Source organism: Muribacter muris, from assembly GCF_004569585.1.
Taxonomy (GTDB): Bacteria; Pseudomonadota; Gammaproteobacteria; order Enterobacterales; family Pasteurellaceae; genus Muribacter; species Muribacter muris.
Genome location: NZ_SPPA01000004.1, coordinates 57672 through 115342, shown reverse-complemented (window position 1 = coordinate 115342; position 57671 = coordinate 57672). Strand labels below are relative to the sequence as shown.

Annotated in this window: 47 protein-coding genes, 1 tRNA gene and 1 pseudogene (2 of these 49 cut by a window edge); 26 read left to right on the top strand and 23 right to left on the bottom strand. The window is 45.9% G+C overall.

All coding sequences use genetic code 11. The annotated features are described in order from the left end of the window. On the bottom strand, nucleotides 1-1017 hold the 5' portion of the coding sequence (locus tag E4T80_RS02905) for an efflux RND transporter periplasmic adaptor subunit (RefSeq protein WP_135054787.1). Its footprint begins 99 nt before the window's first position; only the first 1017 of its 1116 coding nucleotides appear in the window; it begins with the start codon at nucleotides 1015-1017; its stop codon lies off the left edge, out of view. A gap of 147 nt (nucleotides 1018-1164) precedes the next feature. Between E4T80_RS02905 and E4T80_RS02900 the strand changes: the two genes are divergently transcribed. Next, entirely contained in the window at nucleotides 1165-1623 is a 459-nt protein-coding gene (locus E4T80_RS02900; protein WP_135054785.1) for a MarR family winged helix-turn-helix transcriptional regulator, read from the top strand. A gap of 435 nt (nucleotides 1624-2058) precedes the next feature. Here E4T80_RS02900 and tgt read toward each other — a convergent pair whose 3' ends face one another. Beyond that, entirely contained in the window at nucleotides 2059-3207 is a 1149-nt protein-coding gene (gene tgt / locus E4T80_RS02895; protein WP_135054783.1) for a tRNA guanosine(34) transglycosylase Tgt, read from the bottom strand. Nucleotides 3208-3401: 194 nt separating this feature from the next. Between tgt and cmoA the strand changes: the two genes are divergently transcribed. The 3 genes from cmoA (at nucleotide 3402) to E4T80_RS02880 (ending at nucleotide 6319) form a co-directional block, all read left to right on the top strand. Continuing rightward, nucleotides 3402-4124, top strand: a complete 723-nt coding sequence (gene cmoA, locus E4T80_RS02890) for a carboxy-S-adenosyl-L-methionine synthase CmoA (protein ID WP_135054781.1) — start codon at nucleotides 3402-3404, stop codon at nucleotides 4122-4124. 256 nt (nucleotides 4125-4380) lie between these two features. Further along, complete coding sequence (locus tag E4T80_RS02885) at nucleotides 4381-4605, top strand: YejL family protein (protein WP_135054779.1); 225 nt, start codon at nucleotides 4381-4383, stop codon at nucleotides 4603-4605. A 1-nt stretch (nucleotide 4606) separates the two neighbouring features. Then, on the top strand, nucleotides 4607-6319 hold the full coding sequence (locus E4T80_RS02880; RefSeq protein WP_135054777.1) for a DUF3413 domain-containing protein: 1713 nt from the start codon (nucleotides 4607-4609) through the stop codon (nucleotides 6317-6319). 169 nt (nucleotides 6320-6488) lie between these two features. On the opposite strand, the gene E4T80_RS02875 is transcribed toward E4T80_RS02880, so the two are convergent. The 4 genes from E4T80_RS02875 to pheS are packed head-to-tail and all read right to left on the bottom strand — an operon-like array spanning nucleotide 6489 to nucleotide 10767. Further along, entirely contained in the window at nucleotides 6489-7013 is a 525-nt protein-coding gene (locus E4T80_RS02875; RefSeq protein ID WP_135054775.1) for an NlpC/P60 family protein, read from the bottom strand. Between the two features lie 55 nt (nucleotides 7014-7068). Further along, nucleotides 7069-7365 (bottom strand): integration host factor subunit alpha, encoded by a 297-nt coding sequence (locus tag E4T80_RS02870; protein WP_047976885.1) that lies wholly within the window; start codon nucleotides 7363-7365, stop codon nucleotides 7069-7071. Between the two features lie 15 nt (nucleotides 7366-7380). Next, a complete protein-coding gene (gene pheT / locus E4T80_RS02865) occupies nucleotides 7381-9768 on the bottom strand; it encodes a phenylalanine--tRNA ligase subunit beta (RefSeq protein WP_135054773.1) in 2388 nt (795 codons plus the stop codon). Between the two features lie 15 nt (nucleotides 9769-9783). After that, nucleotides 9784-10767 carry a phenylalanine--tRNA ligase subunit alpha gene (pheS, locus tag E4T80_RS02860; RefSeq protein ID WP_135054771.1) on the bottom strand — a complete coding sequence of 328 codons (984 nt, stop codon included), beginning with the start codon at nucleotides 10765-10767 and terminating at the stop codon, nucleotides 9784-9786. A gap of 313 nt (nucleotides 10768-11080) precedes the next feature. Between pheS and E4T80_RS02855 the strand changes: the two genes are divergently transcribed. From E4T80_RS02855 to E4T80_RS02845, 3 genes are read left to right on the top strand one after another with little or no spacing between them, the layout of a single operon-like run. Continuing rightward, nucleotides 11081-11761 (top strand): TIGR00153 family protein, encoded by a 681-nt coding sequence (locus E4T80_RS02855; RefSeq protein ID WP_135054769.1) that lies wholly within the window; start codon nucleotides 11081-11083, stop codon nucleotides 11759-11761. A 14-nt stretch (nucleotides 11762-11775) separates the two neighbouring features. After that, the gene (locus E4T80_RS02850) at nucleotides 11776-13035 is read left to right on the top strand and encodes an inorganic phosphate transporter (RefSeq protein ID WP_135054767.1); all 1260 of its coding nucleotides are present in this window, start codon (nucleotides 11776-11778) and stop codon (nucleotides 13033-13035) included. 59 nt (nucleotides 13036-13094) lie between these two features. Continuing rightward, on the top strand, nucleotides 13095-13703 hold the full coding sequence (locus E4T80_RS02845) for a TIGR04211 family SH3 domain-containing protein (RefSeq protein ID WP_135054765.1): 609 nt from the start codon (nucleotides 13095-13097) through the stop codon (nucleotides 13701-13703). 69 nt (nucleotides 13704-13772) lie between these two features. Here E4T80_RS02845 and pdxT read toward each other — a convergent pair whose 3' ends face one another. Beyond that, nucleotides 13773-14354 carry a pyridoxal 5'-phosphate synthase glutaminase subunit PdxT gene (pdxT, locus tag E4T80_RS02840; protein WP_135054763.1) on the bottom strand — a complete coding sequence of 194 codons (582 nt, stop codon included), beginning with the start codon at nucleotides 14352-14354 and terminating at the stop codon, nucleotides 13773-13775. A 1-nt stretch (nucleotide 14355) separates the two neighbouring features. Continuing rightward, nucleotides 14356-15246, bottom strand: coding sequence for a pyridoxal 5'-phosphate synthase lyase subunit PdxS (gene pdxS, locus E4T80_RS02835; RefSeq protein ID WP_135054761.1), 891 nt, complete (start codon nucleotides 15244-15246; stop codon nucleotides 14356-14358). 100 nt (nucleotides 15247-15346) lie between these two features. Between pdxS and pdxR the strand changes: the two genes are divergently transcribed. After that, on the top strand, nucleotides 15347-16756 hold the full coding sequence (gene pdxR, locus E4T80_RS02830) for a MocR-like pyridoxine biosynthesis transcription factor PdxR (protein WP_135054759.1): 1410 nt from the start codon (nucleotides 15347-15349) through the stop codon (nucleotides 16754-16756). A gap of 18 nt (nucleotides 16757-16774) precedes the next feature. Here the strand turns inward: pdxR and prmB are convergent, their stop codons facing one another. Further along, nucleotides 16775-17725, bottom strand: a complete 951-nt coding sequence (gene prmB / locus E4T80_RS02825; protein WP_135054757.1) for a 50S ribosomal protein L3 N(5)-glutamine methyltransferase — start codon at nucleotides 17723-17725, stop codon at nucleotides 16775-16777. Nucleotides 17726-17814: 89 nt separating this feature from the next. Here prmB and smrB point away from each other — a divergent pair, with 89 nt between their 5' ends. From smrB to E4T80_RS02810, 3 genes are all read left to right on the top strand, one after another. Further along, a complete protein-coding gene (smrB, locus tag E4T80_RS02820) occupies nucleotides 17815-18345 on the top strand; it encodes an endonuclease SmrB (RefSeq protein WP_135054755.1) in 531 nt (176 codons plus the stop codon). Nucleotides 18346-18443: 98 nt separating this feature from the next. Next, a complete protein-coding gene (locus tag E4T80_RS02815) occupies nucleotides 18444-19310 on the top strand; it encodes an EamA/RhaT family transporter (protein WP_135054753.1) in 867 nt (288 codons plus the stop codon). 57 nt (nucleotides 19311-19367) lie between these two features. Then, nucleotides 19368-21593, top strand: coding sequence for an ATP-binding protein (locus E4T80_RS02810; protein WP_135054751.1), 2226 nt, complete (start codon nucleotides 19368-19370; stop codon nucleotides 21591-21593). 212 nt (nucleotides 21594-21805) lie between these two features. Here E4T80_RS02810 and ubiH read toward each other — a convergent pair whose 3' ends face one another. Further along, nucleotides 21806-23002 carry a 2-octaprenyl-6-methoxyphenyl hydroxylase gene (gene ubiH, locus E4T80_RS02805; protein WP_135054749.1) on the bottom strand — a complete coding sequence of 399 codons (1197 nt, stop codon included), beginning with the start codon at nucleotides 23000-23002 and terminating at the stop codon, nucleotides 21806-21808. A gap of 20 nt (nucleotides 23003-23022) precedes the next feature. Then, nucleotides 23023-24060: a selenide, water dikinase SelD gene (gene selD / locus E4T80_RS02800; RefSeq protein WP_228064875.1), complete on the bottom strand. Its 1038-nt coding sequence runs from the start codon at nucleotides 24058-24060 to the stop codon at nucleotides 23023-23025. A gap of 122 nt (nucleotides 24061-24182) precedes the next feature. On the opposite strand from selD, the gene E4T80_RS02795 reads away from it, so the two are divergent. The 3 genes from E4T80_RS02795 to tkt all read left to right on the top strand — a co-directional run bounded on the left by E4T80_RS02795 (nucleotide 24183) and on the right by tkt (nucleotide 27026). Continuing rightward, nucleotides 24183-24617, top strand: coding sequence for a type II toxin-antitoxin system RatA family toxin (locus E4T80_RS02795; protein ID WP_135054747.1), 435 nt, complete (start codon nucleotides 24183-24185; stop codon nucleotides 24615-24617). Continuing rightward, nucleotides 24610-24909, top strand: a complete 300-nt coding sequence (locus E4T80_RS02790) for an RnfH family protein (protein WP_135054745.1) — start codon at nucleotides 24610-24612, stop codon at nucleotides 24907-24909. The genes E4T80_RS02795 and E4T80_RS02790 overlap by 8 nt, the downstream gene beginning before the upstream one ends. Nucleotides 24910-25028: 119 nt before the next feature. Beyond that, nucleotides 25029-27026: a transketolase gene (gene tkt, locus E4T80_RS02785; RefSeq protein WP_135054743.1), complete on the top strand. Its 1998-nt coding sequence runs from the start codon at nucleotides 25029-25031 to the stop codon at nucleotides 27024-27026. Between the two features lie 141 nt (nucleotides 27027-27167). Here the strand turns inward: tkt and argG are convergent, their stop codons facing one another. Further along, nucleotides 27168-28499, bottom strand: coding sequence for an argininosuccinate synthase (argG, locus tag E4T80_RS02780; RefSeq protein WP_135054741.1), 1332 nt, complete (start codon nucleotides 28497-28499; stop codon nucleotides 27168-27170). Between the two features lie 172 nt (nucleotides 28500-28671). Here argG and E4T80_RS02775 point away from each other — a divergent pair, with 172 nt between their 5' ends. The 6 genes from E4T80_RS02775 to rsmA all read left to right on the top strand — a co-directional run bounded on the left by E4T80_RS02775 (nucleotide 28672) and on the right by rsmA (nucleotide 35717). Next, on the top strand, nucleotides 28672-29709 hold the full coding sequence (locus tag E4T80_RS02775) for a glycosyltransferase family 9 protein (protein WP_135054739.1): 1038 nt from the start codon (nucleotides 28672-28674) through the stop codon (nucleotides 29707-29709). A gap of 57 nt (nucleotides 29710-29766) precedes the next feature. Next, nucleotides 29767-30561, top strand: a complete 795-nt coding sequence (locus E4T80_RS02770) for a D-alanyl-D-alanine carboxypeptidase family protein (protein WP_135054737.1) — start codon at nucleotides 29767-29769, stop codon at nucleotides 30559-30561. 121 nt (nucleotides 30562-30682) lie between these two features. Beyond that, complete coding sequence (der, locus tag E4T80_RS02765; protein ID WP_135054735.1) at nucleotides 30683-32215, top strand: ribosome biogenesis GTPase Der; 1533 nt, start codon at nucleotides 30683-30685, stop codon at nucleotides 32213-32215. Nucleotides 32216-32307: 92 nt separating this feature from the next. After that, complete coding sequence (gene hldE / locus E4T80_RS02760; protein WP_135054733.1) at nucleotides 32308-33735, top strand: bifunctional D-glycero-beta-D-manno-heptose-7-phosphate kinase/D-glycero-beta-D-manno-heptose 1-phosphate adenylyltransferase HldE; 1428 nt, start codon at nucleotides 32308-32310, stop codon at nucleotides 33733-33735. Nucleotides 33736-33803: 68 nt separating this feature from the next. Continuing rightward, entirely contained in the window at nucleotides 33804-34742 is a 939-nt protein-coding gene (locus tag E4T80_RS02755) for a peptidylprolyl isomerase (RefSeq protein ID WP_135054731.1), read from the top strand. 96 nt (nucleotides 34743-34838) lie between these two features. Then, the gene (rsmA, locus tag E4T80_RS02750) at nucleotides 34839-35717 is read left to right on the top strand and encodes a 16S rRNA (adenine(1518)-N(6)/adenine(1519)-N(6))-dimethyltransferase RsmA (RefSeq protein ID WP_135054729.1); all 879 of its coding nucleotides are present in this window, start codon (nucleotides 34839-34841) and stop codon (nucleotides 35715-35717) included. A 224-nt stretch (nucleotides 35718-35941) separates the two neighbouring features. Here the strand turns inward: rsmA and lon are convergent, their stop codons facing one another. Further along, on the bottom strand, nucleotides 35942-38347 hold the full coding sequence (lon, locus tag E4T80_RS02745) for an endopeptidase La (protein ID WP_135054727.1): 2406 nt from the start codon (nucleotides 38345-38347) through the stop codon (nucleotides 35942-35944). Nucleotides 38348-38516: 169 nt separating this feature from the next. Between lon and hflD the strand changes: the two genes are divergently transcribed. From hflD to E4T80_RS02715, 6 genes and pseudogenes are all read left to right on the top strand, one after another. Beyond that, nucleotides 38517-39143, top strand: coding sequence for a high frequency lysogenization protein HflD (gene hflD / locus E4T80_RS02740; RefSeq protein ID WP_135054725.1), 627 nt, complete (start codon nucleotides 38517-38519; stop codon nucleotides 39141-39143). Between the two features lie 14 nt (nucleotides 39144-39157). Beyond that, nucleotides 39158-40525 (top strand): adenylosuccinate lyase, encoded by a 1368-nt coding sequence (gene purB / locus E4T80_RS02735; RefSeq protein ID WP_135054723.1) that lies wholly within the window; start codon nucleotides 39158-39160, stop codon nucleotides 40523-40525. Nucleotides 40526-40603: 78 nt separating this feature from the next. Next, nucleotides 40604-41365 (top strand): DeoR/GlpR family transcriptional regulator, encoded by a 762-nt coding sequence (locus tag E4T80_RS02730; RefSeq protein WP_135054721.1) that lies wholly within the window; start codon nucleotides 40604-40606, stop codon nucleotides 41363-41365. Next, nucleotides 41365-42231, top strand: coding sequence for a 4-hydroxybenzoate octaprenyltransferase (gene ubiA / locus E4T80_RS02725; protein ID WP_135054719.1), 867 nt, complete (start codon nucleotides 41365-41367; stop codon nucleotides 42229-42231). Before E4T80_RS02730 ends, ubiA begins: the two co-directional genes overlap by 1 nt. A gap of 104 nt (nucleotides 42232-42335) precedes the next feature. After that, nucleotides 42336-42421: transfer RNA gene (locus E4T80_RS02720), tRNA-Leu, on the top strand. A 493-nt stretch (nucleotides 42422-42914) separates the two neighbouring features. Further along, a pseudogene (locus E4T80_RS02715) lies at nucleotides 42915-43566 on the top strand (IS1595 family transposase). Between the two features lie 537 nt (nucleotides 43567-44103). Here E4T80_RS02715 and guaA read toward each other — a convergent pair. The 10 genes from guaA to E4T80_RS02665 form a co-directional block, all read right to left on the bottom strand. Then, the gene (gene guaA, locus E4T80_RS02710) at nucleotides 44104-45675 is read right to left on the bottom strand and encodes a glutamine-hydrolyzing GMP synthase (protein WP_135054717.1); all 1572 of its coding nucleotides are present in this window, start codon (nucleotides 45673-45675) and stop codon (nucleotides 44104-44106) included. A 15-nt stretch (nucleotides 45676-45690) separates the two neighbouring features. Beyond that, a complete protein-coding gene (locus E4T80_RS02705; RefSeq protein ID WP_135054715.1) occupies nucleotides 45691-46590 on the bottom strand; it encodes a DUF4299 family protein in 900 nt (299 codons plus the stop codon). Between the two features lie 15 nt (nucleotides 46591-46605). Next, nucleotides 46606-47223: a DUF1919 domain-containing protein gene (locus E4T80_RS02700; RefSeq protein WP_135054713.1), complete on the bottom strand. Its 618-nt coding sequence runs from the start codon at nucleotides 47221-47223 to the stop codon at nucleotides 46606-46608. Nucleotides 47224-47260: 37 nt separating this feature from the next. Then, complete coding sequence (locus E4T80_RS02695) at nucleotides 47261-47731, bottom strand: hypothetical protein (RefSeq protein ID WP_135054711.1); 471 nt, start codon at nucleotides 47729-47731, stop codon at nucleotides 47261-47263. 61 nt (nucleotides 47732-47792) lie between these two features. Further along, nucleotides 47793-49259, bottom strand: a complete 1467-nt coding sequence (gene guaB, locus E4T80_RS02690; RefSeq protein WP_135054709.1) for an IMP dehydrogenase — start codon at nucleotides 49257-49259, stop codon at nucleotides 47793-47795. A gap of 576 nt (nucleotides 49260-49835) precedes the next feature. Beyond that, a complete protein-coding gene (gene glgA / locus E4T80_RS02685) occupies nucleotides 49836-51269 on the bottom strand; it encodes a glycogen synthase GlgA (RefSeq protein ID WP_135054707.1) in 1434 nt (477 codons plus the stop codon). 136 nt (nucleotides 51270-51405) lie between these two features. Then, entirely contained in the window at nucleotides 51406-52698 is a 1293-nt protein-coding gene (glgC, locus tag E4T80_RS02680; RefSeq protein WP_135054705.1) for a glucose-1-phosphate adenylyltransferase, read from the bottom strand. A 20-nt stretch (nucleotides 52699-52718) separates the two neighbouring features. Beyond that, complete coding sequence (glgX, locus tag E4T80_RS02675) at nucleotides 52719-54707, bottom strand: glycogen debranching protein GlgX (protein WP_135054703.1); 1989 nt, start codon at nucleotides 54705-54707, stop codon at nucleotides 52719-52721. Nucleotides 54708-54788: 81 nt separating this feature from the next. Further along, complete coding sequence (gene glgB, locus E4T80_RS02670) at nucleotides 54789-57038, bottom strand: 1,4-alpha-glucan branching protein GlgB (protein ID WP_135054701.1); 2250 nt, start codon at nucleotides 57036-57038, stop codon at nucleotides 54789-54791. Nucleotides 57039-57333: 295 nt separating this feature from the next. Next, a protein-coding gene (locus E4T80_RS02665) for an FTR1 family iron permease (RefSeq protein WP_167740683.1) crosses the window boundary here: on the bottom strand, nucleotides 57334-57671 show its final stretch. 1372 nt of this gene lie beyond the right edge of the window; the window shows 338 of its 1710 coding nt (coding positions 1373-1710); the start codon falls outside the window, past its right edge; it ends in the stop codon at nucleotides 57334-57336.

The following is a 57671-nucleotide window of genomic DNA, read 5'->3' as shown; positions in this document are numbered from 1 at the left end:
TAGGATTTCGGCTGTGCCTTGATTGACTTCGCCAAGGCTAATCGGGCGACGTTCTATTTGTTTATTGTGATTGACCAGCATCACAAAGGCGGTTCCATCAGCGTTAAAATTGACCGCACTTAAAGGCAAGGTAGCTTGGGCTTGCATTTCGGGCAGTTTGATTAAGGCTGTGGCTGGTGTGCCGAGCGTGAGTTGAGCTGGGGTTTGCAGCTGAATACGCGCTTTGCCTGTACGACTTGTTTGGTCGATTTGGGAAGAAAGCAAGCGAATTTGACCGCTTGTCGTTTGGTCAAGCACTTGAACTTCTGCCGGTAAGCCCGTTTTAAGCAAAGACAACTCTTTTGCACTGGCTTCAACAGTGGCTTCCAATTCACCATTTCGTGCAAGATGAAACAAGGCATTGCTGTCCGTTAAATTGCCCACTTCGGCACTGCGTTGCGTGATAACGCCGTCTGCCGGAGCAAGCACCTCGGCTTTTTTGCGTTGATGACGGCTGTCGTCAAGCTGTGCCTGCACTTGAGCAATTTCCGCATTCGCCGCCTGAACCGCCGCACGAGCCACACGGGTTTTCGCCTGTTGTTGCTCCAGCTCCTGACGGCTTATGGCATCACTTTTCATCAAGGTTTGATAACGTTTTAACGTAGCCTCCGATTCGGTTAAAGCAGATTGCTGTGAAGCCAAATTTGCTTTAGCTCGTTGCAAATTCGCATCATTTTGACGCAACTGCGCTTGCACATTGCTTGCTTCCAAAGTAGCTAAAATCTGCCCTTTTTTAACTACCTCACCCACTTCCGCATTGACCGTTTGAATTTGTAAACCAACTAATGGGGTTCTCACGGAAATATCCTCTTTAGCCGTAATTGAACCTGAAAGACGTAATGTCTGCGTTAATGCGGCAGGTTGCACCTGAACTACATTCACTTTCATTAACACCGTTTCGGTTTGTTCACTGTTTTGCTCTTGGCAAGCGGTTAGAAACAAGATGGGTAAGACAGATAATAAAATCAATTTCTTCATTTTAAAGTCTTAAAAGTTGCTAAATGTGTGGCATTATTAGTTATTTTTAAGACCAAATCAAGTAAAATTTAAGACTATTTTAAACTTGAGTTTTTTATTTATGCTGTTAAACTAGGCACAATTTTGATTATTTTTAGGACTAATTAAATGAGTAATTTTGAAAAACTAGGCAAACAAATCAGTGAAGTAGATGCCACAATGGACGCTTGGATTGCTAAATTAGGCTTGGGCTATAACCATTTTGCGGTGTTGTATTCGTTGGCAGCAGCGGAAAATGGGCAGTGTACGCAAAAGCAGATTTGCGATGAATGGCTGTTGCCGAAACAGACGGTGTTTAACGTCTGCAAGGAATATAAGGAAAAAGGCTGGATTGAGTTTAGCGAAAGTTTGGTAGATAAACGGGAAAAAATTATGCGTTTAACCAAAACCGGCAAGGCACAGGCAGAACCTATATGGACGCTAACCAACCAACTCAGCGAAAAAACCTTTGCTATTTTTGGTCAGAAAAAAACTGAACTATTGTTCGAACTAATGATAGAATTTTGTACAATATGTCGCCAGCAAATTGACTTAGCAGATGTAGAAAAAGAATCAGCAAAAGCTTAAAGCACATTGCCAAATAATATAGAAACAGCGACTTTCGGTTATACGGATTTCTACACAAGCCGTATATGCCGGATTAAGAGAATTTCATCATTTTCGTATCAATCACCACATTCATTTGCAGGAAAATCACCGCCATATCAACGGAATTAAGAATTTTGCCCCCAGTAAAATGTCATTTACACCAGTTAACGGCATTCCTAAAGCTCATTTTGAATCTGTAGTTGAAGACGTGAGAATGGTGTTTTAAGCACAATATTTAAAACCATCTTAAAATAACTAGCTAAAGAGAGCTTAATCCAGTTATCAAGACACTCTAAACAAAAATCCCCCTGAAATGCACAACCAATAGGTTGAGTTATCATTACAGAGGGATAAGCACTTAGCACTTTTCGGTGATCGAACATCACTTATCGTTGCCGGCTGCCTAATCGTCAATTAGTCAGACTGGGCTAATTGCAACGGCGGCACGTCCTTGCCGATACGTTGATAAAATTCAACCACAAAATCATCAAAGCGATCGTCTTCAATCGCTTGGCGGATTTCTGCCATTAAACGTTGGTAGTAGCGTAAATTGTGAATAGTATTGAGCCGTGCGCCTAAAATTTCATTACATTTATCCAAATGATACAAATAGGCTTTGGTGTAGTTTTTGCAAGTATAGCAATCACATTCTGCGTCTAACGGGGTCGTATCATTGCGGTATTTGGCGTTGCGGATTTTCACCACGCCGTTGGTAACGAATAAATGACCGTTTCGTGCATTGCGGGTCGGCATTACGCAATCAAACATATCAATGCCGCGGCGAACCCCTTCGATCAAATCTTCCGGTTTACCGACCCCCATCAAATAACGGGGCTTATCCGCCGGAATTTGCGGGCAAACATACTCTAAAATACGGTGCATATCCTCTTTCGGCTCACCGACCGCCAAGCCGCCTACCGCATAGCCGTCGAAGCCGATCTCCACTAATCCCTCAACGGAAATTTTACGCAGTTCTTCATAAACGCCCCCTTGGATAATCCCAAATAACGCGTTTGGGTTTTCCAATTCATCAAAACGATCACGGCTGCGTTTTGCCCAACGCAACGACATCTCCATTGATTGTTTGGCATAATCAAACGTGGCAGGATAAGGCGTACACTCATCAAAAATCATCACAATATCCGAGCCGAGATCGTATTGGATCTCCATTGATTTTTCAGGGGAAAGGAAAATTTTCTCACCGCTAATCGGATTTTGAAAATGCACACCTTCCTCTTTAATTTTGCGTAATTTACCGAGACTGAATACTTGGAAACCGCCGGAATCGGTTAAAATCGGTCCGTGCCACTGCATAAAATCGTGTAAATCGCCGTGCTGACGCATCACTTCCTGCCCCGGACGCAACCATAAATGGAACGTATTACCCAGAATAATTTGTGCCCCCGTAGCCTGCACTTCTTCAGGAGTCATTCCTTTGACCGTACCATAAGTACCAACCGGCATAAACGCCGGCGTTTCCACGTGAAATTCACCTTTCGGGCGACTAAAAGTCAAACGCCCACGGCGTGCATTACCGCTGGTTTTTTTTAATTCGTATTTCATAAAGCCTCAAATGAACAGTCTGAGAAAATGACAACAAGCGGGAGATTAATCAACATTTTTTGCAAAATGAATCATAAAAACCACTTGTCGTTTAAAAAGCTATTCTACCCCAAGTTCGACAAAAAATCCCTGCTCTCAAACAACCTGCATCAATTTCAAGTATAATAAGCCATTTTTATCCAATAAGATTGAAAATGAAAGATACTCTTTTTTCCGCACCGATTGAGAAACTCGGTGATTTCACTTTTGACGAGTCCGTGGCGGAAGTGTTCCCCGATATGATTCAACGCTCCGTGCCGGGCTATTCCAATATTATTACTGCTATCGGTATGCTGGCAGCTCGCTTTGTTACCCCTAACTCAAATGTCTATGACCTCGGTTGCTCACGGGGGGCAGGGATTTTGTCAATTCGTCGGAATGTTGATAAAACCGGTGTGCAGATTATCGGCGTAGATAATTCTCAACCAATGGTTGAGCGTTGCCGCCGTCATTTAGAGGCGTTTCACTCCGCTATTCCGGTCAATATTTTATGCGAGGATATTCGGAATGTTCAGATCCAAAATGCGTCAATGGTCGTGCTAAATTTTACCTTGCAATTTTTACCGCCCGATGACCGCCTCGCATTATTAGAACGTATTTATAACGGCTTGAACCCGAACGGTGTGTTGGTTTTATCGGAAAAATTTCGCTTTGATGATAGTCATATCAACGAGTTGTTAATCGATTTACATCACACTTTTAAACGTGCCAACGGTTACAGTGAGCTAGAAGTCAGTCAAAAACGTACTGCGTTGGAGAATGTGATGCGTACCGATACCATTGAAATCCACAAAACACGGTTAGCCCAAGTTGGTTTTTCCCATACCGAGCTTTGGTTCCAATGCTTTAATTTCGGTTCAATGATAGCAATCAAATAGCGGATGGTCGCCTAACAAGCGGTCGGTTCGCTGGCTATTTTTGCAAATAGTCGGCATTCTCTCCCGTTGTAAAATGTGAACCGGTATTCAGAGCAATGCTGTTCCGCCAAATGAATACCGACTTATGCCCTATATTAAGGGTAAAAGCGCCATTTGGTGATTTGCGATATTTTCGTGAAAATTTTCATAAAACGCCCCGCTTGTTAGTGGTTTTTATGCTACTATTCACCTCATTTAAATCCGAGAAAAGATAACTATGGCAACCCAATCCAAATACCAAGATAAACAACTTGATGCGTTACTAAACGACTTAATCGTTACCCTTGAAAAGCACAAAACACCGGTGGATTTATCGTTAATGGCGCTGGGCAATATGGTGAGCAATATTTTAATCACCAATATTGCCAACCCAACGCAACGTCAAAAATTGGCGGAAACCTTTAATCACGCACTACTTAACGCAATCCAATCGAGTAAATAAAATGGCTTTATCCCTGCGCCACTTGTTGCCTGACAATTCCCGCCAATACCGAGAGGAAGTTTCCCGCCGCATTAGCTGGGGGCATTGGTTTGCGTTGTTTAACATCGTGGTGGCGTTGTTGATAGCCTCCCGCTATGCGTTCAATGCCGATTGGCCGAATACACTCTTCGGCAAACTCTATTTTTTTATCAGCCTGTTCGGGCATTTCAGCTTTGTTATTTTTGCTTTCTATTTACTGCTGCTTTTCCCGCTCAGTTTCCTGATTAAGCACAACCGTACTTTCAGAGGGATTTCGGTGATTGTCGCCACCCTTGGTATGACCGGCTTATTACTGGATACGGAAGTGTTTAAACGCTTTTATTTGCACCTTTCACCCTTAGTGTGGGATCTGTTAGTGAATCCTGATGAAGCGGAACTCAGCCGCCAATGGCAATTACTGTTCGTGCCGATGCCGTTAATTTTACTGGCAGAAATGCTCTATTCCCGCTGGTGTTGGCAAAAACTGCGTAGTTTCAATCGGCAGAAATGGGGGAAATATGTTGCCCTTGTCTTTTTGAGCTGCTTTACCGCCACCCATTTGCTCTATGCGTGGGCGGATTTTGCTTTCTACCGCCCGATTACTGCTCAAAAAGCCAATTATCCGCTTTCCTACCCGATGACCGCCCGCTCTTTCTTAGAAAAACACCACTTAATCGATCGAGCCAATCTTGAACAACAGCTTGAAACCACAGGGCGACTTGATACGTTCTATCTCAATTACCCGAAAAAACCGCTACAATATGGTGAAAACCCGCATAAAATCAATTTTTTATTCATCAATCTGTCGGGGCTGACGAATGCTGCGGCAGACACTCTTCCTGCCTTTGCCCGTATTGCCGAGCAGTCCCGCCGCTTTACGCAACATTACAGTGGGGCGGATTCCGCAAGTGGTGGGATCGTCAGCTTATTTTACAGTTTAAGCGGACGCTACACCGATGCCATTCTCAATGAACGCACACCCGCTGTCTTTATTTCAAGTCTGCAAAAATGGCAATATCAATTCGGATTATTCTCCCACAACGGCTTTGCCGAGCCGATTTACTCACGAGCCTTATTTGCGGATTTCCCACTGCCGTCCGCTCACAATAATCAAGAGGCAGTTGGACAATGGCAACAGTGGCTGGCAACAGACGCTACCCGAAGCCCTTTTTTCAGCTATGTGGAACTCTCTGCGACCGAAAATGCCGCACAACTGAACCAACAACTTGAGCAAATATGGGCTGCTTTAACCCGCCAAAATTTGCTAAATAAAACGTTGGTGATCCTAACCGCCGATATTGGCGACAACCAAACAAACGCTAACAGTTTTGCCACACAACGTACCCAAGTACCGATGCTGATTTATTGGCAGGGGCAGCAAAGCCGCTATCTGCCGTTATCCAGCCATTTGGATATTGCCCCAACCCTGCTGGCGCAATTTTTGGCGCTACGTTCACCGCTTAGCGATTATGCACAAGGTATTGATTTGAGCGAACCAAACCAACGCCGTTGGCTACTGGCATCAAACTATAAACGCAATGTGGCAATTCTGCCGGGCGGCGAACAATTCCATATCGATCGCAAAGGCGATTTTGAACATTACAACGAGGACGGCGAGAAACAAGCCCACAGCCGCCCGCCGCTGGCACTCTTCTTACAACTCATTCAACAAAGTAACCAATTTATCCAGAAATAAAAAAAGCCCCTAGTCTTAGGGGCTACTCGGAAAGCAAATTTATGAAATCGGTTGTTGAACACAACACTTTTATTTGTTGAGGCTAGATTACGTCAAGTTATTCAGCTTTTCAAACAGATTTTAAAGAATCGTGAATTTTTTTGTTAATTTTGTGATCTATCTCGCATTTTTATAAACGCCGTGCCTGCCAGAACGTTTTTGACCAATAAGGTGAGTGAATATCGGAATAGATTACCCCGCCCTTAGTTGATGCGTGTAGAAATTGTCCGTTTTTAACATACACCCCAACGTGTTTGCCGTTAGGACCTCGCCCTGTTTTAAAGAAGACCAAATCGCCGGTTTGTAACTCGGCTTTCGCCACTTTTCTGCCCGCTTGGGCCTGCTCGGTAGTGGTACGCGGTAACGCAATACCAAACAGATCCCGAAAGGTAATTTGCATAAAACCGGAGCAATCGACCCCCTTGCGAGACGTGCCGCCAAGACGGTAGCGTGTACCTTTCCATTCACGTTGGTGTTCGCTTAGGCTGCTAATTGCCATAATCGGATCGTGCAAACTACCGGTGCGTTTCCCATAAATTTTCGATACTTGAGTCGGTTTTGCCTTTTCCGCCGGTGGCGTGCCGCTACAAGCGGTCAGAAATACGCTCGTTATTGCAATCAGCCCAACCGCTGTGCTTTTCTTCCAAATTCGCATTATTATTCTATCCTCTAAAAAAGACATTCTGCTTTTGGCAGAATGTCTTTATCATTTAGGCTTTTACCATCTCATTTTCAACACGTTCACGCAATTTTTGCCCCGGCTTAAACGAGACGACACGGCGTGCAGAAATTGCCACATCTTCGCCCGTTTTCGGATTTCGACCGGGACGGGCTTTTTTCTCCCGAACCGTAAAATTACCGAAGCCGGAGAGTTTCACTTCTTCGCCTTTTTCCAGCGATGCGCGAATTTCCTCAAAAAATTGCTCAACAAATTGTTTGGCAACACGTTTATCTAATCCGCATTTTTCAATGAGATTTTCTGCAATTTCAATTTTGGTAAGTGCCATAATGTTTCCTTAAATCTAATCTCTTAGATAAGCATTAAAACGTTGTGCAAGTGCCTCTAATACCGCTTGAATCACTGCGTTGATTTCCTCTTCCGCCAAGGTTTTTTCCGTATCTTGAACCGTGAGGCTAAGGGCTAAACTTTTCTTGCCTACCGATAAATTTTCCCCTTGATACACATCGAACAGATTCACCGCCACGAGTTTTTCACCGCCGGCTTGACGACAGAGTTCGACAATCTCCCCTGCCGGCACGTTATTATCCACAACAATCGCAATATCCCGTTTATTTGACGGGAAGCGGGAAATCTCTTTCGCATTCGGGATAGTCCGTTCTGCAATAGCCGATGCTAACAATTCAAAGGCGATCGGCTTGCCGGATAATCCCAATTTTTGCACTACTTTCGGGTGAATTGTGCCGATAAAACCGATTTCCTGCCCATCAAGCATAATCGCCGCAGATTGTCCCGGGTGCAATGCCGGAAACGATTTTGCCACAAAACGTAGCGTTTTGCCGATTTTAGTCAGGGATAAGACCCGTTCCAAATCGCCTTTTAAATCAAAGAAATTGACATTTTCCGCTTTATATTCCCAGTGTGTCGGGCGTTTATCGCCGACAATCACCGCCCCTAATACCGTTTCTTGACGGATACCGTTTTCGGCATTGGCATCGGGTATAAAACGCAAGCCGGTTTCAAAAATTCGCACTCGGCTTTGTTGGCGGTTTTGGTTGTAAGCAACCGTTTCCAACAACCCGGTTAATAGGGACACTCGCATTGCCGACATTTCGCTTGAAATCGGATTTGGCAGTATTAACGCCTCCTGCGTTGGGTGCAAGAGCGTCTGCACTTTCGGATCAACAAAACTGTATGTGATGACTTCTTGGTAATCGCTATCCACCAATGCGGTTTTGACCCGCTGCATCTCCAACATTTTTTCCGGCACACCTTTCATCTGTAAATGAGCGAGCGGCGCATTATTCGGAATGCTGTTGTAGCCGTAGATACGGGCAACTTCTTCAATCAGATCTTCTTCGATCTCAATATCAAACCGCCAACTCGGCGATTGTACCGTCCAAACGTCATTTTCAAAGCCGGCTTGGAAACCTAAACGGTCAAAAATAGTCGTAACCGTTTCCGTTGGAATAGAATGCCCAAGCAAGCTATCCAATTTTTCACGGCGTAGTGTAACCGTTTTTGATGTTGGTAAATGTGCCGGGCTGACCGCTTCGACAATCTCACCTGCTTCGCCGCCACAGATTTCCAATAAGAGAGCGGTAGCACGCTCCATTGCATTGCGGGCTAATTCAGGATCAACCCCTCGCTCGAAGCGGTGGGACGCATCGGTGTGCAAGCCATACTGCCGTGCCCGTCCGGTAATCGCAAGTGGGGAAAAGAAAGCGGCTTCCAAAATCACATCTTGGGTAGTTTCGCTCACGCCGCTCGCTTGTCCGCCGAAGATCCCCGCCATTGCAAGCGGGCCGTTTTGGTCGGCAATCAGCAATGTATTCGGTTGTAATGTTGCGGTCGAGCCGTCCAGTAACACTAATTTTTCATTCTCTTTCGCCAGACGAACCTGCACCGGCTGTGCCACTTTCGCCATATCAAAAGCGTGCATCGGCTGACCTAATTCCAACAAGCTGAGATTGGTAATATCGACCACCGGATCGATAGAGCGAATACCGCAACGGCGGAGTTTTTCCTGCAACCAAAGCGGGGATGGCACTTTCACGTTTACCCCTTTAACCACTCGCAATAAATAGCGTGGGCAGGCTTCCGGTGCGACCAGTTCAATCGCCACTTTGTCGGCAATGGTCGGTTCGACTTTTGCAATTTTTGGCGGATTAACGACCGCTTGATTTGCCACGCCAACCTCACGGGCGATACCGGCAATACTCAAGCAATCGGCACGGTTCGGCGTTAAACTGATTTCAATAGTGTTATCGTTAAGTTGTAGATAATCACGCAAATCTGCACCAATCGGCGCATCGGACGGCAGTTCGATAATGCCGTTATGATCGTCTTTAATGCCTAATTCCGAAAAGGAACAGAGCATTCCTTCTGACGGCTGACCACGCAATTTGGTTTTCTTAATTTTAAAATCGCCCGGCAATACCGCTCCTTCAACCGCACACGCCACTTTTAAGCCTTGACGACAATTCGGCGCACCGCAAACAATATCCAACAGACGCTCGCCGCCCACATTCACTTTGGTAACGCGCAATTTATCAGCATCAGGGTGTGGCGCACATTCGACCACTTCACCGACAACCACACCGCTAAATTCACCGGCAACCGGCTCAACACCATCAACTTCCAGCCCTAACATTGTAATTTGGTCGCATAGCTGCGCCGTTGAAATCGCAGGGTTCACCCATTCACGCAACCAAGATTCACTGAATTTCATTATTTATTCCTCAATTTATTTAAACTGCTTTAAGAAACGTAAGTCATTTTCAAAGAAAGCACGCAAATCGGTAACGTTATAGCGTAGCATCGTCAAACGCTCCACCCCCATTCCGACCGCAAAACCGGAATACTCGTTCGGATCAATTCCCACTTGACGTAACACATTCGGGTGAACCATTCCGCAGCCTAACACTTCAAGCCATTTGCCGTTTTTGCCCATTACGTCCACTTCCGCCGAGGGTTCGGTAAACGGGAAATAAGACGGGCGGAAACGCACCTGTAAATCTTCCTCAAAAAAGGCACGGAGGAAATCGTGTAACAGCCCCTTTAACTCGGTAAAGTTGGCTTTTTTATCTACATATAAAAGTTCGATTTGGTGGAACATCGGGGTGTGAGTTTGGTCGTAATCGTTACGATAAACCCGTCCCGGTGCGATAATCCGCATCGGCGGTTGCACTTTTTCCATTGTACGAATTTGCACGCCGGAGGTTTGCGTCCGCAGTAACCGTTTGGCATCAAACCAGAAAGTATCGTGATCCGCACGTGCCGGGTGATGATCCGGAATATTCAACGCATCAAAGTTGTAGTAATCCGTTTCAATTTCCGGCCCGTTTTCAACACTAAAGCCTAATTCACTGAAAAACTTAACGACACGCTCAATTGTGATTGAAACCGGGTGCAAGCCACCCAAATCAGTCGCCCGCCCCTGCAAGCTCACATCAATGCTTTCATTGGCTAATTTGGCATTTAATTCCGCCTCTTCTAATGCTACTTTCTTCGCATTCAGCGCCTCTTGTGCCGCTTGTTTGGCTTCATTGATTTTTGCGCCAACCGCAGGGCGCTCGTCCGCCGGCACATCCCGTAACCCTTGCATTAACAAGGTAAATTGACCTTTTTTACCGAAATATTCAACGCGTAGCGCTTCAAGCGCAGCGACATCACTCGCTGCCTCAACCGCTGAAATCGCTTGTGCAACAATACTTTCTAGGTTTTGCATACCTACCCTCTAAATTTGCAATATCAAAAAACGCCTACCAAATAGGCAAAACGGCTGAAATAATAATATTTCTACAACACATTGTAAATTTAAAACACGCAAATTTTTAAATTAAATGTTTGATTTTTAATGGGACAATCGCCAATCTCCCTTAAAGGCGTTCGGCATCACCCTAAAACCGATTGCAATAATTTTGTCATATCTGACCGCTTGTCGATAATTATTCCGTGATCTCAACCAAAACATACGGTAAAATTTGATCCGTTTTGCCGTTTGGCAGACCAACTATATTAATTTTACTGGAGATCTATCTATGGCAATGAATAATATCTTAGGATTATTCGCTCAATCGCCACTTAAACCGCTACAAAAGCACGCCAAGAAAGTGACTGAATGTTGTGGATTATTAGTGCCTTTTTTTGAGGCAACCTTTGAAAATGACTGGACGAAAGCGGAAGAAATCCGCCGTCAAATTATTGATTTAGAACACCGTGCCGATACGTTAAAGCGGGAAATCCGCTTAAAATCACCGCGCGGTTTATTTATGCCGGTTGAACGTACCGACTTACTGGAATTGGTTACACAACTGGATAAACTCGCCAATTATGCCAAAGATATTTCCGGTCGCATTATCGGTCGCCAATTAGTTATCCCGCAAAACGTACAACCTGCTTTTGAACGCTTTTTAACTCGTAGCCTTGATGCCGCCGTTCACGTCGGCAAAGTAATTGACGAAATGGATCACCTACTTGAAACCGGCTTCCGCGGACGTGAGCTTAACTTCGTCAATAAAATGATTTTAGAATTAGATATTATTGAAGACGATACGGATCAGCTTCAAATCGTACTACGCAAAGCGATCTTATCCATTGAGAACGAGCACAGCCCGATTGATATTATGGTGATTTATAAAATTGTGGAATGGATCGGCGTCTTGGCAGATCAAGCACAACGTATCGGTTCCCGTATTGAGTTAATGTTGGCTCGTTCCTAAGAGGTTGTGAAATTATGGAATTGATTCATAACTACGGTTTTATGTTGGTAATGATTACCGCAATTTTCGGCTTTATTATGGCATTCGGGATCGGCGCAAACGATGTTGCCAATGCAATGGGTACATCGGTCGGCTCCGGTGTTATCAGTGTCAAAAGCGCCATTTATATTGCATTAGTGTTTGAATTTATGGGGGCATATCTCGCCGGTGGAGAAGTGGCGGAAACCATCAAAAGCGGCATTATTGCTTCCGAAGCCTTTGCCGGCAAACCGGACGTGCTGATTTTAGGTATGATGGCTTCGCTCTTTTCCGCAGGCACTTGGCTGTTAGTTGCCTCTAAAATGGGCTGGCCGGTGTCCACCACTCACTCTATTATCGGCGCAATCGTTGGCTTTGCCTGCATTACGGTCGGAATGGAAGCGGTACAATGGTCTGAATTTGGCGGTATTGTCGGCAGTTGGTTTATCACGCCGCCGATTGCCGGTTTTGTTGCCTATATCATCTTTATTTCTACTCAAAAACTGATTTTCGATACGGAAAAACCGTTAGAAAATGCCCGCAAATACGCCCCTTATTATACCGCCTTAACCGTCTTTATCATCTGCGTAGTTACCCTAGATAAAGGATTAAAACACGTTGGCTTAAATTTATCCGGTAAAGAAACAGCATTGTTGGGCTTAATTGTCGCAATTATTTCCGCCATCATCTGTATTTTCTATTTACGCAGCAAATCCTTTCTCTCCCGCTTGGGTGACGGTTTTGAAGGTGTCGAAAAAGTATTCACCATTTTAATGATCATCACTGCCTGTGCGATGGCATTCGCCCACGGTTCAAATGATGTTGCTAACGCTATCGGACCGGTAGCAGGCGTGGTATCGATTGTCGATCACGGCGGTATTATTGAAGGCAAAACCATTATGGCACCTTGGATTCTGCCGATGGGGGCGATCGGTATTGCCCTTGGGCTAGCAATTATGGGGCATAAGGTAATGGGGACTATCGGAACGGGGATTACTGATCTCACACCAAGCCGTGGGTTTGCTGCACAATTTGCCTGTGCGATTACGGTCGTATTAGCATCCGGTACCGGTTTACCGATTTCCACCACCCAAACCCTCGTTGGTGCAGTGTTAGGGGTCGGTTTTGCCCGCGGGATCGCCGCTCTCAACCTTGGTGTTATCCGCAATATCGTTGCCTCTTGGGTTATCACCCTACCGGCAGGCGCAATTCTCTCGATTGCGATTTATTATATTCTTAACGCCATTTTCTGTTAATTAACCTCACAGAGAAGTGCATTGCACTTCTCTTTCTTGCTTTATAAGGATTTTATGTAATGCAAAAACGAATCTCGGCGCTGCTCGCCTCTTTACTAATAAGTTTCTCTCTCTCTGCCTTTGCGCAAACTCAATATGTAACCGAAAACTTAAATACCTACTTACGCAAAGGACCGGGCGATCAATTTAAAATTTCAGGCACGATCCAAGCAGGTGAAAAAGTGACCTTACTCGACCGTAAAGATCGCTATGCCCTCATTCGAGACAGCAAAAACCGAGAAGCGTGGATTTTAAACAGCGAACTCACGGCAACCCCAAGCTCAAAAGAATTAACCCCACAGCTTAAACAACAAGTTCAAGAATTAACCTTAAAGCTCAACAATATTGATAAAGACTGGCAGCAACGCACCGCAGAAATGCAACGCCGTACTCAACAAGCCGCCCAACAAAGCAATGAATTGCTGGAACAAAATGCCCAACTGAAGCGGGAACTGGATATTCTAAAAAATAAAAACCGTGATTTAGAAGCGCTACAAAATGCCGAATCCCGTGAAATAATGATCCAATATTTCATCTACGGCGGCTCTGTACTCGGTGTCGGCTTACTTCTTGGCTTATTCGTTCCGTTTCTTCTCCCTCGCCGAAAACGCAATAACGGTTGGGCGTAATGACGCTTAGTACATAGAAGATAGCTTTTATCGAAAATAAAAAAACGTGCCTTCGGCACGTTTTATCGTTTACAGCATATCTAAAAATATCTTCAGAATATCAAGATTTGGAGTGAGTTCAGGGTGAAAGGCACAAGCAAGTAGATTATCCTGTTTGGCTAATACGGTGTGTCCGTTAAATTCCGCTAAACTTTCGACCTTGTTACGATCAAAATCAATAATATGAGGGGCTCGGATAAACACCGCCGGAAAAGGTTGCGATAGCCCTTTGACAGTGAGATCCGTTTGAAAGCTATCAACTTGCCGTCCAAATGCGTTGCGTTGCACTTGGATATCCATCAAGCCGAGATGGACGGTCGGGTCATCAGCAAGCTGTTTGGCTAGCAAAATCATTCCGGCACAAGTGCCAAACAGCCCCTTTCCTTCCTCCGCAAAGGCACGAATGGCATCAAATAAACCGTTTTTTCGCATTAGCTTACCGATGGCGGTACTTTCGCCACCGGGCAGAATTAAGCCGTGGCAAACGGTCAGATCTTGCGGATTTTTTACCGTTACCGCTGTTGCGCCTAGCTGTTCGATCTGTCGGCAATGTTCGCTAACTGCCCCTTGCAAAGCCAGTACGCCGACGGTGAGATGTGCGTAATCTGCCATTTTACCAGCCCCGATCCTGCATTCTCTCGTTGGCGGAGAGGCGGGAAATTTCAATGCCTTTCATTGCTTCGCCCAGCTCTTCGGATAAGCGGGCAATTAAATCGTAATCTTGATAGTGAGTGGTCGCCTCAACAATCGCACGGGCGAATTTTTCCGGATTTTCCGATTTAAAAATGCCCGAACCGACAAATACGCCGTCTGCGCCCAACTCCATCATTAAAGCGGCATCTGCCGGTGTGGCAACACCGCCGGCGGCAAAATTAACCACCGGTAATTTGCCTAAGGTTTTGATTTGTAACAGTAATTCAAAGGGTGCGCCTAAATTTTTCGCCTCAGTCATCAATTCATCTTGGCTCATTGCGACAACCTTCCGCACCTGTGCATTCACTTTGCGTAGATGACGAACCGCCTCCACAATATTTCCCGTACCCGGCTCGCCCTTGGTACGCAGCATTGATGCGCCTTCGCCAATGCGGCGTAGTGCCTCGCCTAAATCACGGCAACCACATACAAACGGGACGGTAAAATCACTTTTCAGCAGATGAAATTCTTCATCGGCTGGCGTCAGCACTTCACTTTCGTCAATATAGTCCACCCCCATTGCCTCTAATACACGGGCTTCGGTAATGTGTCCGATACGGGCTTTTGCCATCACCGGAATAGACACCGCCGCCATTACCTCTTTGACAATTTTCGGGTTTGCCATTCTTGCCACGCCACCAGCGGCACGAATATCGGACGGCACACGCTCCAGTGCCATTACCGCAACTGCGCCGGCTGCCTCGGCAATGCGGGCTTGTTCCGCATTCACAACGTCCATAATGACGCCGCCCTTTTGCATTTGCGCCATACCCCGTTTAACTAAATCCGAACCGATTGTTGTGTTGCTCATTGTATGCTCCTGTTCAACTAAATAAAAAACGGTTCGTATTTTGTCGCCAATCAGGTATGATTAAAAGTGTCAATTTTTGATAAATAAATGAGGTCAGTTTATGCAAAAACTCGCATATCATTTAGATAAATCCGCCCCATTGCCTCTCTATGAGCAACTTTATCAACAGATTAAAACCGCTATTCATCGGCAGGAGTTACAACTCGGCGATCGGCTGCCGTCTAAGCGTAAGCTCTGCCAATATTTACATATCAGCCAAAACACCGTTGAAAGTGCTTATGATCAGTTAATTGCCGAGGGCTATGTTGAATCGCACGCTCGGCGGGGCTTTTATGTCTGTTTTCAAGCGGAATTGGATTTTCCTCAAACAGCCGCCGTTTTGCAAAAAATGCCCGCCAACCCACCGCTTGTTCGCCCGCAATTTGATTTCAACCCGAATGCGATTGACACTGTTCATTTCCCGTTCCAACAATGGAAAAAGAGCGGGCAAGGGCTTTACCATTCCGCCAGCCAGCATTTGCTTCCGTTAGACGCTGCACAGGGCGATCTTGATTTACGCCAGCAGATAGCCGATTATCTTGCCGCTGCCCGTGGTATTCATTGTCAGGCAGCCCAAATTATTATTGGGGCGGGGGTGGAATATTGTATTCAACATTTGATTTTATTATTTAATCAGCTCTACCCCGACCGCCCTTTTTATTACGGAATGGAACATTACGGCTATCCGAAAGTAGAAAAAATCTTGCAGTTATATCAAAAGCCGATCATTAAATTACCGCTGAATGCACAATATCAGTTGGATTTGGATTTTTTATTTCTACAGCCCGTCAATATCGCCTATGTTACCCCTTCAAATGTCTATCCGTTCGGGCAAGTCATTCCGATTTCCCAACGCCAAGCCCTGCTAGAATGGGCGGAGGCACAGCCCTGTCGTTTTATTATTGAGGACGATTACGACAGCGAATTTCGCTATAAGGGTAAGCCGATTCCGGCATTAAAAAGTCTGGATAAGCAGCATAAAGTGATCTATTTAGGGTCTTTTTCTAAATTATTGATGCCGTCATTACGGCTAACGTTTATGATCCTGCCGCCCGCATTGCTTGATCTTTATCAACACTATTGCGCCTGTTTTCATTGCCCGGTTTCCCGCTTTGAACAATATCGGCTCGCCCGCTTTATTCAACACGGTTATTTTGAAAAGCATCTTCACCGAATGCGTAAAATCTACCGCAAAAAAATGGAATTACTTTGCCAATTATTAGCCCCTTATAAACATAAAATCAGCTATTATGGTGAGCATTCCGGCTTTAATTTGTTGATTGAACTCTTAACCGAAACCCGTTCAACCGAAACATTATTAGAGTTAGCCGCACGGCAAAAGATCAAACTTTACCCGATTGATTACCCACAGCGGCGGTTGTTCAGTTTAGGGTTTGGCAATTTATCGGAACAGCAAATCAGCGAGGGCTTAGCCGCTTTACTGGCTGCGTGGGAAATAAAAGCCCCTTAACGCAGGGGCTAAAAAAGGTTAATCGAACAGATGACGGTGGGCAATTAACTGCTCTCTGGTGAGGCTAAATACCCCTAGTCCGCCCTGTTTAAACTCAATCCAATTAAACGGCACGCTTGGAAATTGCTCAATTAAATGAACCATACTGTTGCCCACTTCGCACACCAATACCCCGCTCTCCGAAAGAAAATCTGCTGCTTGAGCAAGAATACGTTTGGTCATATCCAGTCCGTCTACCCCAGAACCTAATGCCAACTCCGGCTCGTGGTGAAATTCCTCCGGCATATCGTCCAAATCTTCCTGATCGACATAAGGCGGGTTGGTAACGATTAAGTCGTAGCGATCTTGCGGTAAATCATCAAACAAATCAGATTGCATTGGGAATACCCGATGGGCAAGCTGATGGCGTTCAATATTGATCTCTGCTACATTTAACGCATCAACGGATAAATCAACCCCGTCAATTTCCGCTTGCGGAAACCGCTCCGCACAGGCAATCGCAATACAGCCGCTACCAGTGCAGAGATCCAAAATCCGTTTCGGTTCAGCGCGTAAAATACCGGTAAAGCCCTGTTGAATTAACTCGCCAATCGGCGAACGGGGAATAATCACCCGCTCGTCCACATAAAATTCCAAGCCGCAAAACCACGCCGAACGGGTAAGATACGCCACCGGCTTACGCAAGCCCAAACGCTGTTCCACCATCGCCACAATGCGATTTTTCTCCGTTAACGTCAGCCGTGATGCATACAAGCTTTCCGGCACATCGACCGGCAACGCCAACGCACTTAACACCAGTTGGTTCGCTTCGTCCCACGCATTGTCAAGCCCGTGCCCGTAATAAAGATCGGAGGCATTAAAGTAGCTGTATGCCCAACGCATCATATCTAAAACAGTTTTGAGATAGTCCGTAACAGGCGAGGCGTGAATATCGGCTAATAAATCGAGGTTATAACGAGGTTCAAACATAATATTTTACCACAAAAGAAAATTTGCGGTTTTATACCATATTTCCCTTTGTGTTAGAATGCTTCCAATTAAATTTAAGAGGAAAAAGAATGTTTGATGACAACGATGTCGAGCTGTTTAAGCAGGCTGCCAAAGGGGCTAAAAAGCTCAAACAAGATACAATTATGCCGAAAACCGAACGGCAAACCAACGCTAATCCCATTCGGGCGCTAAAAGAGCAAGCCGATACGCTCTTTTATTTTTCCGATGAATACGAGCCGCTGCTAACTGAAGAAAACGAAAAAGTCCGCTATCGCCGTGAAGATGTTGATCCTTATATTCTCAAACAACTGCGGCGGGGCGATTTTCACCCTGAGCTGTTTTTGGATCTGCACGGTTTAACCAAAGAGCAGGCCAAAAAAGAATTGGCAAGCCTGATTTTAGCCTGCGAGCGTGAAAAGGTTTACTGCGCCAGTATTATGACCGGCTACGGCACACGGGCATTAAAATACCAAATTCCCCGTTGGCTCGTGCAGCACCCCAAAGTGCTTGCCCTGCACCAAGCGCCGAGAGAATGGGGCGGCGATGCGGCAATTCTGATTTTGGTTGAGCAACCGGAAAAAATCGATTACAAGCGGTGAGATCGCCCCTATTTCTTGCAAAAACAACAAGTGCGATTTCCTAGCGCATTGATTACGGGTAGAATACGCCCTTTATCACTGTTTGAAAAGAAAACAAAATGTTACAACTGGTGTTCGCCGTTTTATGTAGTGTATCCGTCGGGGTACTGATCAAAATTGCACGTAGCAAAGGGATTTTTATCGCACAGAGTATTGCGGTGAACTATTTGGTCGCCATCGCTCTCTGTTATAGCCTGCTTAAACCGAATTTTAACGGGCAAACGCTCGTACAAATTGTGGCGGAGAACCCGTCCGCCTATCTCTTTTTTGCGTTAGGTCTGTTATTGCCGAGCGTGTTTCTGATCCAAGCCAAAGCCCTTGAGTTTGCGGGCATTATCCGTACCGATGCGGCACAACGCCTTTCACTCTTTCTGCCGATTTTCGCCGCATTCACTCTGTTTGGTGAAGCGGTTACTTTCCCTAAATTATTTGCATTGATACTCGCATTCAGTGCATTAGGCTGTTTACTGTGGCGAAGCCAAGCCGGTATTGACGGCAAAGGCGGCAAAACAGCGCTTATCAGTTTAGCGCTGGTATGGGTCGGTTTCGGCATTATCGACATTTTATTCAAACAAATGGCAAAAAGCGGCTCGGCGTTCCCGCTCACGCTCTTAATCGCCTTTATCGGTGCAGGCTGCGTGATGTTTATCTATTTACTGCTGAAACACACCCAATGGCATTTGGCTAGCATTGGCGTAGGGATATTATTAGGCGGGTTAAATTTCGGCAATATTCTGTTTTACATTCAAGCCCACCAAGCGATGAAAGACGATCCCACCCTCGTATTCACCGGAATGAACTTAGGCGTGATCGGGCTAGGCACACTCATAGGGGCATTGGTTTTTAAAGAAAAAATCAATAAAATCAACTATATTGGCGTTGCAGTCGCAATTGTGGCGATCGTCTGCCTGTTTTATTGGCGCTAACTATGCGTAGCGGTGCGGCAACGCGACACAACACAATGTTTTCAATCGGGGGAATAGATGAAAGGCTTACGGCATTACGCCCAAAATTACGTCAATTGGGTGCTACGTTTAGGCAAAGGAAAATCCGCACTGCTGGGGTTTGTGGTGCTGGCAAGTTGTGCGATTGTGATCCAAGCCGGATTGAGTTTGCTGTTTACCGGACAGATTCAAACGATCGATATTTTACGCTCAATCATCTTCGGCTTAATTTCCGCCCCATTGGTGATCTATTTCTTCAATTTGATTGTCGAAAAACTGGAACGCTCGCGTATTCGGCTGGAAGACTCCCTTAATGCGCTCTCTCGGCTACGGGAGCAAGATGCCCGTTTGAATGCCGAACTGGAGCAACAAGCCGCCTTTCTGCGTTCCTTTTTTGATGCCTCCCCCGATTTAGTCTTCTATCGTGATGCCGAGGGGCATTACCTTGGCGGCAATCGCGCATTAGAAATTTTAACCGGCAAAACAGAAAAAGCGCTTATCAACCTCACCCCGAAAGATATTTACTCCGAGGAAACCGCCAAGCTGATTATGGCAACCGATCGAGATACGCTAATCAGCAACACCGGCGTTACCTACGAGCAGTGGATTCGTTACCCGAACGATAAATTGGCTTGTTTTGAAATCCGCAAAGTCCCCTATTTCGACCGAGTGAATAACCGCCACTGCATTATGGGGTTTGGGCGGGACATTACCGAGCGCAAACGCTATCAAGAAGTGATCGAAAAAAACAGCCGAGATAAAACCACGTTAATGGCAACCATCAGCCACGAATTACGCACCCCTCTAAACGGCATTATCGGCTTGAGCCAAATTCTGCTTGAAGGGGAACTGAGCGATCAACAGCGGGAATACCTGAAAACCATCAATATCAGTGCCGTTTCCCTTGGGCATATTTTCAGCGATATTATTGATTTAGAAAAAATCGACAGCCGCCGCATCGAGCTTTTCCGCACCGAAGTGGAGTTTTCACAGCTCATCAGCAATATCAGCCATTTTGCCAACCTAATGGCAGAACAGAAAAAAATTAAGTTCCATATCCGCTATGACGACGATCTGCCGACCTTTATTTTTGTCGATAACGCCCGCCTTAGCCAAATCTTGTGGAATTTAGTCAGCAATGCGGTCAAATTTACCCCCGCCGGCGGCGATATTTATTTGAATGTCGTCCGCTATGATAATGACCATTTCGGCTTTATTTTACGGGATACCGGCATCGGCATCAAAGCCAGCGAACACCGCAAAATTTTCGCAATGTTCTACCAATCGGAAAACTCCCAAGGCAAAAAAGCGCAGGGCAGCGGCATTGGGCTTGCGATCTCCAAACGTATCGCCAAGCTAATGGGGGGCGATTTAACCGTCGAAAGCGAGCTGAACCAAGGTTCAACCTTTACTCTGACCATTCAAGCCGATGAAGTTAATTCCCAACAAGCCGTTTCTCTCAATACGCACGCCCTCAAAGTCTTATTGGTGGAAGATATTGAAGTAAATGTCGTGGTGGCGAAAGCAATGCTGGATAAATTCAGTTGCCAAGTCGATGTCGCAATGACCGGTGCAGAAGCCTGCCGCCTGTTCGACCAAAACAGCTACGATTTAGTGCTACTGGATATTCAACTGCCGGACACCACCGGCACGGCTCTCGCTCAACAATGGCGGGCAAGCTACGAAAACGGTGAAGTCGATTACCTGCCACTATTGATTGCCCTCACCGCCAACATTGTTCAAACCAAATCGGAATATCGCCAAATGGGAATGGACGATGTGCTGCGCAAACCGCTCTCGATTGAAGCCTTGTCCGACTGTCTCAACCGCTATTTCAATGAAGGGTTTTGGGAAAATAGTGCCGACAACGAACCTCTTGAAGCAGAAACCGATCTGCCGGACAGCCCATTCGATCGCCAAATTTTGCGGGAACTCATTGACGTAATGGGCAAGCAAGCCGTACTGAATAATTTCGCTCTCTTTGCGAAACTGATGCCCACCTACTTGGACAACTTGCACCACTTTTTACGGCAATGGCAGCAAACCGATAACCCGGCACTGCGGCAACCGATTGCCGAAGAAGCCCATAAAATCAAAGGGGCATTAGCCTCTGTCGGACTGGCAAAATTACAACAAATCGCCCAACTGGCACAAACGGATAACGGCGAGCAATGGGCAGCCCAAATTAGCGGCTGGATTGACACGCTTTCGGCAAATTGGCAAGCTAATTTAGACCATGCTATTCAATGGGTGGAAAACCGTTAAAACAAGCGGTCGCTAAAAGCGGATTGTTTGCAATAAGCTGACATTGACGGCACGCTACGCTGACAACCGCCATAAAATCGCATAATGTCGAGGTGCTATGAACGGACGCAAGCCTTGCGTCCCTATCGATGAGCAATGATTTTGCTTAGTGTCGCTACCACATAGTAATGCAAAATTTTCAACCAAACTGCCCGCTTACCAATTTTAAAAACCTACCAGCCAAGTGCTTGGTGGGCGACTTGCTCTCTTGCCCCACGACAATGGGATAGGGTCAATAGCCCTAAATTCCGCAAAATCTGTACCGGCAATGTGTCGTGGCAAAAGAGGCTAATTAAGGCGCTGGTGCTGCGCATAATGCGGGTTTGATCGGCCTGTCGCCGCTGCTCAAATTCGGATAATAGGCTGATACCGCCGAGATCCTGCCCAGTTTGAAAAGCCTGCGTAACCAATTCCGCCAAGCTAAACAGATCACGCATTCCTAAATTAAACCCTTGTCCTGCTACCGGATGCAGTAGCTGGGCGGCGTTGCCGACAATCGCCAAGCGGTGATGAATATGACTGGTCGATTTTTGCGAAGAAAGCGGGTAAACAAACCGCTTGCTCACCCGTAAAAACTTACCGAGCCGCCAACCGAACTGCTGTTGTAGTGCACGCAAAAATTGTGCATCGGCATACGCCATTATTTCATCGGGCTGTTGTACGCACCACACCAACGACATTGTCCGCTCCGCCAACGGCAACAGGGCAAACGGCCCTTGGGCAGTAAAACGCTCAAAAGCCTGATTATGATGAGGTTCGGCAAGTTCAACATTGGCAATCACCGCCGATTGCCGATAATCCTTCACATACACCGTTTCCACCCCGCACATTTGGGCAATGCGAGATTGAATGCCGTCTGCCGCAATCAGCAGCGGCGTGTCGAGCAGTTCCCCCGAAGCCAGTTTGAGCGTGCATTTTTCCGCCGTGCGTGTGAGCGACTGCACCGTATCGGGACAGAACAGGTGGATATTTTGCTGTTGGACGATCGCTTTCGCTAAGGTTTCCCCCAGTGTCGCCAACTCTACGACCACGCCAAAGTTATCCAGTTTTAACTCATCGGCTCGTAGGGTGGTTTTGCCGAAATGATGTTGATCGGAGACCTGTATTTGCTTAATCGGCGTGGCAAATTTTGTTATCAGTGCCGCTAAATTGTCGCTGCCAAGCGGTCGGATCTTTGCCATTTTTTGCAATGAACCGTACGCCAAGGCAATCGAACGGGCATCAAAGCCGCCCTGCTGTTGATAATCGGACAACTGTTTTTCGATGATCGCTACCCGCATTTTACGCCCGCTAGCACTGCTTAATGCTAACGCAAGCACCGAGCCGGTTACTGCACCGCCGACAATCACGGCATCAAACTGCTGTTCCATTTTTCGTCCTCATTGATGAGTTAATTGACTTCAATCAACGGTTTTGTCGGATCATAGTCTGCTAATTCTCCCACGGGATAGAGCAATACCCCGGCAGCGTTTGCCACTTTTTTGACGGTTTCAACCGCTTGCGGCTCAACGGCAATCAATAAGCCGCCGGACGTTTGCGGATCACACAAAATCGCTTTTTGCTCATCCGTCAGCGGTGAAACGAGATGACCATAGCTGTCGAAATTGCGTTGCGTGCCGCCCGGCACTGCCCCTTGGGCGATATAGTGTTTGACCCCGTCCAGCACTTGAATGCCCGCAACATTCATCACCGCCCGTAACTGCGAGCCTTGGCAAATTTCGCTCAAATGCCCCAACAGCCCGAAGCCCGTTACATCGGTCATTGCGGTAATACCGTCAATCTCGGCAAAATCCGCACCGATGCGGTTCATTTGGCACATTACATCACGGGCAAGATTTTGATGCTCGGGCTTTAATTTGCCCTGTTTTTCAGCGGTGGTCAGAACACCAATTCCCAACGGTTTGGTCAAAAACAGTTGGCTGCCGGCGGTGGCGGCGGCATTTTTTTTGATTTTTTCGGTAGAGACAACACCGGTAACGGCTAAACCAAAAATCGGTTCGGGGGAATCAATAGAATGCCCGCCGGCAAGGGCTATGCCTGCTTGTTGGCAGGCAAAACGTCCGCCCTCCACAATTTTTTGTGCCACTTCCGCTGGTAGTTTGCTGATCGGAAAGCCTAAAATCGCAATCGCCATAATCGGTTTGCCGCCCATTGCGAAAATGTCGCTGATTGCATTGGTGGCAGCGATACGCCCGAAATCAAAGGGATCATCCACAATCGGCATAAAAAAATCGGTCGTGCTGACAATGCCGATGCCGTTGCCGATGTCATACACCGCCGCATCATCGTGGGTTTCATTGCCGACCAACAAATTCGGGTCGAACCATTTTGCCTGTTCGGTCTGCAAAATTTGGGTTAAGATTTTCGGGGAAATTTTGCAGCCGCAACCGGCACCGTGGCTATATTGAGTTAAGCGAACATTCTCCATCGTCATCATTCCTAAAATTCAATTTGGGCGGAATTTTACGCCGTTTTGCATAAAATTGACAGTAACCGACCGCTTGTAATGTGCTACACTAGCTTTCTTTGATGTTTTAGATAAAGAGTAGAATGCCAACGATCAATCAATCCGCCCTTGTGCCGTATAGTGCGGCGCAAATGTATCGTTTAGTGAATGGCTACGAGCAATATCCGCAGTTTTTATCCGGCTGTGTCGGGGCGAAAACGCTCTCTTTGGGCGAAAATACCTTAAATGCCGAACTGATCATTGAAAAACTCGGCATTCGCCAAACGTTCAGCACGCATAATACGATGATCGAAAATGAGAAAATCACAATGACTCTGCTGCAAGGCCCGTTTCGTCATTTACACGGCACTTGGACATTTCAGCCCTTTGACGAGCAAAGTTGCCATATTCGGCTGACGTTGGATTTTGAGTTCGCCAACCCGATGATCGCCCTTGTGTTCGGCAAAATTTTTAATGAATTAACGCTGAAAATGGTGAATGCGTTCAAGCAACGGGCAAAGGAGGTCTATGATGTCTGAATCGAAAATCGTTATTGAAGTTGTGTACGCCTATCCTGATAAATATTTCACCAAAACGCTATCGCTGGATACGCCAATTTCGATCCAAAATGCCATTTTGCAATCAGGCGTGTTGCAAAAATATACGGAAATCGACCTGCGTGAAAATAAAGTCGGCATTTTCAGCCGGCCGGCAAAATTAACGGATCTGGTCGAAAACGGGGATCGGATTGAGATTTACCGCCCGCTGATTGCCGATCCGAAAGAAATCCGCCGCCAACGGGCAGCACAACAAAAAACCGAAAAAGCCTGATGGAATAATGGTCAATAAAATGTGAAGTAGATCACATTTTGCTGACCATCTTTTTCGCTTTCCTTGCACAAAATAGTGTAAAATCAAAGAACTTTTTATTTTATTTCTAGGAGTACATAATGGCAGAACGTAAAGAACTGGCAAATGCAATTCGCTTTTTAAGTATGGACGCTGTGCAAAAAGCCAATTCCGGCCACCCCGGTGCGCCAATGGGTATGGCAGATATTGCCGAAGTGTTATGGCGTGATTTTCTCTCTCACAACCCAAGCAATCCGGCGTGGGCAAATCGTGATCGCTTTGTCTTATCAAACGGGCACGGTTCAATGCTCATTTATAGCTTATTGCATTTAAGCGGTTACGATCTTTCCATTGAGGATCTCAAACAGTTCCGCCAGCTTCACTCTAAAACACCGGGACACCCTGAATACGGCTATACACCGGGGGTTGAAACCACCACAGGCCCGCTCGGTCAAGGTATTACGAACGCTGTCGGTATGGCGATTGCGGAAAAAACCTTAGCCGCACAGTTTAACCGTGAAGGTCATCAAATTGTCGATCACTACACCTACGCTTTCCTTGGTGACGGCTGTTTAATGGAAGGGATCTCCCACGAAGCCTGCTCATTAGCGGGCACATTAGGCTTAGGCAAATTGATTGCGTTTTACGATGATAACAACATCTCAATCGACGGACACGTTGAAGGCTGGTTCTCGGACGATACCGCAATGCGTTTTGAATCTTACGGCTGGCACGTTATCCGCAATGTGGACGGGCACGATGCCGAGCAAATCAAAGCAGCGATTGAATATGCTCAAGAAGAAAAAGAGCGCCCGACTTTAATTATCTGTAAAACCATTATCGGTTACGGTTCGCCAAATAAAGCCAACTCTCACGACAGCCACGGTGCGCCGCTAGGCAATGACGAAATTGCACTCACCCGTCAAAATCTCAACTGGGCACACTCTGCTTTTGAAATTCCGGCGGAGATTTATGCGGCGTGGGACGGCAAAGCAAAAGGCGAAATCGCCGAAAAAGCGTGGAATGCAAAATTTGCCGCTTATCAGACCGCTTACCCGGAACTTGCCGCCGAATTTAAACGCCGTGTTGAAGGTAATCTGCCGGAAAACTGGGCGGCGGAATCACAAGCCTTCATCGAAAAACTGCAAACAAACCCTGCAACCATCGCCAGCCGCAAAGCCTCACAAAATGCGATTGAGGCCTACGCCCATTTACTGCCGGAATTTTTAGGCGGCTCGGCGGATTTAGCCAGCTCCAACTTAACCCTGTGGTCAGGCTCTAAGCCTATCCGTGCCGATCACAACCAAGACGGAAACTACCTCAACTACGGCGTGCGTGAGTTCGGTATGTCAGCGATTATGAACGGCATTGCCCTGCACGGCGGATTTATTCCTTACGGTGCAACCTTCCTAATGTTTATGGAATACGCTCACAACGCCGTGCGTATGGCTGCGTTAATGAAACAGCGTGTCTTATTTGTGTACACCCACGACTCAATCGGCTTAGGTGAAGACGGTCCGACTCACCAACCAGTCGAACAAACTGCAGCATTACGCTTAATTCCAAACTTAGATACCTGGCGTCCGTGCGACCAAGTGGAATCGGCAGTGGCTTGGAAAGCCGCAGTAGAAAAACAAAACGGTCCAAGCGCCTTGATTTTCACCCGCCAAAACTTAGCGCAACAGCCTCGTGATGCCGCTCAATTAGCTAATATTGCCCGTGGCGGTTATGTGCTGAAAGAGTGTGAAGGCACACCGGAACTGATTCTAATCGCAACCGGTTCGGAAGTGGAATTAGCCGTTAAAGCGGCAGAGGTGTTGAGTGCGGAAGGTCGCAAAGTACGCGTGGTTTCAATGCCGAGTACCAATGTCTTTGATGCGCAAGATAGTGCTTACCGTGAAAGCGTATTACCGAGCAACGTAACTAAACGTATTGCCATTGAAGCGGGTATTGCCGATTTCTGGTACAAATATGTTGGTTTTGAAGGCCTAATCATCGGAATGAACAGCTTCGGTGAATCCGCCCCGGCAGGCGAGCTATTCAAATTATTCGGTTTCACCGCCGAAAATATTGTCGCAAAAGCGAAAGAAATTCTGTAACAAGAAACGGATTTTATTCACAAAACCCACCTTTTATGGTGGGTTTTATTATTTTTAACTTATTAACAAGCGGTGAGTTATAGTATATTTTTCACAAAATAAAAAACCGATGAACTTTTCATCGGCTTTTTATTAGTTTAACTATTTATTCCCAAGCTGTGGTAAGACATTATTTTGAACGGAAAGTAGACCGGTATTTGTGTAAATACCTAATTTTTCCCGTGTATCGACAATATCAAGATTACGCATTGTTAATTGACCGATCCGATCTGCCGGGGTGAACGGAGCGTCTTCGACTTTTTCCATACTCAAGCGCTCGGCTTCGTAAGTTAAGTTTGACGATTCGGTGTTAAGAATGGAGTAATCGTTACCACGGCGTAGCTCAAGGGTAACTGTGCCGGTAATCGCTTTGGCAACCCAACGCTGTGCGGTTTCACGTAGCATTAAGGCTTGCGGGTCGAACCAGCGACCTTGATAAAGCAGGCGACCCAAGCGTAAACCGTTGATGCGGTATTGTTCAATCGTGTCTTCGTTGTGAATACCGGTAACTAAACGCTCATAGGCAATGTGCAGTAACGCCATTCCCGGCGCTTCATAAATACCGCGGCTTTTTGCTTCAATGATGCGGTTTTCGATTTGGTCGGACATTCCTAAACCGTGGCGACCACCGATGCGGTTAGCTTCTAAAATCAATTCTACCGCATCTTCAATACGTTTACCGTTTAAGGCTACCGGTACACCTTCTTCAAAGGTAACGGATACGGTTTCCGGTTTGATCTCAACGCTTTCGTCCCAAAATGCCACGCCCATAATCGGCTTCACAATTTTAATGCCCGTGTTTAAGAACTCTAGATCTTTCGCTTCGTGGGTAGCGCCGAGCATATTGGAATCCGTAGAGTAGGCTTTTTCTACTGACATTTTATATTGGAAACCGTTAGCGATTAAAAACTCCGACATTTCGTGCCGACCGCCCAATTCATCAATAAAGGCTTGGTCTAACCACGGTTTGTAGATTTTTAATTGCGGGTTAGTGAGTAAGCCGTAGCGGTAAAAACGTTCAATATCATTGCCTTTGAAGGTGCTGCCGTCCCCCCAGATATTCACATCATCTTCTTTCATCGCTGCCACTAACATTGTACCCGTTACGGCGCGACCAAGGGGGGTGGTATTAAAATAAGGTACGCCGCCTGTGGAGATGTGGAATGCACCGCACTGAATTGCAGCGATGCCTTCGTGAGCCAACTGCGCACGGCAATCAATTAAACGTGCATTTTCTGCGCCATATTCCATCGCTTTTTTCGGGATAGCGTTGTAGTCATCTTCATCGGGTTGTCCAAGATTTGCCGTATAAGCATAAGGCACTGCCCCTTTTTGTCGCATCCAAAGTAACGCGGCGGACGTATCTAAACCGCCTGAAAAGGCAATACCGACTTTTTGACCTAAGGGTAAAGATTCTAAAATTGTCGCAGACATACAAATTCCTATTGAAACGTGAGTAAAATGAATGAACAAAACGCAAACGGTTGCGTTTATGCGCCTTATTCTAGTCGAAAATCGGAAAAATTACATCTAAAATCTCCGACATCTAGGGGGATAAATGGAAAAATGCTAAGATAGCACTCCCATTCTCTAACAGACAATGAAGATGAAAAAACTGCTTGTTATTCGCAATGATAAAATCGGCGATTTTATGCTCTGCTTTCCGGCATTTGCTATGCTTAAGCACTCAATGCCGAACCTTGAAATCACGGCACTCGTGCCGAGTTATACCGCTCCGCTCGCCGAACTTTGCCCGTTTATTGACAAGGTGATCGTCGATACCGCCGATAAAAAGTCAAAGGCTGAACAACAACGTATCTTGCAAGCGGTGCGTTCCGCCCAATTTGATGCAACGATTTGCTTTGTGTCCGATTGGTATAACGCAAAACTCACGTGGCGAAGCGGCATTGCTTACCGATTAGCCCCTGCAACCAAGCTGTTTCAATTTCTCTATAATCAACGCTTAACCCAACGCCGCTCACGTTCGGAAAAAGCGGAATCGGCATATAATTTAGACTTAGCCCGCCGCTTTTTGCAGGATCACAATCAGCCGGTGATCGAGCCTGACACGCCGTTTCTAGCCTTTTCGCCAACAACTGTTGCTTCGCAAAAAGCGAAGTTGGTGGCACAACTGGGGATTGATCCGACTCAAAAATGGCTGTTTGTACACGCCGGTACGGGCGGCTCGGCAACCAATCTTTCCCTTCATCAATACGCCGAGCTGATTCAAGGGATTTTAGCGCAATTTGATTGCCAAGTGATCTTAACCGCCGGCCCAAACGAAAGCGAAAAAGCCCTCGCTCTGCAACAACTGATTGCTCATCCGAGTGTTGCAGTGTACGACAAAAATGACAGTCTCACCGATTTTTGCCATTCGCTTGCTTGTGCCGATCTGTTTATTGCCGGTTCAACCGGCCCGCTCCATATTTGCGGCGCACTCAATATTGCCACGATCGGCTTTTACCCTAGCCGCCGTTCCGCGCTTCCTCGGCGGTGGCGACCGATTAACGATGCAGATAAACACATCGCTTTTATGCCGCCTTTGGGGAAAAAGACGGAAAAAAATCTCACGCTGATTGCAATTTCAGAGGCTTTGACGGAGATTTTGCCTTTTATCCAACGTTGTTGGCAGACGAAAGCATAGCGGTGTGGCATAAAACATTGTAATATAGCCCTTTTTTGACTCGATACTGACTTAATTATGTTAAAAAAACTGTTATTGACCGTTGGTCTTCTCCCCGTTTTCGCTGCGGCTTACACAGGGCAATCCTATGTCGTGTATGATTTTAGCCACAATCGTGTGTTAGAAAGCCATCAGCCAAATCAAATTAAGCCGATAGCGTCCGTTACCAAATTGATGACGGCAAATGTATTTTTGGAAAATAATACCGATAAACACTGCACGGCAGCAATTACACCAGCCGATACGGACTTCATTAAAGGCACTTATACCCATTTACCGAAAAATAAACCGATTGCCTGCCACGAGTTACTCAAAGCAATGTTAGTGCAATCGGACAACTATGCCTCCCACGCCCTGTCCCGTGCCGCCGGAATGAGCCGTGCGCAGTTCATTCAGAAAATGAACCAAAAAGCCAAGCAACTGGGAATGCACTCGACCCACTTCAAAGACAGTTCGGGATTATCCAGTGAAAATGTGTCCAGCGTGGCGGATTTAGTCAAACTTTCCCGTTATTCTTTACAAAAACCGATGATTCGGGAACTGTCAAATACACGGGCAACACTGGTGAAAGTCGGCAATAAACATATTTATATGCACAATACCAATGCCCTTGTCAGAAACGAAATTTTTGATGCGGCGCTCAACAAAACCGGCTATACCAAAGAAGCCGGCTACAATTTAGTGTTCATCAACAAACACCGTTGCCGTAACGGAATGATCGGCGTGATCAGCCTGAATAACCAAAGTGCCGGCTTCCGTACCAATTTTACCAAGCAAAAACTGATGCAATACGGCTGCACAACGATTGGTTAGCCGATAAAGGCAGGGAATTGATTTTCCTACGACACGAAAAACCGCAGAGCTTTTGCAATATTTACGTTATAATGTCGCCATTTTGCAAAACTGTGCAAACCAAATTAAATAGAGGTTGTTTATGACTCCTGTTGTTGCCCTAGTGGGCAGACCTAATGTCGGAAAATCCACATTATTTAACCGCTTGACCCGCACCCGTGATGCGTTGGTGGCGGATTTTCCGGGGCTTACCCGAGATCGCAAATACGGGCAAGCCAATGTCGGCGGTTACAATTTTATTGTCATTGATACCGGCGGGATTGACGGCACGGAAGAAGGCGTAGAAGAAAAAATGGCGGAGCAATCGTTGTTGGCGATTGATGAAGCCGATGTCGTCCTGTTTTTGGTGGACGCACGAGCCGGTTTAGTACCTGCAGATATCGGCATTGCACAATATTTACGCCAGCACGAGAAAAAAACCGTTTTGGTCGCCAATAAAACAGACGGCATTGATGCCGATTCCCACTGCGCCGAGTTTTATTCCCTTGGCTTAGGCGAAGTCGAACAAATTGCGGCAGCACAAGGGCGGGGCGTAACGCAACTGATAGAACAGGTGCTTGCACCGCTCACCCAATCCCTTGAGGTAGAACAAGCGGTCGAATCCGAGCAAGATCTTGCAAATGACAACAACGATGTCGAACAGGACGAATGGGATCACGATTTTGATTTCGAGAATGAAGCCGATACCGCCCTCTTAGACGATGCGTTAGAGGAAGAAAACGACAATGCGGCGGACGATAAAAATATCAAAATTGCGATTGTCGGTCGCCCGAACGTGGGGAAATCTACCCTCACCAACCGTATTTTAGGCGAAGATCGGGTAGTGGTGTACGATATGCCGGGCACAACCCGTGATTCCATTTATATCCCAATGGAGCGGGACGGTCAGCATTACACCATTATTGACACGGCGGGAGTGCGTAAACGAGGCAAGGTGCATTTGGCAGTGGAAAAATTCTCGGTGATTAAAACCCTGCAAGCGATCCAAGATGCCAATGTGGTACTCCTCACCATTGATGCCCGTGATAATATTTCCGATCAAGACTTGTCGCTACTCGGCTTTATTTTAAATGCCGGCAAATCCCTCGTGATTGTGGTGAATAAGTGGGACGGCTTATCGCAGGATATTAAAGATAACGTGAAATCGGAACTCGATCGCCGGTTGGATTTTATTGATTTCGCCCGTGTGCATTTTATCTCCGCTTTACACGGCAGTGGCGTGGGCAATTTGTTTGACTCAATCCAAGAAGCGTATCAATGCGCTACACAGAAAATGACGACCTCAATGCTCACCCGTATTTTGCAAATGGCAACGGACGAGCATCAGCCGCCGTTAGTTAATGGCCGCCGAGTAAAATTGAAATATGCGCATCCGGGCGGCTATAACCCGCCGATTATCGTCATTCACGGCAACCAAATTGATCGGCTAGCGGATTCCTACAAACGTTATCTGTCCAATTATTTCCGTAAAAGTTTGAAAATTATCGGCTCGCCGATTCGGGTGCTATTCCAAGAAGGTAATAACCCGTTTGCCGGCAGGCGCAACAAGCTGACCCCAAGTCAGCTACGCAAACGGAAACGTTTGATGAAATTTATCAAGAAAAACCGAAAATAACCGAAAACAAGCGGTCGGATAACACCGATTTTTTGCGAAAACATCTTGTCATCAGACCGCTTGCGTTGTTTACTCTAACTGATGAGATAAAAATGATGATGCAATATTCTCCTCAATTTACCGCAGCAAAGGTATTAGTGCTGGGTGATGTAATGTTAGACCGCTACTGGTTCGGCGCAACCCACCGCATTTCGCCGGAAGCACCCGTACCGGTGGTAAAAGTGCAAGAGTTGGAAGAACGGGCAGGAGGGGCTGCCAACGTGGCAATGAATATCGCCAGCCTGAACGTACCGGTGATCTTACACGGCTTAATCGGGCAAGATGATGCGGGGCGGGCGCTAGATACGCTATTACAATCCCACCACATTCAAAACCACTGTGTTGCCCTCGCTACTCACCCGACAATCACCAAATTGCGTATTCTCTCCCGCCACCAACAATTACTGCGTTTGGATTTTGAAGAAGGCTTTCACGCGGTGGACAGCCAGCCGTTGCTTGTAAAATTAGCGGCGGATATTACCGCTTGCGGGGCTTTGATTCTGTCCGACTACGGCAAAGGTACGCTCGCTTGCGTGCAACAAATGATCCAAATTGCCCGTCAAGCCAATGTGCCGGTGTTAATCGACCCGAAAGGCACGGATTTTGAACGTTATCGGGGGGCAACATTACTCACCCCGAATATGGCGGAATTTGAGGCGGTGGTCGGTCATTGTGCGAACGATGACGAAATTGTGGCAAAAGGGCTAAAAATGATCGCCGATTTTGACTTATCCGCTCTCTTAGTTACCCGCTCGGAAAAGGGAATGACACTACTTCGTCCAAACCAACCGCCGTTCCATTTACCGACCCAAGCGAAAGAAGTGTATGATGTAACAGGCGCAGGCGATACGGTAATCAGCGTGTTGGCAACAGCGATTGCGGACGGGCGTTCCCTTGAGGAATCCTGCTATCTTGCCAATGCGGCGGCAGGGGTAGTGGTCGGTAAGCTCGGCACTTCGACCGTCAGCGTATCAGAGCTGGAAACGGCAATCCACCAACGTACCGAAACAGGCTTTGGTGTGGTAAGTGAACCGAGCTTAAAAGCTATCGTGGCACAGGCGAAAGCCCGCGGCGAAAAAATCGTGATGACCAACGGCTGTTTTGATATTCTACACCCGGGACACGTTTCCTACCTCGAAAATGCACGAAAATTGGGCGATCGTTTGATCGTGGCGGTCAATACCGATGAGTCGGTCAAACGTCTTAAAGGCGAGAGCCGCCCGATTAACGATTTGGAGGCGCGAATGGCGGTGTTAGCCGGATTAGCCTCTGTCGATTGGGTCGTCCCCTTTGGTGAGGATACCCCGCAACGCTTAATCGGCGACATTTTACCGGATTTATTAGTCAAAGGCGGCGATTATCAACCGCAAGAGATTGCCGGCAGCCAAGAGGTATGGGCAAACGGCGGCGAGGTACGGGTGCTGAATTTTGAAAACGGCTGCTCTACCACCAACGTGATTAAGAAAATCCAATCGCTGTGAACCTTTTCAGCGAACGAGATTCTAACAATCATCTATTTTGACGACTTACCTTGAATTAGGAATAACAAATGAAATTAACTCACCTAAAATCACTTCTCGTCGCCGCTTGTGCGTTGTTGAGCGTGGCTCAACTTAAAGCGGAAGAACGTGTGGTGGCAACCGTTGACGGTCATCCATTGATGCAAAGCGAAGTACAAAAAGCATTGGGCAAGCGTGCCAATACGGAGGCCAACCGCAAAGCGGCATTAGACGATCTGATCAACGATTTCATTGTACAACGTGAAATTCAACAATCCGGTATTAAAGTGAATTACGCTTATGTCGATCAAGTCATCGAAAATATTGCCCGCCAAAACGGGATCACTTACGGGCAATTATTGGATTACCTTGACTCGCAACGTATTACCCTCAACCAGTATCGCCAACAGATTGCCCATCAAATGTTAATGGAGCAAATCCGCCACCAATCTATCGGCAAAACGATTCAGGTTGAACCGCAAGAGGTGCAAGCCCTTGCGAAAGAGATGATGGAAAAAGCAAAAGCGAACGGCAAAATCAAAGCCGTAACCGGCACACAGCACCGCATTAGCCATATTTTGTTAAAAACAACCCCGATTTTAAATGATAAGCAAGCCAAGCAGAAACTGACGGAGATTGCCGCCGAGATTAACGCCGGCAAGCAAACCTTTGAACAGGCGGCAAGTACTAATTCTGTCGATTATGCCTCCGCTGCTGAGGGGGGCGATTTAGGCTGGAATTTCTTGGATATTTATGATCCGGTATTTGCCAAAACCGCGAAAAACAGTAAAAAAGGCGTGATTTCCGCCCCGTTCAAATCGCAATTTGGTTGGCATATTCTCAAAGTAACGGATACCCGTGAAAGCGATCGCACCGAAGATGCCTATATGCAAAAAGCCTACGAACAATTAGTCGATAAACAAGCCCAAGCGGCTTCTAAAGATTGGGTAAAAGCACTGAGAGATCGTGCGACCATCAAGTATTTCTAAACAACATTAAAAATAAGAACCTCGCGCTTGCGGGGTTCTTTGCGTTATTCAATTTGCAAAAAAACGGCGGTAATCTACCGCTTGTCAGGACAAACAATGAGTTCAAATTCAAAAAAACACTTGGGACATACCGCCCGTAAACGCTTCGGGCAAAACTTTCTCCACGATCAAAATGTGATTCACAATATCGTGGCGGCGATTGCCCCGAAAAGCGATCAATTTTTACTGGAAATCGGGCCGGGCTTAGGCGCGCTCACCGAGCCGGTTGCCGATTTAATCGATCATCTCACGGTGGTAGAACTCGACCGGGATCTCGCCGAACGCCTACGTCATCACCCTTTTTTACATCAAAAACTCACCGTCATTGAGCAAGATGCGCTACGTTTTAACTTCCGTGATTATTTTGACAGCCTGAAACTGACCGAACAAGACAAGCGGGTAAGAGTATTTGGCAATTTACCCTATAATATTTCCACTCCATTGATGTTCCACCTTTTGACTTTCCACGATTTAATTGAGGATATGCACTTTATGTTGCAAAAAGAGGTGGTCAAACGCCTGTGTGCTGCGCCAAATAGTAAAGCATACAGCAGGCTGACGATTATGGCACAATATTATTGCCAAGTAATGCCGGTGTTGGAAGTGCCGCCAAATGCGTTCAAACCTGCGCCGAAAGTGGATTCTGCCGTAGTGCGCTTAGTGCCTTACCCAACCCTACCGCATCCGGTAAAAGATATCTACTGGCTCAATCGTGTTACCACTCAAGCCTTTAACCAGCGGCGTAAAACCCTGCGCAATGCGCTTTCGACACTCTTTACTGCCGAGCAATTAACCGCTCTCAATATCGACCTGAATGCGCGGGCGGAAAATTTAAGTTTGGCGGATTATGCCCGCCTTGCAAATTGGTTGTGCGATAACCCGCCTCAAGAGGTAAATGAGACGGTATTTGATGAAAACATTCATTCTCTTATGTAGCGATACAAAATTGAATTTTACTCATAAGTAGGGATACCAAATCGGCGTCCCTTTCCTAATCCCCGAAAGACATCGGTTTTCATTGGTATGGGCATAGATTGAACTAGCCAATTTGGGCATTTACGCCATAACAGCGAAGGCAATTAGCGACTAATTTGCTGCAAGCGGTGTGATTTTGCCTATTTTTTACAAAAAAGAAGGGACGTTTTTACGTCCCTTTTAATTTACTGCACACTAGCCGATTTGGTTTTTTTCACCTTAATCGTGCTTTTTTGTCCGTTCGGTACAATGTCAATGCCCTGCGGTGCATTTTCAAGGGCGATTGCCAATACTTCGTCAATAGTTTCGACCGGATAAATCGCTAAAGCCTGCTTCGCATTTTCAGGGATTTCCTCCAGATCTTTTTCATTTTCTTTCGGAATAATCACGGTCTTGATGCCACCACGGTGTGCCGCCAATAGCTTCTCTTTTAAGCCGCCGATTGCCAATACTTTACCACGCAGGGTAATTTCACCGGTCATTGCCACATCGGCACGCACCGGATTGCCTGTCAGACTGGATACTAAAGCGGTACACATTGCAATCCCTGCGCTCGGGCCGTCTTTCGGGGTCGCCCCTTCCGGTACGTGAACGTGAATATCCCGTTTTTCATAGAAATCCGGTGCAATGCCCAATTTTTCCGCACGGGAACGTACCACAACCATTGCCGCTTGGATCGACTCTTTCATCACATCACCAAGCGAGCCGGTATAAGCAAATTTGCCTTTGCCGATCACCGAGGCGGTTTCAATGGTCAGCAGATCACCACCCACTTCCGTCCACGCTAAACCGGTTACTTCACCGATACGATTTTGGTTATCCATTTTGCCGTAGTCAAAACGTCTCACCCCCAGATAATCGGCAAGGTTTGTTTCATTAACGGTAATCGCTTTGCAGGTTTTATCTAACACTAACGCTTTCACCGCTTTGCGACAAATTTTAGCAATTTCACGCTCTAAATTCCGCACGCCCGCTTCACGGGTGTAATAACGGATAATGCCTAAAATCGCACTATCTTCAATCGTCAATTCACCGGCTTTCAAGCCATTATTCTCTTGCTGTTTGGCGACTAGATGCTCTTTGGCGATGTGCATTTTTTCATCTTCCGTATAGCCGGAAAGACGGATCACTTCCATACGGTCTAGCAATGCCGGCGGTATATTCATTGAATTGGACGTTGCCACAAACATCACATCGGAGAGATCGTAATCCACCTCTAAATAATGGTCGTTAAAGGCTTTGTTCTGTTCCGGATCAAGCACTTCTAACAATGCTGAAGCCGGATCGCCCCGCATATCCTGTGCCATTTTGTCGATCTCATCAAGCAAAAAGAGTGGGTTTTTTACGCCGGCTTTCGCCATTTTCATCATCAGTTGCCCCGGCATTGAACCGATGTAGGTGCGACGATGACCGCGGATTTCCGCTTCATCACGCACACCGCCCAACGCCATTCGCACATATTTTCTGCCCGTAGCATTGGCAATGGATTGACCGAGCGAGGTTTTCCCCACCCCCGGTGGCCCGACTAAACAGAGGATCGGCCCTTTCAGTTTATTCAGACGGCTTTGCACCGCAAGGTATTCCAAAATCCGCTCTTTGACACGCTCAAGCCCGTAATGGTCTTTATCCAGCACTTCCTGCGCTTTTTGCAAATTTTTCTTAACAACCGAGCGCTTGTGCCACGGCATTTGTAAAATCCAGTCGATATAACCCCGCACTACGGTCGCTTCCGATGAGCTTTGTGGCATTGCTTTGAGCTTTTTAAACTCGCTGTCGATTTTCTCCTGCACCTCTTGCGGCAGTTTTGCCTCGGTAATTTTTTCTTTGAGCTTATCTAATTCACTCTGCTCAACATCTTCACCGTTACCCAGCTCTTTTTGAATCGCTTTGATCTGCTCGTTGAGGTAATAATCCCGCTGATTTTTTTCCATCTGCTGTTTGACACGGTTGCGGATACGGCTTTCGGTTTCGAGGGTATCCATCTCCGTTGCCATTGCGACTAACAAGGCTTCAAAACGTTTGATCAGGTTAATCTCTTCCAACAAGGCTTGCTTTTGTTTGACGGAGACCACCAAATTTGCTGCCATTGTGTCTGCCAAGCGGTCTTCAAATTGAATTTTTTGCAATTTAGGCAGAATTTCCGCTGGTACTTTTTTATTGGTTTTGATGTAATTTTCAAACTCGGTCAGTGTCGCTTTCGCAATCGCTTTCAATTCTTCATTGTCATCTTGATAGTCGGAGACTAACGCCGTAACGCCCGCCCAAAAACCGTTTTCATCATCGTGAATATGTTCAATGTTGGCACGGGTTTGCCCTTCGACCAGCACTTTGACCGTGCCGTCCGGCAGGTTTAGCATTTGGATAATGTTGGCAATCACACCGGTATGGTATAAATCATCCGTTGTCGGATCTTCATTATTCGGGTCTTTTTGCGTGACTAACAATAATTGCTTATTGGATTCCATTGCGGCACGCAAGGCTTGGATAGATTTATCCCGCCCGACAAACAGTGGCATTACCATAAACGGAAAGACCACCACATCTCTAAGTGGTAGTAACGGTAGCTCAATTGGTTTCTTTTTTCTTGCCATTTTATCGCTCTCCTAAATTGAATTAGCCCATTATGGGGGCGGATTTCGGAAATACAAGCGAAATTGCTAAAATTTGCAAATTGGTAGGATTGCCCGCTAAACATTCTCAATCTTGCCTTTTTATGCTATATTCCCACGCAATTTTTTGCAAAATGACTTGATTTGGAAAATGGCACATTATCAGGATATTTCCATTGCATTAGCGGGGGTTTGTCAAACGGCTGCGTTAGTGCAACAATTTGCCCACAAAGGCACGGCGGATCGTGAGATCTTCGGGCATTCGTTACGGAGTTTGTTGATCACGCAACCGGAATCGACTGAAGCCGTATTCGGCGGTATCGGCTCGTTGAAAGTCGGTTTTGAAACGCTGTTATCTCAATTTGGGGCGAAACAGGGCAAGTTGGACACGGAAATCGGGCGGTATTGGATCAGTATCTTAGCGTTAAGTCAGAAACTGGCTAAAAATGCCACGGCAAAATCGGCGTTGGCGCAGCGTTTACAACAATTAGAACGGCAATTAGCTCTCTATGACGGCGATATTCTGCACGAACAGATGATCGCCAATATCGCCGCTGCCTATAGCGACATCATCAGCCCGCTCGGTTCAAAAATTCACGTAATCGGTGCGCAGGATTATCTTTCCCGTCCGGATATTCAACATCGGGTGCGAGCCGCCCTACTCGCCGGTATCCGTGCCGCTATTTTATGGCAGCAAGTCGGCGGCAGCCGCTGGCAATTTCTCTTTTGCCGTAAAAAAATTCTCACTGCAACTCAATCTTTATATTCCTCGTTATAACTGGAGACTTTTCTATGCAACTTAATGCTTTAACTGCATTATCCCCGATTGACGGTCGTTATCAAGATAAAGCGGCTGCCTTACGCTCGATTTTCAGCGAATTTGGCTTATTAAAATTCCGTGTTACCGTAGAAGTGCGTTGGCTACAAAAATTGGCGGCACACGCACAAATTCAGGAAGTACCGCATTTATCCCAACAGGCAAACGATTACTTAGATCAAATCGTTGCCAATTTTTCGATGGCAGATGCCGAACGGATTAAAACGATTGAGCGTACCACCAACCACGATGTCAAAGCCGTCGAGTATTTTTTAAAAGAAAAAAGTGAAACGCTGTCGGAGTTAGCCAAAATCAGTGAATTTATCCACTTTGCCTGCACCTCTGAAGATATTAACAACACCTCACACGCCCTAATGCTCAAAACCGCCCGTGAAGACGTCCTATTACCGGAATGGCAAAAATTGATCGCCGCTATTGAGGAATTGGCAAACCGCTATAAACAAATGCCGTTACTTTCCCGAACCCACGGTCAGCCGGCAAGCCCGACTACCCTCGGTAAAGAGATGGCAAACGTTGCTTACCGGTTAAAACGTCAATATAAACAACTGGAAAATCTTGATATTCTCGCCAAAATCAATGGTGCGGTCGGCAACTACAATGCCCATTTATCCGCCTATCCGGATATTGACTGGCACACCTTCAGCCAAGAATTTATCACGTCATTAGGGGTAACCTGGAATCCGTACACCACACAAATTGAACCGCACGACTATATTGCCGAATTTTTTGACTGCGTGGCACGTTTTAACACCATTTTGATTGATTTCGACCGTGATATGTGGGGCTATATCGCACTTAACCATTTCAAACAACGGACGATTGCCGGTGAAATCGGCTCAAGTACAATGCCGCATAAAGTTAATCCGATCGACTTTGAAAACTCCGAAGGCAATTTGGGTTTAGCAAACGCCGTAATGGCGCATTTAGGGGCGAAATTGCCGATCTCCCGCTGGCAACGCGATTTAACCGACTCCACGGTGCTACGCAATCTAGGCGTAGGCTTAGGCTATGCACTCATCGCATATGCGGCAACCCTCAAAGGCATCAGCAAACTTGAAGTGAACGAGCAACATTTGCTAGATGAATTGGATCAAAACTGGGAAGTCTTAGCCGAGCCGATCCAAACCGTAATGCGCCGTTACGGCATTGAAAAACCGTATGAAAAACTGAAAGAATTAACCCGCGGTAAACGGGTAGATGGTGAAGCGATGCGTCAATTTATTGACGGCTTAGCCTTACCGGAAAACGAAAAAACACGTTTAAAACAGATGACACCGGCAAGCTATATCGGCTATGCGGTTGAATTAGTGGACAAACTGTAAAATCTTGCTGAAAACTGACCGCTTGCAAGCGGTCGGTTTTAGGAAATATTTTGCAAATCATCGAATTGGAACATCGGAATGAAACAGTCGATTCGGCATCAAAAGATTATTGAACTGGTTACGCAGCTCGGTTATGTCAGCACGGAACTGCTCGTCAATGAACTGGGGGTCAGCTCGCAAACGATCCGCCGAGATCTAAACGAACTGGCGGAAAATAATATGATTCGCCGCCATCACGGCGGTGCGGCACTGCCGTCCAGCAGTGAAAACAGCGATTATAGTGATCGTAAACAGTTTTTTTTCTTGCAAAAAAAGACTATCGCCCAGAATGTCGCCAAAATGATTCCAAACGGCTCATCTCTGTTTATCGACATCGGCACCACGCCGGAAGCGGTTGCCGGCGCACTACTTGAGCACCAAAATCTCCGCATTGTTACCAATAATCTCAATGCCGCCCATATTCTGATGCAAAAAGAAGATTTCCAAATCACCATTGCCGGTGGCGGATTACGCTTTGACGGTGGCATTATCGGCGAAGCGACCGTGAATTTTATCAACCAATTCCGTTTGGATTTCTGCATTCTCGGCATCAGTGCCGTTGAGCCGGACGGCTCAATGATGGACTATGATTACCACGAGGTACAAGTGAAACGGGCATTGATGCGAAATGCCCGCAACGTTATTTTAGTAACCGATCACTCTAAATTTAACCGTAATGCGATCGTCCGCTTAGGTAATCTGCGTGAAATCAACTACCTATTTACCGATAAAATGCTCCCGCTCGAAATCGCCAACCTTTTGGCAAACAGCGATGTGAATATTAATATTTGTTGCCCGTAATGACGTTTTTTTCCTCTGATAAATGGCGAGCTTACGCCCAACTAATGCGCTTAGACAAACCCATCGGCACATTCTTATTGCTTTGGCCGACACTGTGGGCATTATTTAGCGCTAGCAACGGACTACCGTCTCTCTCTATTTTACTGATTTTCGTACTGGGCGTTATCGTAATGCGTGCTGCCGGTTGTGTAATCAACGATTATGCCGATCGCCATATTGACGGTAGCGTAAAACGCACCGCCCAACGCCCGCTTGCAACAGGTCGCATTCGCCCAAATGAAGCAAAGGCATTATTTATCCTCCTGATTGCTATCGCATTTTTGTTAGTCTTGCAGCTCAATTTCTACACGATTGGGCTGTCAATTATCGCCGTTGGGCTGGCAACTGTTTACCCTTTTATGAAACGCTACACCCACCTGCCGCAGTTTGTCTTAGGAATGGCATTCGGCTGGTCGATACCAATGGCATTCGGTGCAGTCAGCGAGCAACTTCCCCTAGAATGCTGGCTACTCTTTTTCGCCAATCTCGCGTGGACGGTGGCCTACGATACCCAATACGCAATGGTCGATCGGGACGACGATCTTCGCATTGGGGTAAAATCTACCGCCATCTTATTTGCGCAATACGATAATAAAATCATCGCCTTATTACAGCTTATTACGCTCATTTTATTAACCGTTTTTGGTAAAATCAGCCAATTTTCTACCGCTTACTTCATCGTACTCGCTTGCACAGCGACACTATTTATCTATCAATGCAAATTAACCAAACAGCGAGAAAGAGATGCCTGCTTCAAAGCCTTTCTAAATAACCATTATGTCGGAATGGGCATTTTCTTTGCTATATTGGCGGGAATCTATCTATAAACCGTTGAAAATAACGGCAAACAACGATTTTTTCAGTGATTTTAGCTTGCATACCCAAACGAAGCTCTCTATAATTCATTCCGTTTTTAAGACATTCCAAATTAGCCAGTGTGACGAAATTGGTAGACGTAGCGGATTCAAAATCCGCCGCTGAATAAGCGTGTCGGTTCGAGTCCGACCACTGGCACCAATTCCTAAATCATTATTTCCAATATAGTTAAGTGTAATCTGAACTCTTATAAAAAATAATCTTAGGATAAAAGAATTGCTAATGACTATTCTTAATAGTTCTTAGCAACTCTTTCTACTCAAAAGATTCTGCATAAACAATGTATTATATTTTCTCGTTAAACTGCTGTGTAGGCGTAGCTTGTCCTTAAGTTATTTAAATAACCCTTCTATTCTATTTATGGTCTTATTGATATTTAACTTAGAATATTCTTCGTAAATGAAAATATATTCAAAATAACGTTTAATACTTGCTAAAGTACTTCTTACATTTGATGTTTATAAGGATACTTTCCCTTATCATTCGGTTTTATGTTCGTTACTCCAAAAGGCTTTATTCTCTATTTTCCAGTTGTAAATTCTTAAATAAAATTCATTTTTTGAACCGGTTTTAACGTTTTCATTATAATTTTTAAGGGGCTGTAGTAGATTAGCAAGGGTGCCATACTACAAAAATGAAGATAACTCACTGTAAATTAAAGAAAAAATTCAGCTAAGACGGCTCGAATTTTTTGTTGCAGAAGTGACGGCAAGAACAGCGGCTAATTTGCTTGACATTCAACCGAATACTGCGTCATTGTTTTACCACAAGATTAGGCTCGTCATCGCATATCATCCCACCCTTGAGAACAAGACATTTTCGAGGGCAAAATTGAGGCTGATGAGAGTTATTTCGGTGGTCATCGCAAAGGTATAAGAGGTCGGAGAGCAGCTGGAAAAGTCGCAGTTTTTGGCTGACTAAACCATCAAGGAAAGGTGTTTACCATTGTGGTTAAAATACCAAAGCAGAAACGCTAATGCCTGTTATGACAAGGAAAACCAAGCCTAATAGTCGGGTTTATACCGATACTTATCGCAGTTACGATACATTAGATGTCAGCGAATTTCAGCACGAAAGAATCAACCGTTCAGAGATTTTTGTTGAGCGTGAAAAATCACATTAATGGTATTGAAAATTTTTGGAGTCAGGCGAAACGTGTACTGCGAAAATACAACGGAATAAACCGAAAAAACTTCCCGTTATTCTTGAAGGAATGTGAATTTCGGTTTAACTTTGGGGCACCAAAAGCACAACTAAACACGTTACGCAAATGGAGTGATATTTAGGGCTAATCTACTACAGCTCCATTTTTAATTATCTTCCAGTGCGAACTTGATATTTTTTCTTAATGCTCTCATTGAAATTAAAATGATATCGACACATTTGTGTTGGAGTATTGAGTAATCCCCAGCGATAGTCACAAATAATTTATTGAATTATACAGCCTTTTTCTTTTAGGTGATTAGTTTTTTTGTAGTAAATATCTTTTTCTGTTTAAAAAATGTAATGACAAACCACTTTAGTTGAGAGGTTATCAATAAATAGTATAGCACCAAAATTACAATGAAAAAGTTGGTATCAATAATAAGGTTCAAATATTTATTTTGTGGAGAGTTAAAAAAAAAGATTTAGGAGCTTTTTCTAAATACCGATAGATTCGATGAGAACAATAATATTTATCCAAAATCTGTTGCTATAGGAAGTAATTTGATCTAGATATAGCCCCTAAACTAACACGAATAAGGAGAAATAGAAAAACCCTGCAATCACAGGGCTTTGAGCTATGTTTGAAATAAATTGAACCGCTATGCAATACGGCGTTTTTATTCCCACTCGATAGTTGCAGGCGGTTTGCCCGAAACATCATAGACGACACGGGAAATGCCGTTGACTTCATTGATAATGCGGTTTGAGATTTTGCCGAGCAAATCATAGGGTAAGTGTGCCCAATGTGCGGTCATAAAGTCGATAGTTTCGACAGCTCGTAGGGATACTACCCAATCATATTTGCGTCCGTCGCCCATTACGCCGACTGATTTCACCGGTAGAAATACGGTAAAGGCTTGGCTCACTTTGTAATACCAGCCGGAATTGTAGAGTTCTTCGATAAAAATCGCGTCGGCTTTACGCAGTAAATCGCAGTACTCTTTCTTCACTTCGCCGAGTACCCGCACGCCTAAGCCGGGGCCGGGGAACGGGTGGCGGTTGAGCATTTCTGCCGGTAAACCGAGCGCTAAGCCTATTTTGCGTACTTCATCTTTGAAAAGTTCACGCAGCGGTTCAACCAAGCCAAGTTTCATATAATCTGGTAAACCGCCGACATTGTGGTGAGATTTGATAACGTGTGCTTTTCCGGTTTTGCTGGCGGCGGATTCAATCACATCCGGATAAATCGTGCCTTGGGCTAACCATTTGACATTGGTAAGTTTTTTCGATTCATCATCAAACACATCGACAAACACTTTGCCGATAACTTTGCGTTTGGCTTCCGGATCGCTCACACCGGCAAGTTCGCCCAAGAAACGATCTTCAGCATTGACGTGAATAATGTTTAAACCGAATTTGTCGCCGAACATTTCCATTACTTGCTGTGTTTCGTTGAGGCGTAATAAGCCGTTATCGACAAATACACAGTGCAGGTTTTTGCCGATTGCGCGGTGCAATAATAATGCGGTAACAGAGGAGTCCACTCCGCCCGATAAACCTAAAATCACTTCGTCATCGCCAACTTGGGCTTTGATGCGGGCGACCGCATCTTCAATGATGTTTTCTGCCGTCCATTTGGTTTCGCAACCACAAATATCAACCACGAAGTTTTTCAGCAAGTCCAAACCGCTTTTGGTATGAGTAACTTCAGGGTGGAATTGTACCCCGTAGAAGCGGCGGTTTTCGTCCGACATTGCCGCAATCGGGCAGGTTGGCGTTGTACCGGTAATTTGGAAATCGGCAGGTAGGCAGGTAACTTTGTCGCCGTGGCTCATCCAAACATCTAATTTAGGTGCGGAAGCGGTCAGATCATCGTTTAATTTTGCAAAAAGAGCGGTTGAATTTTCTAAGGAGACGGCGGCATAGCCAAATTCACGGTGATCGGACGTTTCGGTTAAACCGCCGAGCTGCATCGCCATTGTTTGCATACCGTAGCAGATGCCGAGTACCGGCACACTGGCGTTGAAGACATATTCCGGCGCACGAGGGCTGTTTGCTTCGGTGGTGCTTTCAGGCCCGCCGGACAGAATAATGCCCGTCGGGTTAAACTCACGGATATCCGCTTCCGTTACGTCCCACGCCCAAAGCTCGCAGTACACCCCAATTTCACGCACACGGCGGGCAATCAGTTGCGTATATTGTGAACCGAAGTCCAAGATTAAAATTTTATGTTGGTGAATGTTGTTCATTTTGTTTCTCTACATTTAAAGTAAATTCTTTAACTCTGTTTGAGTTAATCCATCAACTAGAATATATTTTTGATCTATGTAACGATATTTTTCTTTAGGTAATTTCTCAATAAATTTCGCATAGTGCAGTTTTCCAATAACTTCAAAAGTATCAATATTATCCGGATCTTTAAAAATAACTATGGATATAAACCAATCGCTAATTTCATCATTTTTTATAGAAGATAGATTTGAAAATTCGACTTCTGCGTTGTAAGGTAAAATAGTTGGCGTCTCTTGAGTAAGGGAATAAGTTCCAATTATATTATGTTCATCTTTGTAGAACATTTGTTTAGCAAAATACGCTTCTACATATTGATTTTCATAAAATAGTTCCTCAAACGTTTTGATTTGGTCTTTAGAAAATCTGATTTTGTCTATTTGCTCATAACTTGGACAGAATGGATGATGTATACCAAAAATTGTTGATTCTTTGTGATCTGAATCTAGTAAATATGCAATGCCTGTTCTAATATCCCATTCATAGTCATAATTGATATTATCAGCTAAATAAGTAATATTATCTTCATCAATAATATTATTTTGTAATTTCATAGCTAAGTTTTGCATAAAATGAATAGCAATATGCCAATCAGCTCTAGTACTTGGAGTAAAAACTCTTATATCATAGCATTCAGTTTCTTGATTGTAGGATAGCTCAAAGGTCCTACTGCTTACGCCTTCAACTCCGACTTGAATACCCTCAAATTCATTTAAGGATTTAATTAAGTATGACTTTGAATTATCAGGATCATATGGTAAGTCATATACACTTAAATCATCAATTAAAGACAATATTTCACTAATTTTCATTATTTTGGCTTTTTTAAAGCCCCAAAATGATGCCTTATTTTTAATACTAAATATTTTACTCATATAAATTAGCTTGGTTTAACGGTTGAACCACCCGACATAATCAAACCGATCATAATATCGTTTTCCGAAAATACCTATATAGTCAAACAAATTCCCTACGCATTGCTGATTTTCAAACCCTTGAATATAAAACGCACTGCGAATTTCGGGGTAGGGCTTATGGGTAAATACCACTTTATGTTTAAAGGGGAGTTTATCAAATTCAACGAGATCTTGATAGCTGCAACCGTCCCGTTCCGTCATTATAATAAATAAATTATCCAAATCCATTCGTGCTGTGCGTTGTTGCCATTTTTGCGTGGCTTCCTCATTATTGGCATAGTGCATAAAATGGAGAGTAATATCGCCCAGTTTGCCGACCGGGTAAGGTTTATCCGTTTGAATAAAGGTTAAGGGTTGATATCGGTAAACGCCAATATTGTTTAAATAACGGATAAAGTCGTTTGGCGTTAGATATAAATTCACAAACGGAGAATTGAAGCGTAGATGTAAATCGTGCGCAATAAAGCCGCCCGTACAATTACTGGCAATAATTGTCGGGTTAAAATTGGTTAAGCGTTTTCGATTTTGATAGTTAATAAGGTAGCGAAACGCTCGATTAATTTTATTGCTAATTCGTGTTAATAATGCCATTTGTATTTGCAAAAAAGTGGTGGAATGCCACCGCTTGTTATTGATTACACATCGGTTTTGCGCCAACTTGATGACGGTAGCGTAGTTGGTAGCTGTTTGGTTCAACGCTTTTATCTAAAAATTGCTGTTTTGCGTGAAGTTGCTGAGGGTTCACCCGCACAATTTCAAATGTCGCAAAGGCGTTATGTTGATTATCTAACAGGTTGAATATATTGGGTTTTATTTTACGGAGATGGTAGGTTTCCGTTTCGTTTAACCGATAACTTGCCGAACCTTCGCACTGGTAATCATAGACTTTTACGCTGCCGTTTGGGTGAAATTTAAGCACACGGTAAAGCTCGCCGATCGGGTTCATCGCCCAATAACCTTGATAGAATTCGGGGTTTAAATCCACCTGCCGAAATTGCGGGCTGCCGCAAGCGGTCAGTAACGCGCAGAAAAATGCAAAAAGAAAAAAATAATGGTATTTCATTGGGTTAAAGCAGGACGCACAGAGTGCGTCCGTCATTCATTTTACAAATATTGCCGAGAAAACGACCGCTTGCAAGTTTTGCCTGCAAGCAGAACGATTAGCTCATTCGATAATTTGGCGCTTCTTTGGTAATGGTTACATCGTGGACGTGGCTCTCTTTGATACCCGCGCCGCTGATACGGACAAATTGCGCTTTGGTGCGTAAATCGTCAATGGTGGCACAACCGGTTAAGCCCATACAAGAACGTAAACCGCCCATTTGCTGATGGATAATTTCTTTCAGATAGCCTTTGTAAGGGATACGCCCTTCAATGCCTTCCGGCACGAGTTTATCGGCGGCATTATCCGATTGGAAATAGCGATCGCTTGAGCCTTTTGACATTGCGCCTAATGAGCCCATTCCACGATAAGATTTGAACGCTCTGCCTTGGTAAAGCTCGATTTCGCCCGGTGCTTCTTCCGTGCCGGCAAACATTGAGCCGACCATCACGCAGCTTGCGCCGGCGGCAATGGCTTTGGCAATATCGCCGGAGTAGCGGATACCGCCGTCTGCGATAACCGGAATGCCACGTTCTTTTAAGGCAGCGGAAGCATCGGCGATGGCGGTGATCTGCGGTACGCCCACGCCGGTTACAATGCGGGTGGTGCAGATTGACCCCGGCCCAATCCCAATTTTGACCGCACTTGCGCCTGCATCGGCAAGGGCAATCGCTCCTTCAGCAGTTGCCACATTACCTGCCACAATCGGCAAATCTGGATATTTAGCACGGGTTTCACGCACACGTTGCAACACCCCTTCGGAATGTCCGTGGGACGAGTCGATCAACAAAATATCCACGCCGGCTTTGACCAACGCATCAATCCGTTCTTCGTTGCCAGCCCCTGCACCGACTGCCGCCCCGACACGCAAGCGACCAAATTCATCTTTACATGCATTCGGTTTGCTTTCGGCTTTTTGGTAATCTTTGAGGGTAATCATTCCTTTCAATTTAAAGTCATCATTCACGACTAACACTTTTTCGACACGGTGTTCGTGCATTAAGCGGAAGATTTCCTCACGGGTCGCATTTTCTTTCACGGTAACGAGGCGATCTTTTGGGGTCATAAAGTCGGCAACGGTCTTGGTGAGATCCGACACGAAACGGGTATCACGGCCGGTAATAATGCCGACTAAGTTATCTTGTTCGTCCACCACCGGATAGCCGGCAAAGCCGTTTTTCTTCACGATTTGCGCTAAATCCGCCAGTGTTAGTGTTGGGGAAACGGTTACCGGTTCGGACACAATACCGCTTTCAAATTTTTTCACTTTGCGCACTCGATCCGCTTGGCGTTCAATCGACATATTTTTATGAATAAAACCGATACCGCCCTCTTGAGCAAGGGAAATCGCCAATTTGGTTTCCGTTACCGTATCCATTGCCGCAGACAGCATCGGAATATTCAAGCGAATGGTTTTAGTGAGCTGGGTGGAAAGGTCGGCTGTATTGGGTAGCACGGTGGAATGAGCAGGGACAAGAAGGACATCATCAAAGGTGAGTGCTTCTTTAATCACACGTAATGACATTTGCAATAGTTCCTTAACTAAAAGATGAATGGGGAAAAATTGCGAGCGGATTATACAGATATGGCAAGCGGTTGTAAATTATCAAACCTACTCAAGCGGTCAGATTTTGTGAATTTTTTTGCAAGATGAGGTAGTAGTACGCAAAATATTGGACGTAATACTTGTGTCCGTTTTGATTAGATTGGATTTTTAAATCCCCCTTTTTCAAAGGGGGACTTGGTTTTTACTCTTTACGAAAGAGGGGGAGGAGGATTTAAATCATAGGGATACAAGGCTTGCGACCGTTTTGATTAGATTGGATTTTTAAAATCCCCCTAAATCCCCCTAAATTCCCCTTTTTCAAAGGAGGACTTGGTTTTCCTCTTTACGAAAGAGGGGATTGATTTTCCCTCTTTCGTAATATAGGGGGAAAGATTTACAGTAGGGACGCCACGCCGGCGTCCGTTTAATCAGATCTTTATATTATGCGATGTTATGAACGGATGCTAACCGACATCCTTACCTTACAGTGATATTTGCATATCCATTTTGCGTATAACATCGGCATTTTGGGCAAATCCAACCGCTTGTCTGGCGTTAGACAATCTCCTGATAGAGCGTTTGATACTGCTCTGCAACTTTCGCCCAACCGAAATCTTGGGCAAGGGCATTTTGACGCACATTCGACCACAGTTTGTTTTTTTGCCACAGGCTGATCGCTCTGCTGACGGCATCGAAAAAGCTGTTAGCATCGGGGGAATCAAACACAAAGCCCGTTGCACTGCGGCGTTCGATATTTTCTTTGTGGCTGTCGTTTACCGTATCGGCTAACCCGCCGGTGCGGCGAACGAGCGGCAAAGTCCCGTATTTCAAACCGTACAATTGCGTTAATCCGCAAGGTTCAAAACGGCTCGGTACTAAAATGACATCGCCGCCGGCAATGATTTGGTGGGAAAGCGCTTCGTCATAGCCGATTTTCACCCCGATTTGCTGTGAATAACGGGCTTGAGCGGCGCGTAAGGCGTTCTCCAAATCGGGGGAGCCGCTGCCCAGTACGATCAGTTGCACCTCTTGTTGCATCATTTCATCTATTTTCGCCAGCAGGAAATCTGCGCCCTTTTGCTCGGTGAGACGAGTAACCATTACGAACAATAACGCTTCTTTACGCTCCGGTAAGCCGAAGTAACGTTGTAGTTCGCTTTTATTTTTGGCTTTGCCTCGCATATAGTTGGCACGGAAATGGGCGACGATATGGGGGTCGCAGTCCGGATTCCACACCGTATCATCTACACCGTTTAAAATCCCCCATAATCTGCCTTCGGCTTGGCGGATTTGCAATAAGCCGTGCATTCCGCCACCGGCGATCTGCTCGGTAATTTCAAGGGCGTAGGTCGGGCTGACGGTGGTGATACGGTCGGCAAAATATAAGCCGGCTTTGAGATAAGAGATTTCACCGTAAAACTCTAAGCCGTTCGGGTGAAAAAATTCCCACGGTAAGCCGAGTTCGGCTAGGTGGTAGGCTTGAAACCTCCCCGGATAAGCAATGTTATGAATAGTAAATACGCTTTTTACCGGACTGTGCCAGCTTTTGAGATAGGCACACGCAAGCCCGCCCTGCCAGTCGTGAGCGTGTAAAATCTCTGCCCGTCCCCACCAATGATCCAACCCTTCGGCGAGCTGTGCACCGAGGTAGCCGAGCAGAGCAAAACGTCTGTAATTATCGGTGTAGTCTTGGTAATTATCGTCATAATAGGGCAGACGGCGGTTAAAGAGATGCGGGGCATCAATAACATACACCCCTAATCCGTTAAAATGGGCAAAACGCAGAGTGATAATACCGGCGAACGTACCGAGCGTGGTAACTTCCACCGTTTCCCCCAGTTTTTCGGCAACCTGCGGATAGTATGGCAGCAATACTCGGACATCATTGCCCGCCTGTTGTTGAGCATACGGTAATGCACCCATTACATCAGCCAATCCGCCGGTTTTGATCAGCGGGTACATCTCCGAGCAAATATGTAAAATTTTCATTGAGGTTTAACCTATGTTGTGTCATTAAAAGAGCTTACTGTCCCTGTAATTTACGCATAATACCCTTTACAAGCGGTGGGTTGCGAGCGTTTTTTTGCAATAATTTCGGCAAAATACACCGCTTGTATTCGTTAGATTATGCTTGTTGTGCTTGATCTTTTGCCAGTTTGTCGAGCATTTTTTGGCACACTAGCACGATACCGCCTTTGCTGATACGGAAATATTTTGCATCTTGTTCAGGATCAACACCAATAGTTAAGCCGTCCGGCAAGGTACAGTGGCGATCGATCACGGCACGTTTAATCACGCAATTTTTGCCGATATGCACCTGTGGTAAAATAACGGATTCCTCAATAATGCTGTCTTCATTCACAATAACCCGATTAAATAGAACGGAACTGCTGATTTCCGCATCGGTAATCACACAGCCGCCGGCGATAAGTGAGTTATCAAGGGTATGCGCACGGGCTTTTTTGTAGAAAAACCGAGCCGGTGCGGTTTGCTGCGGGCGACCGTGAATCGGCCAAGATTCATCATAGAGATCGAGTTGCGGCGTTTCGCTGACTAAATCCATATGCGCCGACCAGTAGCTATCGATTGTGCCGACATCACGCCAGTAGATTGATCCGGTGGTGTTGCGTCCTTCGCAAGATCGCTCGAACGGGTGAGCATAAATAACGCCCTGTTCAACGGCTTTCGGGATAATATCTTTACCGAAGTCGTGGCTTGTATCGGGATTAGAGACTTCTTGTTCAAGCATTTCGTATAGGTAATCGGCATCAAAGACATAAATCCCCATTGACGCAAGGGCGGAATCCGGTTTATCCGGCATTGCCGGCGGGTTTGTCGGTTTTTCCACAAAGGCTTGCACTTTCAGTTTTTCATTTACCGCCATTACGCCAAATTCGCTCGCTTGCTCACGCGGGACTTCAATACAGCCAACGGTACATCTCGCACCGGAATCAACGTGATCTTCCAACATTTTGTTGTAGTTCATTTTGTAGATATGGTCGCCGGCAAGAATAATCACATATTTTGGGCGGTAGTGGGATTTCATCATTTCCATATTTTGATAAACCGCATCCGCCGTGCCACGATACCAAGTATTTTCGTCAATTTGCTGACGTGCCGGCAGCATATCAATATATTGATTACGCTCATAAGGCAGGAACGACCAACCCCGTTGCAAGTGGCGCAACAGCGAGTGGGCGGCGTATTGGGTAATCACGCCGACTTTTAACAGGTTTGAGTTGATACAGTTAGAGAGGGCGAAATCGATAATACGGCGGCTGCCGCCAAAATAGACTGCCGGTTTGGCACGTTTGTCCGTTAATTCATACAAGCGAGAGCCACGCCCGCCGGCTAGGATTAAAACAAGGGTTTGTGCGGTTAAATTGCGTCTGTCGGTGAATGCTTCCTGTTTTAGCATATTGTTATCTCCAAATTGGGTTATATGTGTTTCCGTTGAAGTACGCATACCCCGAGAGTATCCAGAGTAACCGCTAGCGTATCAGTCATCAGAGCCTTGTTTTCTATGCCTAATTGGTTGTCCCATTCCCCCTTAGGCAATAAAAAGCGTTGTGGTGTCGTTTTGGCGTTAATCAAAATCAGCCATTGATCTTCCATTAAAATTTGAATGGCTTTGGTGGAATGGTCGTGCCAATCGTTAAACTGTATCGGTTCGCCGTCAGGGCGTAGCCACTGCACTTTGTCCGCCCCCCACCATTGATTGTCGTCAGAAAGCAACGGGATTTGTTTGCGAATATGGATCAGTTTGGCAACATACTCAATCAGATCCTGATCGGCGTTTTGCCAATCCAGCCAAGTGATTTCATTATCTTGGCAATAGCTGTTATTATTGCCCTGTTGGCTGTTGCCCATTTCATCGCCGCCTAAAAGCATCGGCGTGCCGCCGGAGAGTAACAGTGTGGCAAGCAAGGCTCGGCGGCTGGCGTTGCGTCCGGCAAGAATAGCGGGATCGTCCGTTTCGCCTTCAACACCGTGATTGTAGCTGATGTTGTTATGATGTCCGTCCCGATTATCTTCCCCGTTTGCCCAGTTATGTTTTTCGTTATAGCTGACGAGATCTTGTAGCGTAAAACCATCGTGTGCGGTAATGTAATTGATACTGCTCGCAGGGCGGCGGTTATGGGCGAAAAGATCATCGCTACCGGCAAAGCGGCGGACAAACTGCCCCAAATCGCCGTGTGAGGTCAGAAAAAAGCGTTTCATCTCATCACGGTAGCGGTCGTTCCATTCCGCAAACGGTTTGGGAAATGCACCGAGTTGATAGCCGTGCCAACCAATATCCCAAGGCTCGGCAATCCATTTGACGTGAGCAAGAGCGGAATGGCTGGCAAGGGCGGTAAAAAAGGCGGAATGTTCGGAAAAGGTTGGCGTTCGCCCTAACGTTGCGCCGAGATCAAACCGAAAACCGTCAATATGGCACGTTTCCACCCAATAGCGGAGGCAATCAATGACCCAACGTAGTACCGCCAAATCTGAAATATTTAAGGTGTTGCCGCAGCCCGACCAGTTAAAATAGTCCCGTGCTTCGTTCAGCCAATAATAGGCTTGGTTATCAATACCCCGCTGGCAGAGCATCGGACCGTCTTTGCCGGCTTCGGCAGTGTGATTAAAGACCACATCTAAAATCACCTCAATACCCGCTTGGTGCAAGGTTTTGACCATCTGTTTAAATTCATCAAGCGGATTGGTCTGATCATAGGCAAGGCTCGGATCAACGGCAAAATGCCCCAATACGTTATAGCCCCAATAATTTTTCAGCCCCAAAGCCTGCAAGTGCGGTTCATCAATATGATAGCTAATCGGTTGCAGTTCCACCGCCGTAATGCCGAGTCGCTTCAAATGCGCAATCGAGGCAGGGTGTGCCATTCCGGCAAAAGTACCGGCGATAGCTGCCGGCACATCAGGGTTCTGCTTGCTAAACCCTTTGACGTGCGTTTCGTAAATAATCGTTTTTGCCCACGGGGTGAAAGGTCTCTCTTCGTTTTGCCAGTCAAATCTGTGTTGATCGACCACCACCGATTTTGGCGCTAAATGGGCATTATCTCGTGTATCATTCCATAAAAACCATTGGCGAGCCTCTGGCGTTGCCAAATCAGGTTGCCCGATAATTTGTAAAGCATAGGGATCAACCAATAATTTTTGCGGGTTGAATAAGTTACCCTGTTGCTCGTCCGTTTCTCCGCTTACACGGTAGCCGTAAAGACAGCCTACCGCTAAGCCCTCAATGAAGATATGCCAAATCTCTTCGGTTTTCACCATTGGGAAACGTTGTTCGCCGTTTTCGGTAAAAATGGCGAGTTCAACGGCAGTAGCTTGTCGTGAAAAAAGGGCAAAGTTCACCCCTTGTTTACCGTTTAGTCGGGTTAATTGGCTGCCGAGTGGAAACGGGCGACCGGCAAGATAGTGCATAATGACCTCGAATATCAGAGAGAGTGCAAGAGAATGTTTTGCAAAAAAGCTGACCTAACTAGCCGCTTGCACTCGCCAAATTTAGCGCTTTTTCTTTTTTACTTTTTTGTGTAGCGGTTTAGCCGCCTTCTCTTTGACTAAAAAGAGCGTTGACAGGGGCGGTAGCGTTAGGCTGATGGAATAAGGTTTCGACTTGTGTTCAACCGCTTCACTTTTAATCAGCCCGAAATTCCCGACATTGCTGCCCATATATTGATTGGCATCGGAGTTAAGTTCTTCTCGGTAAGTTGCCGCTTGATTAACGCCGATGCGGTAATTTTCCCGCACAATCGGGGTGAAATTACTCACCACAATCAGACTTGAGCCGTCTTTAGCCCGCCGTTCAAACGCAAACACCGAATGATCAGCATCGTCCACCACCAGCCACTCAAAGCCTTGCGGATCATAGTCTAATTGATAGAGCGCTGCCGTTTGGGTATATAAACGGTTGAGATCACGCACCCAATTCAGCATACCCTTGTGCCAGCCGCCGTGGTTGTCGTCCAACAAGAACCAATCTAAACTTTCTTGGAAATTCCACTCCCGCCCTTGGGCAAATTCATTGCCCATAAAGAGTAATTTTTTGCCCGGATAGCCCCACATATAGCCGTAGTAAGCACGCAGGTTGGCAAATTGTTGCCAACAATCCCCCGGCATTTTGCCGAGCATTGAGCCTTTACCGTGCACGACTTCATCGTGGGAGAGCGGTAACATAAATTTCTCGCTATATTGATACATCATTCCGAACGTCATCAAATCGTGATGATATTTGCGGTGAGCGGGATCTTTTTGCATATAGCGTAGCGTGTCGTTCATCCAGCCCATATTCCATTTGTAATCAAAACCCAAGCCGTTTTGCTCGGTGGAATGGGTTACGCCGGCAAATGAGGTGGATTCTTCGGCAATGGTTGCACCGCTTCGACTCTCTTTGGCGAGCATATCGTTAGTGGCACGTAAAAAGGCGATTGCTTCCAAATTTTCCCGCCCGCCGTAGCAGTTGGGAATCCATTCGCCGTCTTTGCGGGAGTAATCACGGTAGATCATTGAGGCGACCGCATCGACTCTAAGGGCGTCAATCCCAAAGCGTTCGACCCAATACAGCGCATTGCCCGTCAAGTAGTTACGCACTTCGTTACGACCGTAGTTGTAAATGAGCGTGTTCCAATCTTGATGATAGCCCTCTTTCGGATCTTCGTGTTCATAGAGATGTGTGCCGTCAAATTTACCCAAGCCGTGTTCGTCTGTCGGGAAATGTCCGACCACCCAGTCTAAAATAACGTTGATCCCTGCTTCGTGTGCTTTACGGATGAGAGTGCGTAGCCCCTCCGGCGAACCGAAACGGCTGGTCGGCGCATAAATGCCGGTGGGTTGGTAGCCCCACGAGCCGTCAAACGGAAATTCGGAAATCGGTAGCAATTCAATGTGGGTAAAGCCCATTTCTTTAACATAAGGAATCAGCTCATCGGCGATCTCTTCGTAGCTAAGCCAATAATTATTCTCAAGATTTCGCCGCCACGACCCCAAATGGACTTCATAAATTGAAATCGGTTGATCGGGATCATTCGCTCTGCGGTGTTGCTCATCGACTTCGACAATCGCAGGCAAACCGCTGGCAACCGAGGCGGTATCCGGACGGAATTGGGCGGCGAAAGCGTAGGGATCGGATTTCAAACGGATTTGCCCGTTTTTGTCCAAAATTTCAAATTTATACAATGTGCCGGCTTTGGCATTCGGCATAAAAATATCCCAAATGCCGCTGCTGTGATGAAAACGCATCGGGTGGCGGCGACCGTCCCAAAAGTTGAAATCGCCGACAATCGACACGCGCTGAGCATTCGGTGCCCATAGGCTAAAATGGATACCGCCTACTTCGTTTTGGGTAACGAGATGCGCACCCAGTTTTTCATAGGGGCGGATATGCGTGCCTTCAGCAAGCAGCCAATTATCTAATTCGGTAATCGTCGATTGGAAGCGGTAAGGATCTTCAATATCTATTTCAGTATGGGCGTAACGGACTAACAAGCGGTAAGATAAATCGGTTTTTTTACCGGATAATTCGGCACAGAAAAAGCCACGATCGTCAATAAGCTGCATTGCTGAGAGAGGGTGAGCGAGGGGATCAATCACGGTAACCTGTAAGGCTTCGGGGAGATAAGCTCGGATAATCACACCGTCAGAGCTTTGGTGAATCCCTAAATAGGCAAAGGGATCTCGACAAGTGCCTTGAGCGAGTTGATCAATAAATGCTCTCTCTTGCTCTGTTGCCAACGGTTTGGGGGCAGGATTTTTCATACGCTCTCCTTGGCTGTTTTGACATCGTTTTTTAGCACGCTTAATAATATTTGTTCAGACTGTATCAAAAATAAATTTACAAAACAACTCTAAATTTTGATATAAATCATAATAAATAGGCTTAAAAAATAAATGATTTAAAATCAAAATGTTAATTTTATTTCACGTATTTATTTTTTATAAAAAAATATTTACAGCAACGAATAAGGAATAAAAAGAAGGTAATTTAATGTAAAACGAAAGGGAAAATAAAGCGAATAACCGGACGGTTACTCGCTTCGAGAAAGCAAGCGGTTTAATGCTTAAAACATTTTGCAATCACAGGGATCAGTAGCAAATACACCAGTTGCGCAATAATGCCTTGCCAAGAGCTGTAAAAACCGATGAACGGGATAGCCGGCAGGTCGATGATGACGCTGGTCGGCAGGACTTGGGTCAGTTGCAAAGCGTGGATACTGACGCCAAGAATTTTGAAGCCGAGCAGATAAATAAGTAAGGTCATCACTTTAAACAGGTGATGGATTGGCAGACGGGCGGCTGAACGCTGCATTATCCACGCCAATATTGTCAATAGTACTAAGGCTAACGCAATGCCGGCTAATAAATCCTGCGTATCGATTAATGGCAACATTC

Bases quoted from the DNA above. Each gene is read 5' to 3' on its own strand.
- tgt (WP_135054783.1), bottom strand. From the start codon at position 3,207: ATGAAATACGAATTAAAAAAAACCAGCGGTAATGCACGCCGTGGGCGT.
- tkt (WP_135054743.1), top strand. From the start codon at position 25,029: ATGGCAGAACGTAAAGAACTGGCAAATGCAATTCGCTTTTTAAGTATG.
- E4T80_RS02885 (WP_135054779.1), top strand. From the start codon at position 4,381: ATGGCAACCCAATCCAAATACCAAGATAAACAACTTGATGCGTTACTA.
- pheT (WP_135054773.1), bottom strand. From the start codon at position 9,768: ATGAAATTCAGTGAATCTTGGTTGCGTGAATGGGTGAACCCTGCGATT.
- smrB (WP_135054755.1), top strand. From the start codon at position 17,815: ATGTTTGATGACAACGATGTCGAGCTGTTTAAGCAGGCTGCCAAAGGG.
- glgC (WP_135054705.1), bottom strand. From the start codon at position 52,698: ATGCTAAAACAGGAAGCATTCACCGACAGACGCAATTTAACCGCACAA.
- E4T80_RS02850 (WP_135054767.1), top strand. From the start codon at position 11,776: ATGGAATTGATTCATAACTACGGTTTTATGTTGGTAATGATTACCGCA.
- guaA (WP_135054717.1), bottom strand. From the start codon at position 45,675: ATGAACAACATTCACCAACATAAAATTTTAATCTTGGACTTCGGTTCA.
- E4T80_RS02815 (WP_135054753.1), top strand. From the start codon at position 18,444: ATGTTACAACTGGTGTTCGCCGTTTTATGTAGTGTATCCGTCGGGGTA.
- E4T80_RS02790 (WP_135054745.1), top strand. From the start codon at position 24,610: ATGTCTGAATCGAAAATCGTTATTGAAGTTGTGTACGCCTATCCTGAT.
- hldE (WP_135054733.1), top strand. From the start codon at position 32,308: ATGATGATGCAATATTCTCCTCAATTTACCGCAGCAAAGGTATTAGTG.
- E4T80_RS02795 (WP_135054747.1), top strand. From the start codon at position 24,183: ATGCCAACGATCAATCAATCCGCCCTTGTGCCGTATAGTGCGGCGCAA.
- pdxR (WP_135054759.1), top strand. From the start codon at position 15,347: ATGCAAAAACTCGCATATCATTTAGATAAATCCGCCCCATTGCCTCTC.
- ubiH (WP_135054749.1), bottom strand. From the start codon at position 23,002: ATGGAACAGCAGTTTGATGCCGTGATTGTCGGCGGTGCAGTAACCGGC.
- ubiA (WP_135054719.1), top strand. From the start codon at position 41,365: ATGACGTTTTTTTCCTCTGATAAATGGCGAGCTTACGCCCAACTAATG.
- cmoA (WP_135054781.1), top strand. From the start codon at position 3,402: ATGAAAGATACTCTTTTTTCCGCACCGATTGAGAAACTCGGTGATTTC.
- E4T80_RS02875 (WP_135054775.1), bottom strand. From the start codon at position 7,013: ATGCGAATTTGGAAGAAAAGCACAGCGGTTGGGCTGATTGCAATAACG.
- E4T80_RS02695 (WP_135054711.1), bottom strand. From the start codon at position 47,731: ATGACGGACGCACTCTGTGCGTCCTGCTTTAACCCAATGAAATACCAT.
- purB (WP_135054723.1), top strand. From the start codon at position 39,158: ATGCAACTTAATGCTTTAACTGCATTATCCCCGATTGACGGTCGTTAT.
- prmB (WP_135054757.1), bottom strand. From the start codon at position 17,725: ATGTTTGAACCTCGTTATAACCTCGATTTATTAGCCGATATTCACGCC.
- E4T80_RS02880 (WP_135054777.1), top strand. From the start codon at position 4,607: ATGGCTTTATCCCTGCGCCACTTGTTGCCTGACAATTCCCGCCAATAC.
- E4T80_RS02845 (WP_135054765.1), top strand. From the start codon at position 13,095: ATGCAAAAACGAATCTCGGCGCTGCTCGCCTCTTTACTAATAAGTTTC.
- E4T80_RS02870 (WP_047976885.1), bottom strand. From the start codon at position 7,365: ATGGCACTTACCAAAATTGAAATTGCAGAAAATCTCATTGAAAAATGC.
- selD (WP_228064875.1), bottom strand. From the start codon at position 24,060: ATGGAGAATGTTCGCTTAACTCAATATAGCCACGGTGCCGGTTGCGGC.
- lon (WP_135054727.1), bottom strand. From the start codon at position 38,347: ATGGCAAGAAAAAAGAAACCAATTGAGCTACCGTTACTACCACTTAGA.
- E4T80_RS02775 (WP_135054739.1), top strand. From the start codon at position 28,672: ATGAAAAAACTGCTTGTTATTCGCAATGATAAAATCGGCGATTTTATG.
- pheS (WP_135054771.1), bottom strand. From the start codon at position 10,767: ATGCAAAACCTAGAAAGTATTGTTGCACAAGCGATTTCAGCGGTTGAG.
- E4T80_RS02705 (WP_135054715.1), bottom strand. From the start codon at position 46,590: ATGAGTAAAATATTTAGTATTAAAAATAAGGCATCATTTTGGGGCTTT.
- argG (WP_135054741.1), bottom strand. From the start codon at position 28,499: ATGTCTGCGACAATTTTAGAATCTTTACCCTTAGGTCAAAAAGTCGGT.
- rsmA (WP_135054729.1), top strand. From the start codon at position 34,839: ATGAGTTCAAATTCAAAAAAACACTTGGGACATACCGCCCGTAAACGC.
- E4T80_RS02770 (WP_135054737.1), top strand. From the start codon at position 29,767: ATGTTAAAAAAACTGTTATTGACCGTTGGTCTTCTCCCCGTTTTCGCT.
- der (WP_135054735.1), top strand. From the start codon at position 30,683: ATGACTCCTGTTGTTGCCCTAGTGGGCAGACCTAATGTCGGAAAATCC.
- hflD (WP_135054725.1), top strand. From the start codon at position 38,517: ATGGCACATTATCAGGATATTTCCATTGCATTAGCGGGGGTTTGTCAA.
- E4T80_RS02810 (WP_135054751.1), top strand. From the start codon at position 19,368: ATGAAAGGCTTACGGCATTACGCCCAAAATTACGTCAATTGGGTGCTA.
- glgB (WP_135054701.1), bottom strand. From the start codon at position 57,038: ATGAAAAATCCTGCCCCCAAACCGTTGGCAACAGAGCAAGAGAGAGCA.
- E4T80_RS02900 (WP_135054785.1), top strand. From the start codon at position 1,165: ATGAGTAATTTTGAAAAACTAGGCAAACAAATCAGTGAAGTAGATGCC.
- glgA (WP_135054707.1), bottom strand. From the start codon at position 51,269: ATGAAAATTTTACATATTTGCTCGGAGATGTACCCGCTGATCAAAACC.
- pdxS (WP_135054761.1), bottom strand. From the start codon at position 15,246: ATGAGCAACACAACAATCGGTTCGGATTTAGTTAAACGGGGTATGGCG.
- guaB (WP_135054709.1), bottom strand. From the start codon at position 49,259: ATGTCATTACGTGTGATTAAAGAAGCACTCACCTTTGATGATGTCCTT.
- E4T80_RS02700 (WP_135054713.1), bottom strand. From the start codon at position 47,223: ATGGCATTATTAACACGAATTAGCAATAAAATTAATCGAGCGTTTCGC.
- E4T80_RS02755 (WP_135054731.1), top strand. From the start codon at position 33,804: ATGAAATTAACTCACCTAAAATCACTTCTCGTCGCCGCTTGTGCGTTG.
- pdxT (WP_135054763.1), bottom strand. From the start codon at position 14,354: ATGGCAGATTACGCACATCTCACCGTCGGCGTACTGGCTTTGCAAGGG.
- E4T80_RS02730 (WP_135054721.1), top strand. From the start codon at position 40,604: ATGAAACAGTCGATTCGGCATCAAAAGATTATTGAACTGGTTACGCAG.
- E4T80_RS02855 (WP_135054769.1), top strand. From the start codon at position 11,081: ATGGCAATGAATAATATCTTAGGATTATTCGCTCAATCGCCACTTAAA.
- glgX (WP_135054703.1), bottom strand. From the start codon at position 54,707: ATGCACTATCTTGCCGGTCGCCCGTTTCCACTCGGCAGCCAATTAACC.